This is a genomic window from Mycolicibacter engbaekii (assembly GCF_002101585.1).
GTDB lineage: Bacteria > Actinomycetota > Actinomycetes > Mycobacteriales > Mycobacteriaceae > Mycobacterium > Mycobacterium engbaekii.
This window is the reverse complement of the sequence record NZ_LQOT01000010.1, coordinates 1-57,671: the sequence shown is the minus strand read 5'-3', so window position 1 is coordinate 57,671 and position 57,671 is coordinate 1. Positions and strand designations below refer to the sequence as shown.

Annotated in this window: 41 protein-coding genes (1 of these 41 running past the window's edge); 18 read left to right on the top strand and 23 right to left on the bottom strand. The window is 68.8% G+C overall.

Translation table 11 applies throughout. From position 1 onward, the window contains the following. The 3 genes from car to AWC02_RS01805 form a co-directional block, all read right to left on the bottom strand. On the bottom strand, positions 1-1,647 hold the start of the coding sequence (gene car / locus AWC02_RS01815) for a carboxylic acid reductase (RefSeq protein ID WP_085126678.1). 1,869 nt of this gene lie to the left of the window's left edge; only the first 1,647 of its 3,516 coding nucleotides appear in the window; its start codon is at positions 1,645-1,647; its stop codon lies off the left edge, out of view. Between the two features lie 144 nt (positions 1,648-1,791). Then, complete coding sequence (locus AWC02_RS01810) at positions 1,792-3,864, bottom strand: SGNH/GDSL hydrolase family protein (RefSeq protein ID WP_085126676.1); 2,073 nt, start codon at positions 3,862-3,864, stop codon at positions 1,792-1,794. A gap of 145 nt (positions 3,865-4,009) precedes the next feature. Further along, positions 4,010-4,810 carry a rhomboid family intramembrane serine protease gene (locus tag AWC02_RS01805; RefSeq protein WP_085126674.1) on the bottom strand — a complete coding sequence of 267 codons (801 nt, stop codon included), beginning with the start codon at positions 4,808-4,810 and terminating at the stop codon, positions 4,010-4,012. Between the two features lie 41 nt (positions 4,811-4,851). Here AWC02_RS01805 and AWC02_RS01800 point away from each other — a divergent pair, with 41 nt between their 5' ends. Then, positions 4,852-5,493, top strand: a complete 642-nt coding sequence (locus AWC02_RS01800; RefSeq protein WP_085126673.1) for a class I SAM-dependent methyltransferase — start codon at positions 4,852-4,854, stop codon at positions 5,491-5,493. Positions 5,494-5,547: 54 nt separating this feature from the next. Beyond that, the gene (locus AWC02_RS01795; RefSeq protein ID WP_085126671.1) at positions 5,548-5,982 is read left to right on the top strand and encodes a hypothetical protein; all 435 of its coding nucleotides are present in this window, start codon (positions 5,548-5,550) and stop codon (positions 5,980-5,982) included. Positions 5,983-5,995: 13 nt separating this feature from the next. Here the strand turns inward: AWC02_RS01795 and AWC02_RS01790 are convergent, their stop codons facing one another. Further along, positions 5,996-6,610, bottom strand: a complete 615-nt coding sequence (locus AWC02_RS01790; RefSeq protein ID WP_234808760.1) for a TetR/AcrR family transcriptional regulator — start codon at positions 6,608-6,610, stop codon at positions 5,996-5,998. 249 nt (positions 6,611-6,859) lie between these two features. Between AWC02_RS01790 and AWC02_RS01785 the strand changes: the two genes are divergently transcribed. Further along, complete coding sequence (locus AWC02_RS01785) at positions 6,860-7,531, top strand: maleylpyruvate isomerase family mycothiol-dependent enzyme (protein WP_085126669.1); 672 nt, start codon at positions 6,860-6,862, stop codon at positions 7,529-7,531. A gap of 2 nt (positions 7,532-7,533) precedes the next feature. Here AWC02_RS01785 and AWC02_RS01780 read toward each other — a convergent pair whose 3' ends face one another. Further along, a complete protein-coding gene (locus AWC02_RS01780; protein ID WP_085126667.1) occupies positions 7,534-8,157 on the bottom strand; it encodes a hypothetical protein in 624 nt (207 codons plus the stop codon). Between the two features lie 68 nt (positions 8,158-8,225). Here AWC02_RS01780 and AWC02_RS01775 point away from each other — a divergent pair, with 68 nt between their 5' ends. Then, the gene (locus AWC02_RS01775) at positions 8,226-10,325 is read left to right on the top strand and encodes an MMPL family transporter (RefSeq protein ID WP_207567973.1); all 2,100 of its coding nucleotides are present in this window, start codon (positions 8,226-8,228) and stop codon (positions 10,323-10,325) included. Here AWC02_RS01775 and AWC02_RS01770 read toward each other — a convergent pair. The 3 genes from AWC02_RS01770 to AWC02_RS01760 form a co-directional block, all read right to left on the bottom strand. Further along, positions 10,289-11,746, bottom strand: a complete 1,458-nt coding sequence (locus AWC02_RS01770) for an aldehyde dehydrogenase family protein (protein WP_085126665.1) — start codon at positions 11,744-11,746, stop codon at positions 10,289-10,291. The two genes, AWC02_RS01775 and AWC02_RS01770, sit on opposite strands and share 37 nt — an antisense overlap. Before the next feature lie 116 nt (positions 11,747-11,862). After that, a complete protein-coding gene (locus AWC02_RS01765; RefSeq protein ID WP_085126663.1) occupies positions 11,863-12,807 on the bottom strand; it encodes an oxidoreductase in 945 nt (314 codons plus the stop codon). 11 nt (positions 12,808-12,818) lie between these two features. Further along, on the bottom strand, positions 12,819-13,322 hold the full coding sequence (locus AWC02_RS01760) for an SRPBCC family protein (protein ID WP_085126661.1): 504 nt from the start codon (positions 13,320-13,322) through the stop codon (positions 12,819-12,821). Between the two features lie 181 nt (positions 13,323-13,503). Between AWC02_RS01760 and AWC02_RS01755 the strand changes: the two genes are divergently transcribed. Continuing rightward, positions 13,504-14,637, top strand: a complete 1,134-nt coding sequence (locus tag AWC02_RS01755) for an epoxide hydrolase family protein (RefSeq protein WP_085126659.1) — start codon at positions 13,504-13,506, stop codon at positions 14,635-14,637. Positions 14,638-14,671: 34 nt separating this feature from the next. Here AWC02_RS01755 and AWC02_RS01750 read toward each other — a convergent pair whose 3' ends face one another. Genes AWC02_RS01750 through AWC02_RS01740 form a run of 3 tightly spaced genes read right to left on the bottom strand, consistent with a single transcriptional unit; the run spans position 14,672 to position 18,571 of the window. After that, positions 14,672-15,271 (bottom strand): TetR/AcrR family transcriptional regulator, encoded by a 600-nt coding sequence (locus AWC02_RS01750; protein WP_085126657.1) that lies wholly within the window; start codon positions 15,269-15,271, stop codon positions 14,672-14,674. A 4-nt stretch (positions 15,272-15,275) separates the two neighbouring features. After that, positions 15,276-18,137: an MMPL/RND family transporter gene (locus AWC02_RS01745; protein WP_085126655.1), complete on the bottom strand. Its 2,862-nt coding sequence runs from the start codon at positions 18,135-18,137 to the stop codon at positions 15,276-15,278. Next, positions 18,134-18,571 (bottom strand): MmpS family transport accessory protein, encoded by a 438-nt coding sequence (locus AWC02_RS01740; RefSeq protein ID WP_109559646.1) that lies wholly within the window; start codon positions 18,569-18,571, stop codon positions 18,134-18,136. The genes AWC02_RS01745 and AWC02_RS01740 overlap by 4 nt, the downstream gene beginning before the upstream one ends. A 300-nt stretch (positions 18,572-18,871) precedes the next feature. Here AWC02_RS01740 and AWC02_RS01735 point away from each other — a divergent pair, with 300 nt between their 5' ends. The 10 genes from AWC02_RS01735 to AWC02_RS01690 all read left to right on the top strand — a co-directional run bounded on the left by AWC02_RS01735 (position 18,872) and on the right by AWC02_RS01690 (position 31,190). Beyond that, entirely contained in the window at positions 18,872-19,231 is a 360-nt protein-coding gene (locus tag AWC02_RS01735; RefSeq protein ID WP_419179192.1) for a hypothetical protein, read from the top strand. Between the two features lie 119 nt (positions 19,232-19,350). Further along, entirely contained in the window at positions 19,351-20,817 is a 1,467-nt protein-coding gene (locus AWC02_RS01730) for a cytochrome ubiquinol oxidase subunit I (RefSeq protein ID WP_085126651.1), read from the top strand. Between the two features lie 42 nt (positions 20,818-20,859). Continuing rightward, positions 20,860-22,062 (top strand): cytochrome d ubiquinol oxidase subunit II, encoded by a 1,203-nt coding sequence (gene cydB, locus AWC02_RS01725; protein WP_207567972.1) that lies wholly within the window; start codon positions 20,860-20,862, stop codon positions 22,060-22,062. 80 nt (positions 22,063-22,142) lie between these two features. After that, on the top strand, positions 22,143-23,732 hold the full coding sequence (cydD, locus tag AWC02_RS01720) for a thiol reductant ABC exporter subunit CydD (RefSeq protein WP_237160283.1): 1,590 nt from the start codon (positions 22,143-22,145) through the stop codon (positions 23,730-23,732). After that, positions 23,716-25,359, top strand: coding sequence for a thiol reductant ABC exporter subunit CydC (gene cydC / locus AWC02_RS01715; RefSeq protein ID WP_085126648.1), 1,644 nt, complete (start codon positions 23,716-23,718; stop codon positions 25,357-25,359). Before cydD ends, cydC begins: the two co-directional genes overlap by 17 nt. A gap of 83 nt (positions 25,360-25,442) precedes the next feature. Next, positions 25,443-26,471 (top strand): fused (3R)-hydroxyacyl-ACP dehydratase subunits HadA/HadB, encoded by a 1,029-nt coding sequence (locus tag AWC02_RS01710; RefSeq protein ID WP_085126646.1) that lies wholly within the window; start codon positions 25,443-25,445, stop codon positions 26,469-26,471. 460 nt (positions 26,472-26,931) lie between these two features. Next, positions 26,932-28,203, top strand: coding sequence for a PPE family protein (locus AWC02_RS01705; RefSeq protein ID WP_085126644.1), 1,272 nt, complete (start codon positions 26,932-26,934; stop codon positions 28,201-28,203). A gap of 68 nt (positions 28,204-28,271) precedes the next feature. Further along, complete coding sequence (locus tag AWC02_RS01700) at positions 28,272-29,591, top strand: PPE family protein (RefSeq protein WP_085126642.1); 1,320 nt, start codon at positions 28,272-28,274, stop codon at positions 29,589-29,591. Between the two features lie 47 nt (positions 29,592-29,638). Further along, entirely contained in the window at positions 29,639-30,811 is a 1,173-nt protein-coding gene (locus AWC02_RS01695; RefSeq protein ID WP_085126640.1) for a sodium-dependent bicarbonate transport family permease, read from the top strand. Positions 30,812-30,824: 13 nt separating this feature from the next. Beyond that, entirely contained in the window at positions 30,825-31,190 is a 366-nt protein-coding gene (locus AWC02_RS01690) for a DUF732 domain-containing protein (protein WP_085126638.1), read from the top strand. Positions 31,191-31,200: 10 nt separating this feature from the next. On the opposite strand, the gene AWC02_RS01685 is transcribed toward AWC02_RS01690, so the two are convergent. The 4 genes from AWC02_RS01685 to AWC02_RS01670 form a co-directional block, all read right to left on the bottom strand. Further along, a complete protein-coding gene (locus tag AWC02_RS01685; protein WP_085126635.1) occupies positions 31,201-32,325 on the bottom strand; it encodes an acyl-CoA dehydrogenase family protein in 1,125 nt (374 codons plus the stop codon). Next, positions 32,325-33,557, bottom strand: coding sequence for an acyl-CoA dehydrogenase family protein (locus AWC02_RS01680; protein WP_085126633.1), 1,233 nt, complete (start codon positions 33,555-33,557; stop codon positions 32,325-32,327). The genes AWC02_RS01685 and AWC02_RS01680 overlap by 1 nt, the downstream gene beginning before the upstream one ends. 69 nt (positions 33,558-33,626) lie before the next feature. Continuing rightward, positions 33,627-34,121 (bottom strand): nuclear transport factor 2 family protein, encoded by a 495-nt coding sequence (locus tag AWC02_RS01675; protein ID WP_085126631.1) that lies wholly within the window; start codon positions 34,119-34,121, stop codon positions 33,627-33,629. Further along, positions 34,118-34,984: an LLM class F420-dependent oxidoreductase gene (locus AWC02_RS01670; RefSeq protein WP_085126629.1), complete on the bottom strand. Its 867-nt coding sequence runs from the start codon at positions 34,982-34,984 to the stop codon at positions 34,118-34,120. Before AWC02_RS01670 ends, AWC02_RS01675 begins: the two co-directional genes overlap by 4 nt. A 111-nt stretch (positions 34,985-35,095) precedes the next feature. Here AWC02_RS01670 and AWC02_RS01665 point away from each other — a divergent pair, with 111 nt between their 5' ends. Both AWC02_RS01665 and AWC02_RS01660 read left to right on the top strand, forming a co-directional pair. Continuing rightward, a complete protein-coding gene (locus tag AWC02_RS01665) occupies positions 35,096-35,935 on the top strand; it encodes an SDR family NAD(P)-dependent oxidoreductase (RefSeq protein WP_085126627.1) in 840 nt (279 codons plus the stop codon). Beyond that, positions 35,916-36,515, top strand: a complete 600-nt coding sequence (locus tag AWC02_RS01660; protein ID WP_085126625.1) for a TetR/AcrR family transcriptional regulator — start codon at positions 35,916-35,918, stop codon at positions 36,513-36,515. The genes AWC02_RS01665 and AWC02_RS01660 overlap by 20 nt, the downstream gene beginning before the upstream one ends. 19 nt (positions 36,516-36,534) lie before the next feature. Here AWC02_RS01660 and AWC02_RS01655 read toward each other — a convergent pair whose 3' ends face one another. From AWC02_RS01655 to AWC02_RS01640, 4 genes are read right to left on the bottom strand one after another with little or no spacing between them, the layout of a single operon-like run. Beyond that, the gene (locus AWC02_RS01655) at positions 36,535-37,284 is read right to left on the bottom strand and encodes a DUF1906 domain-containing protein (RefSeq protein ID WP_085126623.1); all 750 of its coding nucleotides are present in this window, start codon (positions 37,282-37,284) and stop codon (positions 36,535-36,537) included. A 23-nt stretch (positions 37,285-37,307) separates the two neighbouring features. Further along, positions 37,308-38,261 (bottom strand): LLM class F420-dependent oxidoreductase, encoded by a 954-nt coding sequence (locus AWC02_RS01650; RefSeq protein ID WP_085126621.1) that lies wholly within the window; start codon positions 38,259-38,261, stop codon positions 37,308-37,310. Positions 38,262-38,282: 21 nt separating this feature from the next. Next, on the bottom strand, positions 38,283-39,104 hold the full coding sequence (locus tag AWC02_RS01645) for an SDR family NAD(P)-dependent oxidoreductase (RefSeq protein WP_085126619.1): 822 nt from the start codon (positions 39,102-39,104) through the stop codon (positions 38,283-38,285). After that, positions 39,105-40,079 (bottom strand): acyl-CoA thioesterase, encoded by a 975-nt coding sequence (locus tag AWC02_RS01640; RefSeq protein ID WP_085126617.1) that lies wholly within the window; start codon positions 40,077-40,079, stop codon positions 39,105-39,107. 274 nt (positions 40,080-40,353) lie between these two features. Here AWC02_RS01640 and AWC02_RS01635 point away from each other — a divergent pair, with 274 nt between their 5' ends. After that, positions 40,354-41,112: a DUF1906 domain-containing protein gene (locus AWC02_RS01635; protein ID WP_085126691.1), complete on the top strand. Its 759-nt coding sequence runs from the start codon at positions 40,354-40,356 to the stop codon at positions 41,110-41,112. Positions 41,113-41,352: 240 nt separating this feature from the next. Here AWC02_RS01635 and AWC02_RS01630 read toward each other — a convergent pair whose 3' ends face one another. The 4 genes from AWC02_RS01630 to AWC02_RS22375 all read right to left on the bottom strand — a co-directional run bounded on the left by AWC02_RS01630 (position 41,353) and on the right by AWC02_RS22375 (position 57,358). Then, entirely contained in the window at positions 41,353-48,621 is a 7,269-nt protein-coding gene (locus tag AWC02_RS01630; protein WP_085126615.1) for a beta-ketoacyl synthase N-terminal-like domain-containing protein, read from the bottom strand. Between the two features lie 21 nt (positions 48,622-48,642). Next, complete coding sequence (locus AWC02_RS01625) at positions 48,643-55,461, bottom strand: type I polyketide synthase (protein WP_133055593.1); 6,819 nt, start codon at positions 55,459-55,461, stop codon at positions 48,643-48,645. A gap of 248 nt (positions 55,462-55,709) precedes the next feature. Then, entirely contained in the window at positions 55,710-56,846 is a 1,137-nt protein-coding gene (locus tag AWC02_RS01620) for a PfaD family polyunsaturated fatty acid/polyketide biosynthesis protein (protein ID WP_237160282.1), read from the bottom strand. Positions 56,847-56,869: 23 nt separating this feature from the next. Further along, the gene (locus AWC02_RS22375) at positions 56,870-57,358 is read right to left on the bottom strand and encodes a hypothetical protein (protein ID WP_237160280.1); all 489 of its coding nucleotides are present in this window, start codon (positions 57,356-57,358) and stop codon (positions 56,870-56,872) included. Positions 57,359-57,671: the final 313 nt, after the last annotated feature.

The window sequence follows — 57,671 nt, the reverse complement described above, 5'->3', positions numbered from 1 at the left end:
CGGGGTGGGGACCACCACGGCCAGCAGATAGGGCTGTGCGCTGTTGCCGTAGACGTAGATCTGGCTGACCAGGGGGCTGTTGCCGAACACGGCCTCCAGCTTCGCCAGGGTGACGAATTCGCCCTGCGCAAGCTTGAGCACGTTGTTGCGGCGGTCGACGTAGACCAACCGGTCGGGCGCGATCTCGGCGACCACGTCGCCGGTCCGGTAATAGCCGTCGGCGTCGAAGACGTCGGCCGTCACGTCGGGCCGCTTGTAGTAGCCGGGGAACAGATTCTCGGTCTTGAGCAGCAGCTCGCCACGCGGGTGCGGGGTGTCGGTGCCGAAATAGCCCAGATCCGGCACGTCAACCAGTTTGTAGTCGATAACCGGCGGGCGCTGCACCGCACCGTCCGTCAGCACCATGCCCGCCTCGGTGGAGCCGTAGCCGTTGCTGACGTGCAGCTCGGTCAGCTCATCGACCCAGGACCGCAGTTCGTCGGAGATCGGTGCGGAGCCGGTCATCGCGAAGATGCACCGCCCGCCGAGCAGCTCTGCCCGCATCTGCGCCAAGACCCCGGCTTCGGCGTCCGCCCGCACCGCGCCGACGCCGTCGACTTCGCTGCGGTAGTGCTGGTAGAGCATCTCCCAGATCCGGGGGACGAAGTTCAGCTCGGTCGGCCGCACCAACGCGAGGTCGTCGAGGAACGTGGACAGATCGCTGCGCGCGCTGAAGTAGGCGGTTCCGCCGTTGCCCAGGGTGCCGTACAAGATGCCGCGCCCCATGATGTGGCTCATCGGCATGAAGTTCAGGGTGATCGAGACAGCGGTTGGGCCGAACCAGTTTTTGGCCGACCGCACCCACATCCGGGTCACATTGCGCTCCGGGTACATCGCGCCCTTGGGGGCTCCGGTGCTGCCGGAGGTGTAGACCAACAGGGCCAGTCGGTCGGGATCGCCGCCGAAGTCGCTGGGCAGCGACAAGGACCGGCCCCGGGTCAGCAGGTCGCCCAGCGGCTCGACCACCACTTCGTACCCCGTCAGGCGCGCCCGCGCCGCGGCCAGCGCGTCACGGTGGTCGTCGAGCTGTTCGTGGTAGTCGAAGACCACCAGCCGGGTGGGGACGGGACCGGTCAGGGCCAGCGCGACCGCGTCGTCCAGCGAGTCGACACTGGCGGCGATGACACGGGGCTCGGTCTCGCCGGCGATGGGCACCAGAGCGCTGAGGGCCGCCGACGTCTGCAGCGGCACCGAGACTGCACCGATCATGGCCAGCGCCACATCGATGACGGTGTAGTCGACGCTGGTGAAGCCCAGCACCGCGACCCGGTCACCGGGGCGCACAGCGCCGGCGGCCAGGGCGGCCGCCGCAGCGCGGACCCGCTGCCCCAGTTCGCCGTAGGTGATGGTGTCGTAACGCGGAAGCAGCGCGGCGGTGGTGCGCCCGGTGGCCGGGTCGGTGACGTACTCGACGGCGCGTTGCCCCAGCGCGGGGCGCTGCGCGTAGCCGTCGAAGACGGTCTGGATCGCCTGGGCCAACCGCGGCTGACGTTCGAGCTCGGCGGCGATCGCCGGGTCGGGTCGGGCGGCTGCGAACTGCGGGTCGGTGGCGACCAACTCGGCAACGCGTCGGGTGAGGCGCTCCTCGGATTCGATGGAAGTGGACATGGTCAAACCTCTAGGGGGATATCGCGTGAAATTGCTTTATGACGTGCGCGGGCACGTTCCGCGCCCCCGCAACAACTACGTTAGCAAAACTAAGTTAATAGGGAATCCCCGCGAGGGTGTGACGTTGCACTCACGCCACGACAGCTAGCTCAGCGACTCCTCCAGCCACGGGAGCAACCACTTGACCCCCTCGGGCGTCAGGTGAATGCCGTCGCTGCGCACCTTGATGCCGTCCACCTTGGCGGTGTAGGTGCCCGCCGGTCCCAGCTTCTTGTTCAGGTCGATCACCGTCACAGCCTCACGGCCGGCGACTTCCCGGCGCAGCAACGCGTTCCAGCGGTCGACACGCTCGGGTTTGTCCTCGGGCCACAGGCCGCCGTCGGGCCGCTCGCCATACCGGCTGTAGGGCACGGTGGTGACAACCACCCGGCTGCCGGCAGATTCCAGCACGTCCAGGGCGCGGCGCAGCTCGGCGGTCAGGTAGGCGTCGAAAGTCGGGTCCCCGATGTGCGACCACCGGCCTTCGTTGACCCGATCCACGGTCTCCCAGCGTCCGACGAACAACAGCACGACGTCGGGCCGGTCGGCCTTGACCTGCCGAGCCCAGCGCGCCGGCCACCCGTCGCACTCGGAGCCCTGATCGATGGTCTTGCCGGCCCAGCGGTAGGGGCCGGCTCGCACGATGCTGCACCCGACGACGGTGTGATCGATGAAGTGGTAGCCGGGAGTTTCGGGCAGATAGTGCATCAAGGTCCAGCCGATCGAATCGCCGAACACCGACACGGTGCGCGGGCGGTTGGGATCGTGCCGCACCGCCTGCGGTGGCGGCAGCCGACGGGCCGGTGGCGACGGTGACACCGCGGCGGCTGCGGCCACGTCCGGCGTCAGGCCGTTCTCGGCCCGGGGCCTGTCGACGACGGGCACCACCAGCAGCGTGACGGCGACGGCGCTGCCGCTGACCGCCGCGCCCAGCGGCAGCAGCGACACCCGCGCCGGCCGCCAGCGGCGGATCGGCTCCTCGATGACCCACCACGACACCGCCGCCAGCAGCAGGGTGGCGGCGCACCGCACGCCGAACAGCGCCCAGCCCGACCAGCCGGTGCGCTCACCGTTGAGGACCAGAAACACCGGCCAGTGCCACAGGTACACGCCGTAGGAGATGGCCCCCAGCCACACCAGCGGAGACCAGGCCAGCGCCCGGGCGACCAGGCCGCTCTGGTGCAGCGCCACCGGGGCGATCACGGCTATCGCGGCGACGGCCACCAGCGTGAGCAGGCCGCCGTGGAATTCCTCGACACTGCCGGTCGCACGGTGCGCCGCCATCGCCAGCACCGCCAGCCCGGCCAGCGGCAGCAGCCGGGCAACCCACAGCGCGCGCCGGGTGCGCACCACCGACCAGCCGGCCGTCAGCGCCGGCCAGTCCGCCACCAGCAGGGCCGCCGCGGCGGCCCCGATCAGCAGCGCCTGCGCCCGGGTGTCGGTGCCGAAGTAGACGCGGTCGCGGGCTTCCCCGAACGCCGGGGAGGCCAGTACCTCGGCCAGCGTCGCCGACGCCGCCGCACCCGCGCTGGCAAGCAGGAAAACGGTCAGCCGCACACCGCCGACCGTGGCCCAGCCGCCCCGGCGCCGGGCGCGGGCGCCCCACGCCACGGCGATCGCGATCAGCAGCAGTGGCCACAGGAAGTAGTACTGCTCCTCGACGCCCAGCGACCAGGTGTGCTGCAGCGGCGATGGGGTACCGGCCTCGGTGAAGTAGTCGGTGTGCTGGGCCACGAATCGCCAGTTCGCCACCCAGAAGAAGGCGGCGATCGCATCCTCCCGCAGGCCCGCAACGGCCTGCTGGGGCAGCAGTTCGTGGGCTATCGCGACGGTCAGCACCATGAGCACCAGCGCCGGCAGCAGCCGGCGGATACGCCGGATCCAGAACCCGGCGAGATCGATCCGGCCGGTCCGCCCCAGTTCGTCGATGAGCAGGGACGTGATCAGGAACCCGCTCAGCACGAAGAACAGGTCCACGCCGATGAATCCGCCTGACAGCCCGGGAATGCCGCCGTGGTCGGCCAGCACCAGCGCCACCGCCAGGGCGCGCAGTCCGTCCAGGGCGTGGATGCCCGGTCGTCGTTGCTCGCGCCGCATCCGGTCCGCGGCGCGCGCGGTCGCCAACCGGGCAGCCTGCGGGGCCGGCGCAACCCAGCGGGATCTGCCCGAGGTGCGCATCGAGGTGGCCCTGCGAGTCCGGCTCCCGGCCGGTCGACTCATGTCAGGGTGGTCGCCGTGGGCGCCGATTGGTCGATCCTCTCGCTGGTGGACCACCGAAATCTTAGGGGCGACCGGGGGCCTGCAGCGGATGACACGCTCGTGATCAGGAGACCAATTCGGCAGTGCGCCACCAGATCAGCGCGACGAACAGCGCCAGCAGCGCAAGACCGGCCGCCGCCTGGATCCGGGGACGGTTCGCCGTCGGGGGGTAGGCATAGGCACACGCGATCACCAGCCCGGTGATCAGACCGCCGACGTGCCCCTGCCAGCTGATCCTGGGCACGGTGAAGGTGAAGACCAGGTTGATGACGATCAGTGCGCCGATCCAGCCGACGTCGACATTCAGCCGCCGTCCGATGATCAGCGCGGCGCCGAACAGCCCGAAGATGGCGCCCGAGGCGCCGGCGGTGGCGGAGGTCAGCGGCGCCAACAGGTAGACCGTCACCGAACCCCCCAGCGCGCTGAGCAGGTACAGCGCGAGGTAGCGCGCACGGCCCAGGCTGCCTTCGAGCGCGGGACCCACCACATAGAGCGCCCACATGTTCAGCAGCAGATGCATGGCGCCGTAGTGCAGGAACGCCGAGGTCAGCAGCCGGTAGGTCTGGCCCTCGGCCACCGCCGGGGGCCAGAGCACGAGTTCGGACTCGAACTGGTGCGACGACAGCTGCCCGACGAAGGCCAGCACGCTCAACGCGATCAGCGCGTAGGTGGCCACCGGCGTGTTGGTGACGGCGCGCACCAGCGAGTTCGTCCGGCGCACCGCGCCGCCCCCCTCAGCGTGCGCGCAGTCCACACAGTGTTGGCCGACAGCGGCGCCGCGCATGCACTCGCCGCAGATGGGGCGCTCGCACCTGGTGCAGCGCAGCGCGGTGGCCCGATCGGGGTGCCGGTAGCAGACGGTCATGGGTTACACCTTGTCAGAGCGCTGGCGGTAGATTTCACACTGTGCCGTCTCCCGCTCCGCGCCGAGCATTCAACGACGCCGTCACCCGCTTCTGGAGCTTTGCCGCTCCGGCCTACGACGCTGGGTTCCTGCAGCGTTGGGTCTACCGTCCCGCGCAGGACGAGCTGATCGCCGCGCTGCGGTCCCACCGACCGGACCGGGTGGCCGACATCGCCTGCGGCACCGGCATCCTGGCCGACCGCATCGAACGCGAACTGTCCCCCGCGGCGGTCTATGGCGTGGACATGTCCGAGGGCATGCTGAGGGAGGCTTCCAGCCGCTCGTCGCGGGTGCAGTGGTTGACCGGTCCGGCAGAACAGTTGCCGTTCGACGACGGGTCACTTGATGCGGTGGTCACCAGCTCGGCGTTCCACTTCTTCAACCAGCCGGCCGCCGTGCGCGAGTTCTACCGGGTACTGGCGCCGGGCGGGATGGCGGCGGTCACCGCGATGAGTCCCCGCCTGCCCGATCCCCTCGAGCGCTTGTCGGGCCTTCGCTGGAACCCGGCGAAACAGCCGACCCCCAGCGAGATGAGCACGCTGTTCACCGACGCCGGCTTCACCGTCACCGACCAGCATCGGGTGGCGCGCCCCGCCTGGACGCTGGTGGTGTCGGACCTGATCACCGTCGGGGTCAAGCGCTAGCCGTACCCGGCAGGCCGGGCCGCCCGCGATTGGGTCGCGGTACCTTCGTTAGGTATGAGAGCGCTCCATCTGGCCGCCGCGGCGGCGATCGCGCTGGCGGCCTGCGGGCCGGCCGCCGGGGTCGCCGGGGCTGATCCGACCCCTGCTCCCCCACCGGCGCCCAAGCAGGTGATCGACGGCGACGGCACCTTCGCCGTCGGCACCGACATTGCGCCGGGCACCTACCGTTCGGACGGACCGCGTGACGGGCAAGCCTGCTATTGGCGCCGGATCAGCGGCGAGAAGACCCTCGACAGCGCCATGACCAAGAAACCGCAGGTCGTGCTGATCGAGCCGAGCGACACCGCGTTTCGAACGGATCGCTGCCAGACCTGGCAGCTGGCCCAGTGCCCGCCGACCTGCGCGCCGCCGCAACAGTCCGCCGGCCTGCCCGACGTGCTCAAAGGATTCGTGCCGCAGGCCCGGCCACCGGCCTCCAGCGGCGGTTAGCGTCCGCCGCGCCTCAGACGCGTTCGGCTTCGGCCAGCTGCAGGGTCGCGCTGTCGACCAGCGTCGCGATCACGTCGTCCGTGCTGAAGTCATTGAGCCACAGGCTCGGCGCGTCGCTGCGGTGCAGCATCGCCACACCGTGCAGCGCGACGGACAACGCGGCGGCGATCCGGTCGCAATCGCTGTCGGAAGCATCGGATCCCTGCCCCCGGCAGGCCAGCAATCCTCTGGTCACCACGGCCAGCGCCCGCCGGGCAGCCGGGGGGATCTGCCCCTTCTGAGTCATCAGGGTGTAGCGCAGCGGGTGGCGCTTGGCAAAGGCCACATAGATCCGGCAACCGATGAGCAGGCATTCCCGGGGGCTGGTGGCGTGCTGCACGTATTCGGCGATCTCGTCGGAGACCTGAATCCAGCTCGACTCGGCGACGGCCTCGAGCACCCGCTCCAGGTCGGCGAAGTGCGCATACACCGATGGAGCGGCGATGCCGGCCTCCCGGGCGATCCGGCGCAGTGAGACCTCGGCTTCACTCTCGGCGCCATCGATGACCCGCACGGCCGCGGCCAGGATCTCGTCGCGCAGCAGCGCGCCGTGACCTCGCAAATTGCGCCGGCGTGGGGGAGGGGGCACGGGGTGATCCTAACGGCCTGTTAGTTGTCCCCACTTGGGTTCTGAATAACATCTTCTGTTGTCTGTGTTAGCTGACACCTATCCTAACGCCAGTTTCTTTACAGTCGTAAGCCCATATATCGCGACAAAAGGGCGGCACACCGGCCCAAATCTTATTTCTCTGCCACCGATCCCTTAATTTTCTTAAATTAACGGGTAGGGTGAAAAGCGTCGGCCGCCCGCCGTCCCAACTCGCCAGGAGGTTCTGTGATGCTTGACGCCATCTACCGCGCCGCCCGCGCCCGGATCAGCAAACTGGCCGAGGGGCTCAGCGAGAGCCAGCTGAGGCTGCCGGTTCCGGCGACGCCCGGATGGTCGGTGCATGAGGTGTTGGCTCACCTGACCGGTGGCGCCGCGGACGCCCGTGCCCAGCGACTCGACGGGGCGCCGGGTCCTTCCTGGACCGCGCGGCACGTCGCCGAGCGCCGCGACCGCCCAGTCGGCGAGCTGCTCAAGGAGTGGGAGCTCGCCTCCCCGGCGGTGGAAGCAACCCTGCCCGAACGGTTCGCCGGGCCCAACCTGGCAGCCGATGCGATCTGTCATGAGGCCGACCTGCACGAGGCGCTCGGCCTGGGCCGCGTCGATCGTGAGCATTGGCAGCCCTTCCTGGACGCCATGGGCCACCTGCCCGGCCGGCGGCTTCCGGAAGCCGAAAGCCTGGTGATCACCGACGAGCTGGGCCGGGAATGGCGGTCCGGATCCGGCGACGCCGTCACCGTATTGCGCGTCGACGGCTATGAGCTGCTGCGTGGACTGTTGAGCAGGCGCTCCCGCCGTCAGATCGCCGGGTGGGACTGGTCCCCTGCGCCGTCTCCCCAACTGGTGGACGGCTTCGGGGTTTTCGGTCACCGCGACGACGACCAGCCGATCCCGGGCCGCTGACGTCAGAGGCCGCAGGACGCCAGCCGCGGCACAGAGAACGCCACCGATCCGACCCCGCCCGCAGCGGCACGGTTGTCGGCGAGCCGCATTGTCGTCGCATATGTGCACGTTTGGATCTCGGTCGCCGCGTTCAGGTAGACCACGTTGTAGGTGTAGTCGAAGGTGCGGACCAGCTGCTTGGGGTCCCAGGGTGCGTCCAGCACGAAACGGAGCGACGAGTCCGACCGTATCCAGATGGCGCGTGAACCGCTCTCGCCCACCGACGGCGCCACAGAGAACGCCGAACCTTCGGGCGAGGTACCGGCGATGCGCAGACTGTCGATGCGGTAGCCGGTGGCGTCCGCCGGTACCGGCGGACCCGGCGTGATCCTGGTGGTGAACTGGATTGCGTAGTCAGTGCCTCCGCCGACGGCGGGGCTGGTGGAGAAGCTGGTCCAGCTGAACTCCTGTGGCAGCGCCACAACGCAATTGTCGATCACCTGGTCGGGATCATCGCACCCGCCGGAGCGAGCAGGCGCCGCCAACGCACGGGGGCTGGCCAGCACAGCTGCGGCGACCGGTACCGCCCAGACGGCATCGCGCAGGAAGACACGGCGCGAGAACTCGATATTCGCACCGCCGGTCACCGGCCTACAGTAGCGGCCCGCGGTCGCATTCGGTTGTCCACTCGCGGAATCGGTGCCATGCTCACCGAATGGTCTGGGACCGCTTGTCCGCTGCCGTGACCGGCCGCCGCTCCTGGCTCATCGCGCTGCTTCCGTTGCTGGTCGCCGTCGCACTGTTGGCGCTCAGCGGGGGCGATGACTCCGCGACACGATCGCCGGAGTCCCTTCCGGCCAGCGCCGAATCCGCCCGCGTCGCCGCAGCACTGCCCACCTTCGCCGGCGGGGAACAGGCCACGGCGCTGTTGGTCGCCACCCGTACCGACGGAGAGCCGCTGACGCCCGAAGACCTCGCGGCACTCAATGCGGCCCGCGATCGGCTGGCGCAGGTGCCCCAGGTGCTGCCCGGTCCGGCTGTGCCGGTGCAGGTCTCCGCCGACCGCGAAGCGGCCGTGGCCGCGGTGCCGTTGAACGCCGGCTTATCCGGCTTCGCGCTCACCGACACGGTCAAGGCGTTGCGCGCCGCTGCCGACGACGGTCTGCCGGCCGGGCTGTCCACGCACATAACCGGCGGGCCGGCATTCGGCGCCGATATCGCCGATGCCTTCACCGGCGCCAATGTCACCTTGTTGGTGGTCACCGCCCTGGTGGTGGCGCTGCTGTTGATCGTCACCTACCGGTCGCCGGTGCTGTGGTTGGTGCCCCTGCTGGTGATCGCGCTGGCCGACCGGGTGGCCACCGTGGCCGGATCCGCCGTCGCGAATGCCGCGGGTGTGACCCTGGACGGGTCGACCGCCGGGATCACCAGCGTTCTGGTCTTCGGCGCCGGCACCAACTACGCGCTGCTGCTGATCTCGCGCTACCGCGAAGAACTCCGCGTGGCCCCCGACCACCGCGCTGCGCTGCGCCGCGCGGTGGCCGCCGCCGCCCCGGCGATCCTGGCCAGCAATGCCACCGTGGTGCTGGCCCTGCTGACGCTGATCCTGGCGGTCACCCCGAGCACCCGCAGCCTGGGAGTCTGCGCCAGCTGCGGGCTGGTGGTGGCCGCCGTATTCGTCCTGCTGCTGCTGCCCCCACTACTGGCACTGTTCGGCCGGAAACTGTTCTGGCCGTTCATTCCCCGGCCCACCGGAGATGCGGCGCCGACATCGTCAGGCCCATGGCACCGGGTCGCCGACGCCGTCTCGCGCCACCCGGCAGCGGTGTGCACGGCGGCGGTTGCCGTCCTGGCGGTATCGGCGGCCGGACTGCTGGGCACCGGGGTCGGGTTGTCGCAGACCGAGCAGTTCCGGTTACAAGCCGACTCGGTGACCGGATTCGACCGGCTGGCAGAACACTTCCCGGAAGGCGCTGCGAGTCCGGCCGTCGTGATCGGCCCGACCGCCCGCTCTGCACAGCTCAACCGGGCGATCACCGCGGTACCGGGCGTCGTCTCGGCGGTGCAGACCGGTGTTTCCGAGACCGGACGGACCATGTGGTCGGTGGTTCTCGACGCCGCACCGGCGACCGACGCGGCTTTTGAGACTGTTTCCGGGCTTCGCGATTCGGTGCGCGCCGTGGATTCCCGCGCGTTGGTCGGCGGGGCGGACGCCGAGGCCCTCGACATCCGCGACGCCGCCATCCGCGACCGCACGGTGCTGATTCCGCTGATCCTGCTGGTGGTTCTCGCGGTGCTGTTCGTCCTGCTTCGGGCGGTGCTGGCGCCGCCGGTCCTGGTGGCGGCGACGGTGCTCAGCGCCCTGGCGGCGCTCGGCTTGGGCGGCTGGGCCAGCCTGCATCTGTTCGGATTTCCGGCCCTGGACAACAGCACTCCCCTGTTCGCGTTCCTGTTCCTGGTTGCGCTGGGAGTGGACTACACCATCTTCCTGGTGACCCGGGCCCGCGAGGAGACCCCCGGCCACGGCACCCGCGAAGGGATGGTGCGCGCGGTCTCGGCGACCGGTGGGGTCATCACCAGCGCCGGGATCGTGCTGGCTGCGGTGTTCTGCGTCCTGGGGGTGCTGCCGTTGATCGTGCTGACGCAGCTGGGCATCATCGTCGGTCTCGGAATCCTGTTGGACACCTTCGTTGTTCGCACACTGGTGATTCCAGCGCTCTTCGCCTTGATCGGCGACCGGATCTGGTGGCCCAACCCGCCGGTCGAACCGGCCGGAACTCAGAGCGCCGCCCAGACCGACTTGGTCTTCAGGTAGCCATCGATGCCCTCGTAGCCGAACTCCTTGCCGACGCCGGACTGCTTGTAGCCGCCGAACGGGACGTTGTGGTCGAAGGTCAGCTGGCAGTTCAGCCCCACCATGCCGGCCTGCAGCCGCTTGCCCAGGTTGTGGGCGCGAGCCAGGTTGGTGGTCCAGACCGTGGCGGCCAATCCGTAGCTGGTGTCGTTGGCCATCGCCACGGCTTCGTCGTCGTCGTCGAACGGCAAGACGGTGACGACCGGGCCGAAGATCTCCTCCTTGTAGAGCCGGCTGGTGGCCGGGTCCACGTTGGTGATCACGGTGGGTTTGACGAAGTAGCCCTTGCGGTCCAGCCGGTAACCGCCGCTGACGATCTCGACGCCGTCGCGCCTGCCCTGATCGATGTAGCCCATGACGCGCTGGAGTTGCTTGGCGCTGACCAGCGGGCTGATCATCGATCCCTCGTCCTTGGGCCCCCCGAGCACCAGGTTGTCACCGATCATCGCGATGCCCGCCACCACGCGCTCATAGACGCTGCGCTGCACGAAGACCCTTGAGCCGCAGACGCATCCCTGGCCGGAGTGCACGAAGATGCCCATCGCGGCCATCATGATCGCCATGTCCAGGTCGGCGTCCTCATAGATCAGGACCGGGGACTTCCCGCCCAACTCGAGGGTGACCTTCTTCAGGTTGTCCGCACAGTTGCGCATGATTTCCTTGCCGACCTCGGTCGAACCGGTGAACGCCACCTTCTCCACGTCGGGATGGTTGGTGATCGCCGCGCCCGCGGTGGCGCCGTAACCGATGACGAAGTTGGTGACGCCGTCGGGAACACCGGCCTCGCCGATCAGCCGTTCCAGCAACACCGCCGAGAGCGGCGTCTCCTCGGCCGGCTTGACCACGCTGCTGCAGCCGGCCGCCAACGCCGGGGCGATCTTGGCGCACGCGTTGAACAGCGGACCGTTCCAGGGATAGATCAAGCCCACCACGGAATAGGGTTCCTTCACCGTGTAGGCATGCATGTTGGCGTAGGTGCCGGTGACGCCGCCCTCCATCTGCACCTGGTAGCTGCTGCCGTTGAGCTTCGTACACCACCCCGCGTAGTACCGGTAGAACTCCGCGCAGGTCGACACGATCATCGCGGACTGCGCCGGCGGCATGCCCGAGTCCAGTGATTCCAGCTCGGCGAACTCCTCGGCGTGCTCGTCGATGAGGTCTGCGAGCTTCCACAGCACCTTGGCGCGCTGGCGAGCCGGGAGGTCGGTCCACACGCCGGACTGATAGGCCGCCTTGGCGCGGGCGACGGCTTCGTCGACGGCTTCGGGACCGGCGTCACGGAACTCGGTGATCTGTTCCTCGGTGGCGGGGTCGATGACCGCGATGACGTCACCGGTGCCCGGGCGGCTCGCAAGATCGTTGATTACCGACTGCACTGTCATGCACAGATCCTTCTGGTCGCGGCGGCAGGGATGCTGTGCACCTGCTTAGCATTGCGGGCGCGGGGTGGTCAACACCTGGCCCCTCCGATGCTCAACCGCCCGACGTGGCGCCGGCGCTATGCCGGACCGCCCGGCAGCGCATACGTGACCCCGGTGAGTTCTTCGGCGATCGCCCACAGCCGCTGCTGGGCATCGACGTCGAGCGCCCGGCCGGCGGCCCGTACCGGTATCGGCGGTCCGATCTGCTCGAAACGGCCTCCCGGGCCGTAGAACTGGCCCCCGGTGGCGGCCGGATCGGTCGCAGCCCGCAACATGGGCAGCGCCCCCTGCGCCGGCCCTTGGGTGAACCAACCGGTCAGATAGCGGAAGCGGCTGTTGAACACCCAGCGGATCGCCCCCGGCTGCTCGCGCAGGATCGAGGTGCGGGTGCCCCCGGGGTGCGCGGCGAGCGCCATGGCCGCGCTGCCCGCAGCTTCCAGCCGCCGCTGCAGCTCGTAGGTGACCATCAACTGGGCCAGCTTGGACTGCGCGTAGGCCTTCGCCATCGTGAAGACCTTCTCCGACTGCAGATCCTCGAAGGCGATCCGGCCGCTGCGGTGGGTCTTGCTGCTCACCGCGACGATCCGGCCTGCGGTGGACGCGCGCAGGTGATCGAGCAGCAGGCCCGTCAAGGCAAACGGGCCGAGAAAATTCGTTCCGAAATCGCCCTCGAACCCGTCGGAGGTCACCTGCCGGCTCTGGTGCATGACACCGGCGTTGTTGACCAGGATGTCGATGACCGGATAGCCGGCCCGCAGCTCGTCCGCGCAGGCACGCACCGAGCTCAGGTCGCTGACATCGAGATGAACGACGTCGACGCGCGCCTCCGGAGCCGACCGGAGGATGTCGCGCCGCGCCTCTGCTGCAGCGGCACTGTTGCGACAGGCCAGTACGACGGTGGCACCCAGCGCCGCCAATCCCCTGGCCACTTCAAGACCGACCCCGGTGTTGGCCCCGGTGACCACCGCGGTGCGGCCGGTCTGAGGCGCGCCCTGCTCCAACGACCAATCGGCCGCGTCCATACCCGGCTGCCCTATCCGCGGCTCGCCGTCGCGAAACGCTTGTCGGTATAGCGGCGCAGGTTGGACAGGAAGCGGCGGAACCCCAGGTTCATCAGCGGGGCACTGATCGGGGACGCCCACCGGGCCGGCCCGGTCAGCTGGTTGGCCAGCGTCCAGGTGAGCCGGCAGCCTTGTGCGGTGGGCTCGATGCGATAGTCCTCGACGAACACCGCCAATGCCGACGTTGAGCTCGCGTTGAACCGAAAGGCCATGTGCTGTCCGGGTTCCCAGGCCAGGAACTCCTCGTCGCCGACTATCCCGCCACGCATGTCGACCACTCGGGTGGTCCCGACTCCGTGCGGCTCAGGGCTGGTCCAGGTCACGTTGGTGATCACACTGGCCCAGCGGGGCCATGCATCGGCGTCGGCCAGCACCTCCCAGATCTGGCCCGGCGTCACGGCCAGGTCGACGCTGTTGCTGAACCGCTGTGGAGCCTGCTCCAGATAGTCGAGGCCGACCTTCGCGCACGGGTACATCCGGGGCAACTGTTGCTTCCTTTCAGGTCATTTCGGCGGTACCGGCGACGACGTACGGCGACGGGCGCGGATAGGCGTTGATCAATTTGTACACATCTCGATAGGGTGTGCAAGTGCCTGAGCTGAAGGCAGCTTCCGCCGGGGAGGCTCGGTCCTCCCGGCAGCCGAAGCGGAGGCGGCCGTGAACAGACCTGAACCCTGGCCGCTGCGCGTCAGCGAGTCCGAGCTGGATGATCTGCGCCGCCGGCTCGCCAACACCCGGTGGCCGGCCGAGATCGATGGGGCCGGATGGGATTACGGAACCGACCAAGCCTTCCTCAAGGCGGTCGTGGATCGTTGGCTGCACACCTACGACTGGCGGCAGGTGGAAGCCGAGGTCAATGAATTCGGCTCGTTCGTCACCGCGGCCGCCGGCCAGCGGGTGCACTTTCTGCACGTCCGGTCGCCCGACCGCGATGCCCTCCCCTTGGTTGTGACGCACGGCTGGCCCGGCTCGATCGTGGAGTTCCTCGACGTACTTCCGCTGCTGCGTCAGCGATTCCACGTCGTCGTCGTCTCGATGCCCGGCTACGGTTTCTCCGGTCCGACCCGCCGGCCCGGTGTCGACGTCGCTGCCGTGGCGGCTGCCGTGGACGATGTGATGGGCCAGCTGGGCTATCACCGGTATGTCGCCCAGGGCGGCGACTGGGGCGCGCTGGTCACCCGCTGGCTCGGCGAGCACTACACGAGACGGGTCGCGGCTATCCACACCAACATGTGCTTTGCCCCGCCGGACCGCGACGATCCCGGTCTGATGGCCGCGGTGACGGCGGCCGAGCAGGCGGCTATCGCTGCCTCGGTGCAGCGTACCGCCGACGGCAGGGCGTATATGAATCAGCAAGCGACGCGGCCGCATTCGGTGGGATATGGACTCGACGACTCACCCGTCGGACTGGCCGGCTGGATTCTGGAGAAGTTCCATGCCTGGTGCGACACCCGCGACGGCATGCCGATCAGCACCGACCGGCTCATCGACAACCTGATGTTCTACTGGCTGACCGTGACCGGGACCTCCTCGGCCCGCCTGTATTGCGAGTCCGCCCGCTCCGGCGCGCTCGGCTCATGGCGGGGTCATGTCACGGTGCCCACCGGCTACGCGGTCTACCCCTACGAGCTGGTGCAGACACCGCGGACGTGGGCCGCACGGCGCTACAACCTGGTCCACTACAGCGTCCAGGAGCGCGGCGGGCACTTCGCCGCTTTCGAGCAGCCCGGACTGTTCGCCGCCGACCTGGCGGCCTTCGCCGATGCGTTGGCGGACCTCGCCGTGTTGTGAGCTCTCGACTTGCGGCGCTGGGTTGCGCCGCCTCTCACCGCGCCCGCAATGCCGGCAGAACCAGCGTGTCGATGACGGCCCGGACAAATGCCGCGTCGATGCTCTGACCGCGGACCACCTGCAGCAGGCACATCGCCAGCACCACGTCGGCGACCAGCGACCAGTCCCGGTCGGCGTCGATCTCGCCGCGCGCCACGGCCTGCGCGACGATCTTGGCGACCAGTCCCTTGCCCTTGACCAGGAGCAGGTCGTCGACCGCGGCGGCCAGGTCCGGGTCCTGCGCAGCCTCCAAGGCGACCCGCAGCACCAGGTCGTTGGGGAACGGCTCGTTGTCGTTGCGGGCGATCTGCTCCACGAGTGCGTCGAGATCGCCGGTCAGGCTCCCGGTGTCGGGGGTGTCCTTGGTGAGCAGATCGGGCCGCCAATAGATGAGCGCATCGGTGACCAGCGCCGCTTTCGAGGACCAGCGGCGGTAGATGGCCGCCTTTCCGACACCGGCGCGTGCCGCGATGTCGTTCATATTCGCTGCGTCGTAGCCGTTCTCCGAGACGATAGCCAGTGCGGCATCCAAGATCGCGGGATCGCGAGAGCGATCCAGCCTCCCGTCGGTGCGGTGCCGCAGTCGTGACTCCATGGCCTCACACCATCGTCGGCTGTGGTATCGGTTCGGCCTCGGAAGCCGGCTCGGGCGCCGGCCGGTCCCGCATGCTGAAGGTGTCCAGCGGCCACCAGAACCACCGGCCCAGCGCCGCCGCGATCGCCGGCGTCATGAAGGCGCGGACGATGAACGTGTCCACCAGCAGCCCCAACGCGATCGCGGTGCCCAACTGCCCGATCACCCGCAGATCACTGACCATCATCGACGCCATGGTCGCCGCGAACACCAAGCCCGCCGCGGTGACCACCCGGCCGGATGCGCCCATGCCGCGGATGATCCCGGTGTTGAGGCCCGCGCCGATCTCCTCTTTGAGCCGCGAGACCAGCAGCAGGTTGTAGTCCGATCCCACCGCCAGCAGGATGATCACCGTCAGCGGCAACACGATCCACTGCAGGCCCACCCCGAGGATGTCCTGCCACAGCAGCACCGACAGCCCGCAGGCGGTGCCCAGCGAGGCCAGCACCGTGCCGACGATCACCAGCGACGCCACCAGGCTGCGGGTGATCAGCAGCATGATCGAGAAGATCAGGATCAGCGTGGACAACCCGGCGATCATCAGGTCGATCTTCACGCCGTCCTGCATGTCGCTGTACATCGATGCGGTGCCGGCCAGCGACACCTTCGAGCCTTCCAGCGGAGTTCCCTTGATCGCGTCCGCGACGGCGTCCCGGATGCCCTGGACATGCTCGATGCCTTCGACCGAGGCGGGGTCGCCCTGGTGGGTGATGATGAATCGCACGGCGTGGCCGTCGGGCGAGACGAACATCTTCAGCCCGCGGATGAAGTCGGGGTTGTCGAAGACTTCCGGCGGAAGGTAGAACGAGTCGTCGTTTTTGGCCTCGTCGAAGAACTTGCCCATCAGGGTCGAACCTTCGGCGTTCTCCTGCAGATGGTGCTGGATGCCCGACATCGAACTGTGGGTGGCGAGCATGAAGCCGCGCATCTTCTTCATCGAGTCGATGGTCTTGGGCAGGTCTTCGAGCATCTGCGGCATCAAGACGTCGAGCCGGTCGACGTCTTTGATGGTGGTGCCCATGTCATCGGTCATGGCGTCGACGTCGTCGAGCATGTCGAACATCGACCGCGTGGAAGCGCAGATGGGGATGTCGAAACAGTGCGGCTCCCAATAGAAGTAACTGCGCAGCGGGCGGAAGAAGTCATCGAAGTCCGACACATGCTCGCGCACCGTCTCGATGTCGACCTGCAGCTCGTGCATGTGGGCGGTCATGTCGTGGGTGTTGTCGACGACCTGCTGCATCACCCCGTACATGTGCTCCATGGTGGCCACGGTCCGGCCCATCTCATCGGCCTGTTCCAGCATCGAGGCCATGGAATCGTTCATGAACTTCGCGGTCTGTAGCTGACCGGAGGCCTGCATGGCGATCTGAAACGGAATGGAGCTGTGTTCGATCGGCGCACCGAGCGGACGGGTGATGGTCTGCACCCGCCCGATGCCGCGCTCGTGGAAGACGGTCTTGGCGATCCGATCGATGACCAGCATGTCCGCCGGATTGCGCAGGTCGTGCCCGGCGTCGACCATGAGCAGTTCGGGATTCATCCGGGCCTGGGAGAAGTGCCGTTCGGCCGCCGTCTGGGCGACGTTGGCCGCGATGGTCTCGGGGGTGAAGTGCCGGTCGTTGTAATTGGGCACGTAGGTCGCCAGGGCAACGAACCCGATCGCCGCGATGAAGGTGGTCACCACGATGATCGGCTTCGGCCACCGCGTCACCAGGGTGCCGATACGGCGCCAGCCCCGTTCGGAGACTTGACGTTTGGGGTCGAAGATCCCGAATTTGGATGCGACCACCAGCACCGCCGGAGCCAGGGTCAGGCCCGCCACCATGGTGGCCACCAGCGCGATGGCGCACGGCACACCCATGGTCTGGAAGTACGGCAGCTTGGTCGCGGTCAGACACAGGCAGGCGCCGACGATGGTCAGGCCGGAGCCCACGATCACATGGACCACGCCGTTGTAGGCGGTATGGAACGCCTCTTCGCGATCCTGGCCGCGGGAGCGTGCCTCGTGATAGCGGCCCAGCAGGAAGATGAAGTAGTCGGTGCCGGCGGCAATGGTCAGCATCGTGACCATGCTGACCGCGTACGGGGTCAGGCCGATGATGTCCAGGTTGCCGGCTGTGGCCACAATGCCTTCTGCCGCATACAGTTCGAAGCGCACCAGGATCAGCGCGACGATCGCCGACCGCAGTGATCGGTAGATGACGAGCAGCATCACGAAGATGACGCCGATGGTGACCGCCGTCATCAGTTCCATGCTGTTATGCGCGGCGATCAGGGTGTCGGTGTTGAGCACCGTGTTGCCGGCCACGTGCGCCTGCACGCCCGGCGGGGCGGGCACACCCTCGACGATCTTGCGCACCGCGGCCACCGAGGCGTGGCTGGGCGTGGTGCCCTGGGCCCCGTCGAGGAAGACCTGCACGTAGGCGGCCTTGCCGTCCGGGCTCTGGGAGCCGGCGGCGGTGAGCGGATCGCTCCAGAAGTCCTGCACGTTCTGGACATGCCGGTCGGCTTTGAGCTTGGCGACGATCTCGTTGTAGTACTCGTGCGCGCTGTCGCCGAGCTTGTCGTCACCCTCCAGCACGACCATCGCGGTGGAGTCGGTGTCGAACTCCTCGAACTTGTGGCCGATGTCCATCATGTCCTTGAACGCCGGCGCGTCCAGCGGTGCCATGGGCACCGAGTGCTTGCCCGCCACCACGCCCAGTTTCGGGGTGAACACCGTCGTTCCGATGGCGATGAGCAGCCAGAAGATGATGATGGGCACGGCCAGCACCCAGAGCAGCCGGGCGATGCGGGAGCGCGGCTGGCCTACGCGGTTGCTCATACGGACTTCACCAAGCAGTAGATGAAGGGCTTGTACTCATCGATGCTGCGGTCGTCGCGGACGTTGTCGTCGACGATGATCCGGCAGCGCAGGTGATCCATGGCGGTGTCGCCCTGCGCAACGATGTTGGCCGACATCGACGGCAACGTGGTGACGATGGTGTGCGACCACGGCAACGGCGCGTCCTCGATCAGGTGCGGTTGCCCGTTCTCGTCGAGAAAGTTGATGTTGACGGTGCCGCCCGAGGGGGCCGTCAGTTCATAGGTGATGTGTTTGGGATTGAAGGGTTTGGTCTCGTCGGCGTTGGGGTCGGCGGTGGCGACCCGGGCGCCGGCGCCGAAACTGTTGCGGACCCGCACCACCACGTAGGCGCCCAGGGCGATCACCACCACCAGAAGCAGCGGTATCCACAGTCTGCGGACCAGTGCGAACACCCACGCCTCCTTGCCCCCTGCTGCCGCGAGGATCTGGGCCGCGCCGACGTGCGCTACAGGCGGAACCCGGGTTCCGTCTGGGCCGGGACGGAGATTACCGCATCGCGAGCAGCCCACGGAAGATCGGCCGCTGGTAGGTTCCAGCTGGATGTTCGCGGCCGGCAACGGCATGCGCCGCAACCCCTCACTCACCCGTCCGCGCGTGAACCCCGGGAGCCTGCCGTGAGCATTGTCGCCCTGCACACCGACCTACCGATCTCCGCGCAGCACGCCGCGGCACTGGCACGCAAACCCGCCTTGATGCAGTACGTGCTCGCCCCGCTGGTCACCCTGCCCAGGCTGGCCGCACCGGAGCGCCTCGAAGTCGGGACCCGCCTGTCGGCGCGGCTGTGGTGGTTCGGGGTCATCCCCGCCTGGACCCATCACCTTGAAATCCGGCAGCTCGACGAGCTGACGATCTATACCAACGAGCGCAGCGGGCCGGTCCGCACCTGGAACCATCGGTTGACGTTCACGCCCCTCGACGAGCACCGCTGCCGCTACACCGACGAGATCGAGACCGATGACGGCATCATCGGCGCGGTCACTCGCATGGTCATCCGGCTGCTGTTCACCCACCGGCATCGCCGCTGGCGCACGCTGGCCGCCATCCTGGCTTAGCCGCCTGCGCGCCCGGCACTTCCCCACCGGCCCGCGTCGGAAGAAATCTCTACCGGTTACCGACGTTAACTACTACCCTTGGTCGTAGCATCGGCTGCGCAGCCCCGGGGAGATCGCCCATGGACGTCGTTGACTTATCGCGGTGGCAGTTCGGGATCACCACTGTCTACCACTTCATCTTCGTGCCGCTGACCATCGGTTTGGCTCCGTTGGTCGCGGTCATGCAGACGGTGTGGTTCCGAACGAACAACCCCGCCTGGTACCGGCTGACCAAGTTCTTCGGCAAGCTCTTCTTGATCAACTTCGCCCTGGGTGTGGCCACCGGAATCGTCCAGGAGTTCCAGTTCGGCATGAACTGGAGCGAATACTCCCGATTTGTCGGCGACGTGTTCGGTGCCCCCCTGGCGATGGAGGGCCTGGCCGCCTTCTTCTTGGAGTCCACCTTCATCGGACTGTGGATCTTCGGCTGGGACCGCTTGCCGCGGGCGATACATCTGCTGTGCATCTGGATTGTCGCGATCGCCACGAACCTCTCGGCGTTCTTCATCATCGCCGCCAACTCGTTCATGCAGCATCCGGTCGGCGCGCACTTCAATCCGGAGAACAAGCGCGCCGAACTGGACAGCATCATGGCGCTGTTCACCAACAACACCGCCCAGGCCGCGCTGTCGCACGCGATATCCGGCGCCTTCTTGACGGCCGGAACGTTCGTCGCCGCGGTGTGCGCCTGGTGGATGGTCCGGTCGCGCGCCGACGGCTCGCCCGCGGCCGCCGTGGACGCCGCCACCATGTACCGGCCGGCAACCGTTCTCGGATGTTGGGTCGCGCTGGTCGCCGCGGTGGCGTTGTTCTTGACCGGCGACGTGCAGGGCAAGCTGATGTTCGTCCAGCAACCCATGAAGATGGCGTCGGCGGAATCATTGTGCGACACCGCAACCGACCCGAACTTCTCGGTTCTGACCATCGGGCGGCAGAACAACTGCGACCACCTCACCCGAGTGATCGAGGTGCCCTATCTGCTACCGCTGCTGGCCCAGGGCAGGGTCAGCGGTGTTCGGCTCGACGGGGTCCGCGACATCCAGCAGAACTTCGAGCAGAAGTTCGGTCCCGGCGACTACCGGCCGAATCTGTTCGTCACCTATTGGTCGTTCCGCGTGATGATCGGCCTGCTGCTGGTGCCGGTGCTGTTCGCGATGGTCGCCCTGTGGCTGACGCGGCGCGGGCAGATCCCCGGCCAGCGCTGGCTCGCCTGGTTTGCGCTGCTGACCATTCCCACCCCCTTCCTGGCCAACATCTCCGGCTGGGTCTTCACCGAAATGGGCCGTCAGCCCTGGGTTGTGGTCCCCAATCCGACCGGTGACCCCGGGGTACGGCAGACCGTCGCGCAAGGTGTCTCGGGAAACAGCGCGGGTGTGGTGGTCACCTCCCTGGTGATGTTCACGCTGGTCTATGCCGTGCTCGCGGTGATCTGGTTCTGGTTGATCAGCCGCTATGTGGCCCAAGGGCCGACCGACCACGATGCCGAACCTGCGCCGCCGGCACCGCTGGATGAAAACGCCGTGGCGCCACTGTCATTCGCCTACTAGGGCCGGGTCGAACGGATAGCACCGGATAAGGAGGTCGCCGCGGTGGACCTACAACAGCTGTGGTTCGTGCTGGTCGCGGTGCTGTTCACCGGCTTTTTCATTCTGGAGGGCTTCGACTTCGGGGTGGGCATGCTGATGGCGCCCTTCGGCCTCGTCAGTGCCGGTGGTTCAGTGAGCCTCGACGAAGGAGAGGCGAAACTGGAACCACCGCATAAACCCGGTGGTTCAGTGAGCCTCGACGAAGGAGAGGCGAAACTGGGACCACCGCAACGACCCGGTGGTTCAGTGAGCCTCGACGAAGGAGAGGCGAAACCGCATCGACCCCGCGACCCCGAGGCACACCGACGGGCCGCGTTGAACACGATCGGACCGTTCTGGGACGGCAACGAGGTCTGGTTGATCACCGCGGGCGGGGCGATGTTCGCCGCGTTCCCGAACTGGTACGCCACGGTGTTCTCCACGCTGTACCTGCCCCTGCTGGCCATCCTGTTCGGCATGATCGTGCGCGCCGTCGCGATCGAATGGCGGGGCAAGGTCAATGACCCCCGGTGGCGCGCCTGGGCCGATGCCGGTATCGCCGCCGGCTCCTGGCTGCCGGCGATCCTGTGGGGCGTGGCGTTCGCCGTGCTGGTCCGGGGCCTGCCGGTGGAGGCCGACCACCACGTCCGCCTGGCGTTCGGCGACGTGATCAACGCCTACACGCTGCTGGGCGGCCTGGCCACCGGCGGCTTGTTCCTGTTCTACGGCGCGGTGTTCACCGGCCTGAAAACCGCCGGGGCGATTCGCGACGACGCGCACCGATTCGCCAACCTGTTGGCGCTTCCGGTGACCGCGCTGGTCGCCGCGTTCGGAGTCTGGACCCAGCTCGCCCACGGCACCGGTTGGACCTGGCTGGTGCTGGGCGTCGCGCTGGTCGCGCAGTTGGCCGCGGTGGCGCTGGTGTGGCGCCGGGTGTCCGACGGCTGGGCGTTCACGTGCTCGGCGATCGTGGTGGCGGCCGTGGTGGTCCTGCTGTTCGGCGCCCTGTATCCGGCGCTGCTGCCCTCCACGTTGGATCCGCAATGGAGCCTGACGATCTACAACGCCTCATCGACTCCGTACACGTTGAAGATCATGACCTGGGCGGCGGTGATCTTCGCGCCGCTGGCAATCGCGTACCAGGGCTGGACGTATTGGGTGTTTCGGCAGCGCATCTCCGCCGAGCAGATTCCCCAGTCCATCGGGCTGGTCAGGCAGCCGTCCTGAGCGCCCGGGGTTCCCGGGCGCCGCTGGACCCGCGCCTGTGGCGGGCCTCGGCCGCGGTGCGCCGCTTCCTGGTCGCCATGGTGGGCTGCGGAGTGGTGATCTCGGGCTGCGCACTCGGATCCGCGATAGTGTTGGGCCACATCGTGTCTGGGGTGATCACGCAACCGTCGACACGCAGCGTCGCGCACTGGACGCCCCTGCTGGCCGCGCTTGCAGCGTTGTTCGCCCTCCGCACGCTGGCGCACTGGCTGCAGGCCAGGCTGGGGCAGCGCGGGGCCAGCGCGGTGATCGCCGAACTCAGCGGGCAGGTGCTGCGCGCGGTCACTGCACGCGCTCCCGGCCGGCTGGCCGCCGACCGCGACGCCGCGGCGGCGGTGGTCACCCGCGGCCTGGACGGTCTGCGCTCCTACTTCAGCGCCTATCTGCCCGCGCTGCTGCTGGCCGCGATCCTCACCCCGATCACCGTCGGGGTGATCGCCGCGTTCGACCCGCGGTCAGCGGTCCTGGCGTTCATCACGTTGCCCCTGATCCCGGTGTTCATGGTGCTGATCGGCCTGGCCACCGCGGACAGGTCGGCGGCGGCCCTGGCGGCCCAGACCACGTTGCAGGCACGTCTGATGGACCTGATCGCCGGTATCCCCACCCTGCGCGCGCTCGGGCGGGCGAGCGGGCCGCAGGACCGCATCGCCGAACTGTCCCGCGCGCAGCGCCGGTCGACCATGGCCAGCCTGCGTGTCGCGTTCCTGTCGGCACTGGTCCTCGAACTGCTGGCCACGCTGAGCGTGGCCGTGGTCGCCGTCAGCATCGGTCTGCGGCTGGTGTTCGGCGAGATGAGCCTGACCGCCGGGCTGACCGTTTTGCTGCTGGTGCCCGACGTGTACTGGCCGCTGCGCCGGATCGGCGTGGAGTTTCACGCCGCCGAGGACGGGCGCGCTGCCGCGGACCAGGCTTTCGCCCTGATCGGCGAGACCGCTCAGCGGGTTCCGGGGGACCGTGCGGTGGCTGCGCGGGGGGCACCGATACGGCTCGAGGGCCTCAGCGTGGCCGGCCGGGACGGTGCGGCGCCGGCCGGCCTGGACGCAGTGCTCGAGCCCGGTCAGGTGACGGTGCTGACCGGAGCCAACGGCGCGGGCAAGAGTACGACGCTGGCGGCCATCGCGGGCCTGACCAGTCCGTCCTGCGGACGGATCACGGTGGGCGGCGTAGACGTGGCGACGCTCGACTTGCCCGGCTGGTGGGCCCAACTGTCGTGGCTGCCGCAGCGCCCGGCGCTGATCCCGGGCACCGTGGCGGACAACCTGACGCTGTTCGGCGACCTGGCCGATGCGCAGGATGCTTGTGCGGCAGCCGGATTCGACGAGGTGCTCGCGGAGTTGCCCCACGGCGCGCGCACCCGGGTGGGCCGCGGCGGGCTGGGGTTGTCGTTGGGGCAACGACAGCGGCTCGGGTTGGCTCGCGCACTGGGCTCGCCGGCCCCGGTGTTGTTGCTCGACGAACCGACCGCGCATCTGGACCCCGCGGCCGAACAGCGCGTGCTGGCGGCCCTGGTGGACCGTGCGCGCACCGGAGCGACGGTGGTGGTGGTGGGCCACCGCGCCCCCGTGCTGGCGATCGCCGATCAGGTCGTCACCGTTCACAGCGAGGGAGTCGCCCGTGCGGTGCCGGTCTGATCCACTGGTGGCGGCCCTGCGGCTGCTGCGACCACGCCTGTCCCGGCTGCTGCTGGCCGGTCTGCTCGCGACCCTGTCGCTGTGCAGCGCGCTGGCGTTGGCCGCGGTCTCGGCCTGGCTGATCACCCGGGCCTGGCAGATGCCGCCGGTGCTGGACCTGTCGATCGCCGTGGTGGCGGTGCGGGCGCTGGCGATCTCGCGGGGGGTGCTGCATTACTGCGAGCGGCTGGTGAGCCATGACGCGGCCCTGGCGGCGGCGGGCACCGCCCGGGTGCAGCTCTACCGGCGTCTGGCCCACGGCCCGGTGCAGACCGCGGTGCGGTTGCGCAGCGGAGAGTTGGTGGCCCGCCTTGGCTCCGATGTCGATGAACTCTCCGACGTCTTGGTCCGGGCCGTCCTTCCGATCGGGGTGGCAGCGGTACTGGGTGTCGTTGCCACCGCGGCGGTCGCGGCGATCTCGCCGGCGGCCGCGGCGGTCCTGGCCGGCTGCCTGCTGGCCGCCGGAGTGGTGGCGCCGTGGCTGGCCGCGCGGGCCGCCGCGGCACAGCAGGACAGCGCCCGCGAGCACCGCGGCGAGCGTGACGTCGCGGCGCTCCATGCGCTCGACCATGCCCCGGAGCTGCGGATCGCCGGTCTGCTGCCCGCCGTCATCGCCGAGTCCCAGCGTCGCCAGCAGGCCTGGGGCGCGGCGCTGGACGCAGCGGCCAAGCCGGCGGCGCTGGCCGCAGCCCTGCCCACCGCCGCGGTCGGGGTCAGCGTGCTCGGCGCCGCGGTAGCCGGGATCGGGCTCGCCGACGTCCTGGCGCCCACCACGGTGGCGGTCCTGATGCTGCTGCCGCTGTCGGCCTTCGAGGCGACCACCGCACTGCCGGGGGCCGCCGTCGCCCTGACCCGCGCGCGGATCGCGGCGCGGCGGCTGGTCGATCTGGCGCCCGACGAACCCCCGATCGCGCCCTGCCCGGCGCCGCGCCGCCCGCCGCCGGGTGCGGCCCCGGCGCTGCACGCCGATCTGGTCTCGGGATTTCGCGACGAGCGATCCGTGCGGGTCGAGCTCGATCTGGCGCCCGGGGATCGGCTGGCGGTCACCGGCCCCAGCGGGGCCGGCAAGACGACCCTGCTGATGACGTTGGCCGGCCTGGTGACACCGCTGGCCGGTGGCGTTCGGGTCGGCGACCGCCCGGTGCAGGAGCTGGCCGAATCCGAGCTGCGATCCGCCGTCGGTTTCTTTGCCGAGGACGCCCACATCTTCGCGACCACCGTCCGGGACAACCTGCTGGTGGCGCGGGGCGACTGCCACGACGACGAGCTGCGCACGGCTATGAGTCGGGTGGGGCTGCAGCCCTGGCTGGCCGGTCTGCCCGACGGCCTGGCCACCGTCCTCGCCGGCGGCGCCCAGGCATTGTCGGCGGGACAGCGGCGGCGGCTGCTGCTGGCCCGGGCCATGTTGGCGCCGGCGGCCATCGTGGCGCTCGACGAGCCCACCGAGCACCTCGACGCCGCCGACGCCGACGATCTCCTGCGGGCGATTCTCGCGGTGCCCGGCCTGTTCGGCGCCGACCGGACGGTGGTGGTGGCCACCCACCACCTCTGCGGGGACGGCCCGTTCCAGCGACTCGTCCTGGGATAGGGAAAGCCTCGGGCGCCGGCGCGCACGCTAGGGTGCTGTGGTCGGCTTCCGCAACCAGTCCGATAGAACGGTTGAGTCACCTCATGACCGCAGCACAGACATCACCGATGCAAGCCCGGGTCGGCCATTACTACCAAATGGACGGCACCTACCTGGTGGGTCGGGAGAAGGTCCGCGAGTACGCGCGCGCCGTGCAGGACTACCACCCCGCGCACTGGGATCTCGCCGCCGCCGCCGACATGGGTTACTCGGGTCTGGTCGCGCCGCTGACGTTCACCTCGGTCCCGGGCATGACCTGCAACCGCCGCATGTTCGAATCCGTGGTCGTCGGTTACGACACCTTCATGCAGACCGAAGAGGTCTTCGAGCAACACCGGCCCATCGTCGACGGTGACGAACTGCACATCGACGTGGAGCTGACCTCGGTGCGCCGCGTCGCGGGCCGCGACCTGATCACGGTGACCAACACCTTCACCGACACCGCCGGCGAGCGGGTACACACCCTGCACACCACCGTGGTCGGGGTGACAGCCGAAGACATCGATCCGACGGTCAAGACCGCCGTGCACAACGCGATGATGCACGACGTCAACATTCTCGACGTGGGTGACGCCGACGCCGCGTACCACAAGACCGTGCGGCCCGAAGGGCAGGTGCGGATCTCCGAGGGCGGCTTGACCCGTACCCCGGGGACCCCGTCGTTCGACGACGTCCGGGTCGGTGACGAACTCCCCGTGCGCCACACCCGGCTGGCTCGCGGCGACCTGGTGAACTACGCCGGTGTCGCCGGCGACGCCAACCCCATCCACTGGGACGAAGACATCGCCAAGCTGGCCGGACTCCCCGACGTGATCGCGCACGGCATGCTCACCATGGGTCTGGGCGCCGGTTTCGCGTCGGCCTGGACCGGCGACCCGGGCGCCGTCACCCGCTACGCGGTGCGGCTGTCCGCACCGGCGATCGTGTCCGCCAAGGAAGGCGCCGACATCGAGTTCAGCGGCCGGATCAAATCGCTGGACCCGGCCACCCGCAGCGGCGTCATCCTGGTGTCCGCGAAGTCCGACGGCCGGAAGATCTTCGGCTTGGCGACCTTGCACGTCCGCTTCCGCTGACCAGTCCCTGAGCCGGCCCGGGCTGGCTGCCAGGACTTGCGCAGCGCAGCGACAGCCAAGACCCAGTCCACTGCCAGCCGCTGTCCAGAAGGACTGCGTACCATCGGTCGACTGAGATGGCTAATGGTGCGGAAATTCACGCCCCGACGATGTGGCGTTTCCGCGGTTTTCCGGGGCGATTGTTGGCCTGGCCGGCGAAATGAACCGGCCGCCAATTCGGTTCCTTGGAATTAATTGCCAGCGGGCCGCCAAATTGCTTAAGTAAGCCGGCGACCACCACGGATAGCCTTATGCCAGCTGTCTCACAACACTTTTCAATAGTCCACTGCTACCACTATCAACGGAAAGTCCCACGCTTGTTACATCGCCGGCACCCCCAATAGCCAACCGCCGTCTAGGGTTTAGTTGACGGCGATTTACCAGCGCCGGCACCGACGTGTGACGTGAGGAGTCACCCGAGATGGATTTCGCAGCACTGCCGCCGGAGGTCAACTCCGGCCGGATGTACGCGGGGGCGGGCTCTGGCCCCCTGCTGGCGGCCGCTTCGGCGTGGGACGCGCTCGCCGCGGAACTCAGTTCTACGGCGTCGTCCTACGAGTCCGTGGTCTCAAGCCTCGCCGGGGAATGGTCCGGGCCGTCCTCCGGTTCGATGGCCAGCGCGGCCGAGCCCTACGTGACGTGGATGGCCGCCACCGCCGCCCAAGCCGAGCACTCGGCCAACCAGGCCCGCGCCGCCGCAGCCGCCTACGAGGCGGCGTTCGCCGCCACCGTGCCGCCGCCGGTGATCGCCCTGAATCGGACTCAGCTGGCGACCCTGATCGCGACGAACTTCCTCGGCCAGAACACGCCCGCCATCGCCGCCACCGAGATCGAGTACGCCGAGATGTGGGCACAGGACGCGGCGGCCATGTACGGCTACGCCGGATCGTCGGCAGCGGCAACGGCGCTCACACCGTTCAGTCAGCCGCCGGAGACCATGAACCCGGCCGGGATCGCCAACCAGGAGGCCGCCTCCGCAGAGGCGACCGCGAACTCGTCGGCGTCCAACATCGCCCAACAGGTCTCCCAGATGCTCACGGCGATGCCCCAGGTGCTGCAGACGCTCGGGTCCAACCCGGCCGCGGCGACACTGCCCCCGTCCTTCGCGACGGACTTGGCCAACTGGAACACGATCTGGGGCACGCTCACCGGGGCCTACAGTCCGCTGTTGGGCTGGACGTCACTGCCCGGTGGTCTGTTCCTGTCCGCCGGCCAGATCTACTCCTGGCCGATCAACGCCATGGCTGTGCAGTCCTACTTAGCCGGCCCCAAAGCCATCTCCGGGGCACTGCTGCCGCTGGCACCTCTGGCAAATGCAGCACCGGCAGCCACAACGCTGAGCAGTGCCACCGGTGCGCTGGGCAATGCGGCCACGGTCGGCAAGTTGTCGGTGCCGGCTTCCTGGGCGGTCGCAGCGCCTGCCACCAAGCTGGTCAGCATGGCGTCGTCCCTGCCGGCGACGCTGGAGGCCGCTCCGATGGCCGCGGTCGCCGGCCAAGACGCCATGTTCGGCCAGATGGCCCTGTCCAGCCTGCTGGGCCGCGGTATGGGAACCACCGCCGCCCAGGGTGCCGGTGCGGCCACCCGGTCCCTGCGAAACAGCGGCGGGGCCGACGCCTTCGGTCCCATTCCGCCCGGTGAAGCCGATCCCGCGGCGGCCACCATCATCGTGATCCCGGCACTGGATGAGTGAGACCGCGATGAGCAAACCCGGCCACTGCCCGCTGACCCAGTCGCACTCGACCAGATAAGGGTGTCGAAATGTACTTCTCATTGCTCCCCCCGGAGATCAACTCGGCCAACATGTACGCCGGCGCCGGGTCGGCGTCGTTGATCGAAGCCGCCACCGCATGGGGTCGAATTGCCGGCGAGTTGAGTTCGGCGGCAGCCGAATACAACGCGGTGCTCACCTCGCTCGCGAGCGAATCATGGACCGGCCCCTCAGCGGCGGCGATGATCGCCGCCGCCGAGCCGTATATCGCGTGGATGTCGGCGACCGCGGCCACGGCCGCCCAGGCTGCCGCCCAGGCGCAGGCCGCCGCTACCGCCTACGAAGCCGCGCACGCGGCCACCGTGCCCCCCGAAGCCGTCGCCGCCAACCGCGCCCAGCAGGCGATGCTGCAGGCCACCAACCTGCTCGGCCAGAATCTGGCGGCCATCGCGGCCAATGAGGCCGAGTACATGCAGATGTGGGCCCAGGACGCTGCGGCCATGGAGACCTACGCCGCGGCGGCGACCGCTGCCACCAAGGTCACCGCGTTTGCCGAGCCGCCGCCGACCACCACCGGGAGCGCCGGGGCAGCAGCGGCAAGCAGCGTCGGTTCGGCGGCGACCACTGCGGCCGGCAACCCGATCCTGCAGTTCTTCGCCGACATAGCGACCCAGTACAACACCTTCATCAACAGCGCCCTGGCCGCCCTGACCGGTAACCCCACCGCCGGTGCGACGTTCTCCGCATTGTTCGCCGCGGCCAAGGCTCCACTCGGCCTGACCACGCAGTTCAACGACGTCTCACTGCTGGTCAACTGGCCGATCGGGGCCTTCACCAAGTTTGCGACTCCGCTGGGCCGGGCTTTCGAAGGTCTGCCGGTCAGCGGTCTGGGCGCCGGGCTTCGGATGGGCACCGCCGCCGGGCTTTCCTCGACGGTGTCGGCCACCATGTCGGAGGCGAACCTGGTGGGCAACCTGTCCGTCCCGCCGAGTTGGGCCTCTGCCAGCCCGGCGATCCGGCTGGCGGCCACTGGCGGACCCGCCGCGGGCGTGGCCGCCGCCCCCGCCTCGGGGATGGCCGGTGGCCTGCTCAACCAGGCGGCGCTGGGTGCCATGGCCGGCGGAGCCCTGGGCAGCGCCACCCCGCGCTCCGCCGGCAGCGGGCGCATCCGGATTCAGGGCGGTAAGGCCAAGACTCCGGTCAAGCTCGACGCGGTGATCGCCAAGCTGCAGAGCCAGCCCGAGGCGGTCCAGCACTGGAACGTCGACCAGGCCGGACTCGACGAACTGCTTGAGGAGTTGTCGCGCAAGCCCGGTGTCCACGCCGTGCACCTCAAGGGCTCGAAGAAAACCGGTACCCCGCTGAGCTGACGCCCGCCGGCGGCGCCTGATCTCCTCCCCGCGAAAGTGAGACGAACATGCTTGTCGAGTTCTGGCAGAACTTCACGCACAACCTGTTCAAGCCACTGCTGCTGTTCTTCTACTTCGGCTTCCTGATCGCCATCGCCAAGGTCCCGTTCGAGTTCCCGAACGCGCTGTATCAGGGGTTGACGATGTACCTGTTGCTGGCCATCGGCTGGCACGGCGGCGAAGAGCTCGCCGAGATCGACCTCTCGCAGATCGGCGGAATCCTCGGATTCATCGTCGTCGGATTCGTCTTGAACTTCCTGATCGGCACACTGGCCTACCTGCTGCTGAAGTACATGACGAAAATGCGGGAGGTCGACCGGGCAACGGTCGCCGGCTACTACGGCTCCGACTCGGCCGGAACCTTCGCCACCTGCATGGGCGTGCTGGCCACCGTCGGGATGGCCTTCGACGCCTACATGCCCGTGATGCTGGCCATCATGGAGATCCCCGGCTGCCTGGTGGCGCTGTTCCTGGTCGCCCGGTTACGGCATAAGGGCATGGACGCCGACGGGAACATGCCCCACGAGCCGGGCTACACCGTGCCGGCAGGCGCGCGGCCCACCGTGGTGGCAGCCCATGGCGCCGACCCCACGGGCGGGTTGTCGCTGGAGATGACGCCGCAGCGCCGCGCGGAGACCGAGGGGACCCCCAACGGGCGGCTGATCAACCGGGAACTGGTGCGGGAGGTCTTCCTCAACCCGGGCATCTGCCTGCTGCTCGGCGGCATCGTCATCGGCTTCGTCAGCGGCCTACAGGGCTCCAAGGTCACCGGTGTCGACGACCCGGTGTTCGTCACCGCATTCCAGGGTGTGCTGTGCCTGTTCCTGCTGGAGATGGGTCTGACCGCCGCACGCAAGCTCAAGGACCTGCGCGCCGCGGGCCGTGGTTTCATCTTCTTCGGCCTGCTGGCTCCCAACCTTTTCGCCACCCTGGGGCTGTTCGTGGCGCGCACCTACTCGCAGCTGACCGGCGTCCACTTCCAGTTGGGCACCTACGTGTTGTTCGCGGTGTTGTGCGGTGCGGCGTCGTACATCGCTGTCCCGGCGATTCAGCGGCTGGTGATTCCAGAGGCCAGTCCCAGCCTGCCGCTGGCCGCATCGCTGGGCCTGACGTTCTCCTACAACGTGACTATCGGGATACCCCTGTACATCGAACTCGCACACCTCATCACCTCGCAGTAAGGGATTACGCAGCATGCAGACCCCAGGAACTCCAGCGGGCAGGATCGCCAACGTCGCGCGTGGCGTCGTGGCGGCATGGGTCGTTGCCGCCGTCATCGGCGCGCCGGCGCACGCGGACCCCGGTGCCGGCGACGGCGACGGCGGTGCCGGCGACGCCGCCTTCCTGACGGCCTTACGGGCGGCGGGGCTCACCTTCGCCAGTGAAGAACAGGCCATTGTGGCCGGCCGCGCCGTGTGCAGCATGGCCAACAACGGCGAGACGGGATTGCAGGTCATCAAACAACTCACGACCGACAACCCCGGGCTGACCATGGACGCCGCCGCGCAGTTCGCAGCCGCCGCCGCCAACTCCTACTGTCCGCACCAGCTGAAGCAGTAGACCGCGCAGGCTAGGGCTTTGTCAGCTCTGCGTAACGGGACAGGTGCTGGTCGGTGGTGCCGAACTCGTACTGCAGTGCGGTGAGCCGTTTGAAGTAGTGGCCGATGGCCAGCTCCTCGGTCATGCCCATCCCGCCGTGCAGCTGTACCGCCTGCTCGCCGACGAAGCGGGCCGCGCGGCCGATGGTGGCCTTACCGGCCGAGACCGCACGGGCGCGGGTGGCTTCGTCGGCCTCGAGGTTGAGCATCGCCAGGTACACCGCTGCAGCGGACTGCTCGACTTCCATGAACATGTCCACCATGCGGTGTTGCAGCACCTGGAAACTACCGATCGGCTGGCCGAACTGCTGTCGTTGCTTGCAGTATTCGACGGTGTCGGCCAGTACTTTTCGCATGCACCCGACCGCTTCGGAGCAGACCGCCGCCGCACCTTCGTCGCGGGCCTGCGCCAACGACGGCCATGCCCCGCCCCGCTCGCCCAGCAATGCGTCAGCGCCAAGCCGCAGATCGGTCAGGGTGACATCAGCGGCGCTGCGATCGTCGATGGTCCGGTACGGGTGCATCGCGATACCCGCAGCGCCCGCCTCGGTGAGGAACAACGAGACTCCCTCGTCGCCCTCGACGCGCGCGGTGACCAGCAGATGCGTGACCAATGGTGCTGCGACCACGGTGATCTTGGAGCCGTTGAGCACCCAGCCGTCACCGTCGGGCCGGGCGGTCGTCTGCGCGTCCTGCCACCGGTCCGCCGATTCCGGTTCCGTGGCGGCCAATGCCACCACGGCGTTGCCGGCCACCAGTTCCTTGAGCACCTCCGAGGCCTGCGGACTCCCGGAGCGCTGCAACAGGCCGCCGGCGACGACAACGGCGTCGACGTAGGGTTCGATCACCAGCGCATGCCCGAGCGCCTCGGTGATGACCATGAGTTCCACGGCACCGCCGCCGATTCCGTCGAACTCCTCGGGCAGCGTCGCGCCCAGGATGCCCAGTTCCTCGGCGAAGGCGCGCCAGACGCCGGGCTGCCAGCCGGCGCCGGTCTTGACCGCCGCACGGCTGGTCTCGAGGTCGTAGCGCGCGGCGAGGAACTTGGTGATGCCGTCGCGCAGCATCTGCTGCTCATTGTTCAAGGTGAAGTCCATCAGAGCCCCAATGCCGCTTTGGCCAGAATGTTTCGCTGAATTTCGTTGCTGCCGGCGTAGATCGAGCCGGCGCGGTCGTTGAAGTAGCGCAACGGCGCCACCGCCTGCCACGGCTCGCCGGAAGAGTAGCCGTCGGTAGGCGGTTGGTAATCGGCGATCGGGCCTCCGGGCGCGGTGACGTGCGGCTGATAGATCCGCCCGCGCGGTCCGGCCGCCTCCAACGCCAGTGCGGTCAGCTCCTGGCTCAACTCGGTTCCCAGGACTTTGAGCATCGACGACGACGCCCCGGGGTTGCGTCCCTCGGCCACCGCCGCCAGCACCTGGTACTCCAGGATCTCCAGAACCTCGGCGCGGATCCGCGCGTCGGCGAGCTTGCGCATGAATGCGTGGTCGTCGGCGAGTCTGCCGCCCGCCGGTCCCGGCTGATCCTTGGCGGCCTCGGCGATCTCCTCGGCCACCACCTGCAGGGCCGGGGCCACCGCTCCGCCGCCGCGCTCGAACTCGAGCAGATACTTCGCCACCGTCCAGCCGCTGTCGATCTCCCCGATGACATTGGTCTTGGGGACCCGCACGTCGTCGAAGAAGACCTGGTTCTGGATCTCTTCGCCGGAGGTCATCACCAGCGGACGGATCTCGATGCCGGGCGTGGTCATGTCGATCAGCACGAACGTGATGCCCTGCTGCTTCTTGGCGGCACGGGTGGTGCGCACCAGGGCGAACATCCAGTTCGCCTCGCCGGCGTGGGTGGTCCAGATCTTGCTGCCGGTGCAGACCAGGTCGTCGCCGTCGACGGTGGCCGCCATCGACAGGGACGCCAGGTCCGAGCCCGCCTCCGGCTCGGAGTAGCCCTGGCAGAAGAACACTTCACCGGTGAGAATCCGCGGCAGGAAGTAATCCTTCTGCGCATCGGTGCCGAACCGGATGATGGCGTGCGCGACCATCCGGATTCCCATCGGCGACAGCGACGGGGCACCGGCGAGCGTCGACTCCCGGCTGAAGATGTAGTGCTGGGTCAGGCTCCAGTCACAGCCCCCGTGCTTGACCGGCCAGGCCGGGGCGGCCCAACCCCGCTCGTGCAGAATCGCCTGCCAGGCCATGCTCGCCTCGTGGTCGGCGTAGACACTGGTCATCAGCCTGCCCGCGCGGCGCAGCTCAGGGGTGAGCTTCTCGGCCAGAAACTGCCGAACCTCAGCCTGAAATGCCCGGTCTTCCTCCGACCACCGCAGATCCATTCATCTCCCCTGCCGTGTCGGCGGATTGCGTTTCCGCCGGAGTCTAACCACAGTGCCGAGAGCTCCTGACTAACGGATGCGGCCCGCGATGCCATCCGCCAGCAGGGCGCGGCCCTCGGCGGCGCCGTCGAGCAACCGGGTGATCCGTGTGTGGATCTGCCAGCGCCGCGACGGCTCGCCGGTTCGTCGCAGGTGAAAGTAGTTGGCGGCGCCGCGCGCCACGCGGTATTCGGATCCCTGCTTGACCAGCAGCGTCGACTCGCACACGGCCACCGCCTCGTCACCGTGCACGGTGACCACCGCCGGGCCCAGGAAGTGCGTACAGCCTCGGGCGATCAGCTCCTGGTGACCACCAGAGCGCACCATCGCGGCGATGTCCTCGCGCCCGTTCATCAACCAGTTTTCGACGTCGTAGACGCCGTCTTCCTGCCACAGCGCTGCCACGGACTCGTCGTCGCCGACGTCGACCAGCGGGCCGTAGGACGCGATCAGCCGCTCGATCGCGCGCTCGTCTTCGATCTGCTGCAGACGCCGCTCCAGATCGGCCAGCCGTTGCTCGTTCATCGCCGCTCCCGTGCCGGCAGATCGGCCAGTTCGGCCAGTGCGCTCAACTGGTCGCAGAAGTGCGCCGGCGAGCGCGCCGCGAGCGCGCAGGTGACATCGGTGGCGCCGAGATCGGCCAGTCTGGCCAAACGGTCCAGGGTCTGCTGGCCCGCGCCGATCGGGTCCAGCGGCGCTGTCGACAACACGACCGCGAAGCCGTCGGGCAGATCCACGCCGGCAAGGTGTTGGGCCAGTTGCTCGCCGGACAGGCCGAACGGCATCCAGCCGTCGCCCAAGTCCACCGCGCGTCGCAGCGAGCGGCGCGTGTGTCCCCCGACCCAGATCGGCACCCGCTGCTGCAGGGCACAGGGCTGCACGACCATCGAGTCGAAGCGGTAGTAGGTCCCGGCGTAGCTGGGCCGCTCGGTCGACAGCGATGCCCGCAGCGCCTTCATCGCATCGTCGGCCCGGGCGCCGCGGTCTTCCCAGGCGCAGTCGAGCAGGTCGAACTCCTCACGCAGCGAGCCGACCCCGACTCCCAGCGTCAGCCGTCCGCCACTGAGCCGGTCCAGGGTGCCGTAGCGTTTGGCTATCTCGAGCGGGTGGTGATACCCCAGCACCACAACCGACGGCACCAATCGAATCGCGCTGGTACAGGCGGCCAGGAACGACAGTGTCGCGACCGGATCCCAGTAGGTGGTCCCGCGGCTGGCCGCGGCGTCGTCGGGCACCGCGACATGCTCCGAACAGGTCAGGTAGGCGAATCCGAGTGTGTCGGCTGCCGCCGCGATCCGACCGAGGTCCTCGGCCCCGGCCTGCGCTTCCCAGCTCGACGCCACACCGGGGATCTGAATCACCACCGGCGTGGCCAGGCCAAGCCGCATCAACGCGCCCGAGCAGTGTTGTGTCGCATGAATTCTGCGCCTTCCGTTGCGCCGCGAGGGTGGGGTAACCTGGCGATAAACTAAAGTGAATTTTAGTTATGGAGGCGTCCCTTGTCCAGCAATGGTCACACTCCATGGGCGCACCAGTACGGCCCCTGGGCTGTCGTCGCGGGCGGTTCCGAAGGCGTCGGTGCCGAATTCGCGGCGCAGCTGGCCGCGGCCGGTGTCAATCTGGTGCTGATAGCACGGAAGCCAGAGCCGTTGCGCCAGACCGCCGATCGATGCCGCGAGCGCGGCGTGATGGTCCGCGAACTCGCCCTGGACCTGTCCGGCGGGGACGCTGCGGCCCGCGTCATCGAGGAGACGTCGGACCTCGAGGTTGGTCTGCTGATCTACAACGCCGGCGCCAACACCCACAGCGCGGAATTCCTCGACGGGGATCTCGCGGCGTTCGGCGGTGTCCTCGCCCTCAACGTCACGACCCCGCTGGCGCTCGTTCACCACTTCGGGCGCCCGATGCGTGCCCGGCGGCGCGGCGGTCTGCTGCTGGTCGGCTCACTGACCGGCTATCTCGGTTCGGCGCGGCAGACGGTGTACGGCGGCGCGAAGGCGTTCACCCGGATCTTCGCCGAGGGCCTGTGGCTGGAGTTACGCGACCACAACGTGCACGTTCTGGAATTGGTGCTCGGCGTCACCAGAACCCCGGCCATGCAGCGAGCCGGCCTCAACTTCGACGTGCCGGGGTTACGGATCTCCGATCCGGCGGACGTCGCCCGCGAAGGCCTCGACCGGCTCCCGCACGGACCGGTGCATGTCATGTCCGATCACGCCGCCAGCCCGGCACTGCGTGCGGGCCCGGATCGAGCCGAGGCGGTGCTCGCCTCGCATCGGCTGATGCAGAAGCTGCTCCGCACCGAGCCCGGGAACACCGATGCCCCGGCCACCGGTTGATCGCGAGGCCGCAACGCCCAGCACCCCGGCCCAGCGGCAACGCTGCGAGCGGATCCTCGCCGCGGCCGCGCGACTCGGTGCGCGCGATGGGCTGGAGGCCGTCCGGATGCAGGACGTGGCCGATCAGGCGTCGGTTTCGATCGCGACGGTGTACCGGTACTACCCCACCAAGCATCACCTGTTCAGTGCCTTGCTGTTGCACTACACCCGGGCCGGCGTCCCGCCGCACCGGCCGACGGGATGTCCGGTCTCCGACGTCACCGAGCTGATGGCCGGCATCTGCCGATCCATGTTGGCCCGCCCACGGCTGGCCCGCGCGATGATCACCTCGGTCAACGCGCGCAGGTCCGAGTCGGCGGCCACCGGCGATTTCGGCCTGCGCGCCACGATCCTGGCCGTCGCCGGAATCTCCCGTCCCACCCCCCAGGACACCCAGCTGGCGCTGCTGATCGAGCAGTGCGCCTACGGCATCCTGTCCTGGGCGGTGATGGGTGAGACGACACCCGAGCAGGCCGAACAGGACATGCGGCGGGCTGGTGAACTGCTGCTGGCACCGTGGCGTGGCGGGCCCGCGCGGTGACCGGTGCCGCGGTCTGCGATCACGCGGGTCGGGGCAGGTCCCACTGACCGAAGTCCGCGGCCAGAACGTCGTTGACGTCCACGTGCGCGCCGTCGATGACGAAACCCGGCTCGGTCTCGGTGACGATTTCTCGTTGGAAGAGTACGGCTGCCGGTTCACGGTCTCCGTGCGACCACGCCCGGGTCTGCCATGCCCACCGATGGCCCGGGCTGGTCGACTTTCCGATCACACCGTCGCTGATCGCCCAGGCGCATTGGCGGGCGCCGCCGTAGATTCCCGTACGGTCAACGCCCAGAACGGAGTTGATCCCGCGAAACCATCGGACTGCCACGTTCTTCCAGGTGGCGGCGTCGATGTCCTCGTCGACGCTGAAGAAGATCGGCGCTGACGGCGGTCCCCCGGCTGCGGCATGCAGCCGCAACGCCGTCTGCGCATCGGCCACGCCGCCGTCAAAGCCCCGAGTGAAGTCCGACGGTGACTGCGTCCAACCCGGCTTGCCGAACTGGTAGCAGCTGGCGACCTGCAGGCCGACCGCGCGCAGCCCGTCCGCGTACTCACGGGTGACGGGCTTGAAGTCGAAGGTGGCGCCGGGCCGAAGCTCGGAGACATAGACCAACGCCCCGTCGAATCCGGCGGCCTTGACCTGTTCGGGCGGCACCAGCCGGTGGGCGAAATCGATCACCTGCAGCCCGGTCGCGCCGGCCCGCGGCGCGCAGAGGGCGCCGGGCAGGGCCAGCGCCGGACCGATGAACGCGGCATACCGGAGCATGTCGCGCCGCGAAGCCGAAAGCGTCACACCTGGGAAGGGTACCGGCCGGAACTTCGGCAGAACGTGCTGATCACGGATTCACCGAAGTGGCCCAGTGCCTCCACCGCATGGCTGAGGCTGTCGCCGGGAATGGCGACCTGCACCCAGGTCACACCGACTTCTGCCAGGCGGTCCAGGCCTTCCAGATAGGCGCCGGGATCAAAGTCGTCATAGCCGGGACGGCCGCCGACGAGGTTCGAGAAACAGATGTCGATGGCGGCCCAGTCACGGCCCGCCTCGTCGCAGCGCCGTTTCAGGTCGTCGATGCCCACGGTCAGGGCTTCGACCGAATTCATCGCGGCGGTGCGGGCGGTGCTGGCCAGGCCGGGCGAGGCCGGGAACGGCGCCCAGCCATCACCCCGTGTCGCGACCCGTTGACGCGCTTTGCCGGTGTTTCCGCCGATCCAGATCGGCGGATGGGGGCTGCTGACCGGTCGCGGGTGCGCGGTGATTCCGCGAGCGCGAAAATGCCGGCCTTCGAACGAGACGTCGTCACCGGTCCAGATGGCTCGGATGACGTCCAGGCTCTCCTCGACGAGCGCGGCGCGTTCATCGAAATCCACCCCCAAAGCGGCAAATTCGCCCTTGAGGTAGCCCACACCGACGGCCAAGGTGAACCTTCGGCCCGACAATAGATCCAGGGTCGCGCCCGATTTCGCCACGACGAACGGGTTGCGGTAGGGCAAGACAACGACGTTCGGGATGAACCGGATCTTCTCGGTGTGCGCCGCCGCGAATCCCATCGCTACGAAGGGATCGAGGCTGTCGTGGCCGCCGGCGTCGAGCCAGCGCTGCGTCGGCGCCGGGTGGTCCGTGAAACCCATGGCGCCGAAGCCGGCAGCTTCTGCGGCCTGCGCAACGGTGCTCACCGCTTGCGCCGAGACCAGCTCCGGATTACATGGATGGGTGATGATCGGGTACGTGAACGCAAACCGCATACGGCTCCCTTCGTGGGGTTGCTAAGTGGTTGTCGACCGTGCCGGGCCGAGGATGTAGTCGCCACTGTCGGGGTGGTGGTACCAGCCGCCGGCAGCGTGCGTTCCGCCGTCGACATGCAGCGTCTGACCTGTCACGTAAGAACTCATGTCGCTGGCCAGAAAGACTGCAGCACCTGCCATTTCGTCGACATGACCGGCCCGGCCCAGCGGGATCATATGGTTGGCGTTGGCCAGCATCTCGGCCGAGCCGGCTCGTTCGATTCCTTCGGTGAGCGTGAGGTCCGGAGCCATGCAGTTGACCCGGATGCCGTGCGGCGCCAACTCCAGCGCCGCCGTTTTAGTCAGGTTGATGACGCCTGCTTTCGCCGCCGCGTAGGCCGCATAGCCGGGCGCGGCACGGGCGCCCTCGATGCTGGCGACATTGATGATGCTGCCGGCCGCGCCGTGTTGGACCAGTGTCTGCGCGACGCGCTGCGTGCAGAGCAGGACCTGGGTGAGGTTGGAGCGGATCAAGGTGTCCCACCCCTTGGGCGCGGTGTCCAGCAACGGGGAAAAGAACACTCCACCGGCATTGTTGACCAACACCGTCGGCCGGCCCACCATGGCAAGCGTTTCCGCCAGTGCCGCATCTACCTGATCGGAATCGCGGACATCAATTGCGCAGGCGTGACCGCCGACCAGCTGCGCGGTCGCTCGGGCCGCTTCAGTGTCACGTTCCCAGATCACCACCCGGGCGCCGAACTCCGCGAAAGTCTCCGCGATACCTCGGCCGATCCCCGAGCCGCCCCCGGTAATGACGGCTACGCGCCCTTCGAGGGTCGACGCTGCTCTCCGCAGGACCACTTACTGGTCCTCGGGTTTTTGACGCCCCGGCGGCTCGGCTCTCCGCCGCACGAGTACCTCTTGCGCAGTGCTGGCCACATGCCTACCGGTTGAATCCACCATGGTGCCGTGCACCAGCGCACGGTGCCCGGAGGTGGCGACGGTGTGCTGGGTGTAGAGGTGCCAGCGCTCGAAATGCACTGGGCGGTGAATCCATACGGTGTGGTCGAGAGTCAGGCCGATGTGCGTGGCGACGTCCAGCGGTTGCGGATGGGCGCGGAACGCCGCGTCCACCAACAGGTAGTCACTGGCGTAGGCGAGCAACACCGCCTGCAGCTGCGCGTCGCCGTCGACCGGTCGCGGCAACCGCATCCAGTGCGCCGACGGGCCCGGCTCCTGGGCGCCGCTGAGGAAGACCGGCGCCTGGTCGGTGCGGATCTCCACCGGTGGGGGCCGGTCGATCCAGGCGCTGCCCCGCAGGGCCTGGTACGGCGAAGCCTGCGTTACCCAGTGCTGGAGCAGTGGAAGGGATTCGGGCTCGGTTCCCGACGGCGGGACGGGGTCGGCGGCGGCGCTGTCAAGGCTGGTGTCGAAGGACACCGTCGCAACCATGAGGGTCTTGCCGGCCTGTTCCACCCGGACCTGACGCGCCGACATCGAGCGCCCGTCGCGGGTTCGGTCCACGGCGATATCCAGCGGCACGGCGGAGTCGCCGGGCCGCAGAAAGGACGCGTGGATCGAGTGGGCGGTGAGTTCGGGGGCGGTGGCCGCGGCGGCGGCCATCGCCTGTCCGATGAGCTGGCCGCCGAAGATCCGGCCGAACCGGTCTGCCTCGTTGTCTGCCCGGAATCGGTCGGTTCCCACCGGTTGCAGCGTCATCACCGCTTGCAGGCGGTCCAGTGCCGCGAGCGTCGCATGCTCCAAGGGGCTGCCCGAGCCCAGCAGCGGACCGCGGAAATCGGGGCGGGCGGCAATCTCCGGCGCCGGCGTCTGCACAAGTTCCTCCTGACCCGCCAGCGGCCGTCGGTGCCGGACCGCCGAATCGGGTAGCGACAATAACTGCTAGCTCATATAAGTAAACGTCTGCATGAGGTTAGCGCATCGGCCTGGGCCGATCCCCCGGTCGTAGTCCCTCAGGATGAGGGTCACGGCAACAGGCATGGCCGCCACGCATCCCCGGCGCGTACAACACGTTTAACACCAGCCCCATTGTTAACATCGGCCCGTGTCCGACTCCCCCTCCAGCGACCAGCCGTCGCTTTCCCGCCCGGTGTCCCGGCGTACCGCGCTGCGGTACGCCTCTGCGCTCTCGGCGGTGGCCGGCCTAGGCGCAGCCACCGTCGCCACACCGACGGCGTCGGCTGCGGCTCCCACGCTCATCGACTACGCCATGCGCCAGATTCCGGCGCAGGACATCCGCGCCGCCGGCCATGCCGGAGTGATCAATTACGTGTCGACGTCGCGGCCCGGTTCCAACTTCGGGGCCAAGCCGATCACCCGGCCCTATGCCGAGTCGCTGACCGCCGCGGGGCTGGTGATCGTGAGCAACTACCAGTACGGCAAGCCCGGCGGTACCGCCCCGTCGGACTTCACCCGGGGCTACCCCGGCGGGGTCGCCGATGCGCGCACCGCCTGGCAACTGCACTCCGCGGCCGGCGGCGGCCAGAGTGCGCCGATCTTCTTCAGCGTCGATGACGACATCGACCGCAACACCTGGAACACCGTGGCACTGCCATGGTTTCGCGGGATCAACTCCGTGCTGGGAGTGCAGCGCACCGGCGTCTACGGGGGCATCAACGTATGCCAGTGGGCGGCCGCCGACGGTGTCATCGGGGTATCCCGCACACCCGGCAAGCGGTGGGCTTGGCAGACGCGGTCCTGGTCGCGGGGCCAGGTCGATCCCGCGGCGGTGCTCTACCAGCGGATTGTGAGTACCGCCTCGACGCCGGGTCCGATCGTCGGCGGCATCGAGGTCGACGTCAACGACGTCCTGGCCCAGGACTGCGGCCAGTGGAATCTACATCCCTGAGCCTCAGGGGACGATCAGGACCTGCTGGCGAGGAAGAACACCACGGTGAGCAGCACGACAGATGCGAGGCACGTGTACACGCCCAGGGTCGCTGACGACATAAGGGGGCTCCTGTCTGCGAGGGCTTGGTAGGCGGCCGATCCACACCAGCCGCGTAGCTGGACGGCTGTGCCGCGATCGTGACTAAGTTAGTCGCCGCGCAGCGCCGCCGTCAACAACACCGCCGCGGCCGCCGGCTGGTCAGGACGCGCTGAGCTCGGCTGCCTTGAGCGTTTCCCAGTCCTCGGCCGCGATCATGCTGCGCCAGTCGACGGGCAACGAGTCCAGGGCGTCCTCGATGCAGTGCCACACCGACTCCAGCGGCGAGGCGCCGGGGGCTGCGGCGGTGACCCGGCTCTCGACGTCGTAGTTCGGTGCATGCGGTGCGTCGCTGAACGGTGCGAGATCGTTGATCGCGTCGATGACGTGGCGGCGCAGTTCCGCGTAGGGCCGGCCGCGCAGCTCCTCGGGCTCGATCGGGCGACCGAAGATGTAGTCCTGGGCCGCATGGCCGTAGGGCACCTCCAGTTTGTGGGGCAACGGCTCCTCGGGCAGGCCTCCGGCGAAATACAGCGGGACGATGGGCATCGACATCTCCATCGCCATGTCCAGCAACGTCGAGGTCAGCCGCTGGACACGCTGGCCGGAGCTGACGCTGCGAGTGCCGTCGGCGTGCACCATGACAGATATCCCGTGTGCGGCGATGTCACGCTTGAGGTCGTCGACCAGGCCGAAAAACTCCTGTGGCTGTTGCTGGTCGAAATACCGCAGGTGGCCGAGTTGCTTGCCCGCCGCCGTGTCGATCGTCTGTAAAAGGTTGCCCACCCAGCCGGTTTCGTGTTTGGCGTGGCCGATGGTGACGACTTTGGTGCCGGTCAGCCACGATCCCACGGTGGTGCCCAGCAACGATTCGACCTGCACCTGGTGGTTCGCCAGGAGCAGGACCGGGCGGCCGCGCACCGCCGCCATGGCATCGGGATCCGTGACGACGACGTGCCGTACGTAGCGCGACAGCACCGCCCCCAGCGCCAACTCGCCGAACCAGCCCCGCGTCATTCCCGCGCTCTCGGTCCACCAGGCGCGGACCGGCTCCCAATCGGTTGTGCTCGATGCGCTCGCGCGGGCTGAGCCGGGCCCGAGCTTCTCGATCTCGACGGTGATCCGCTCCAGCGGCAGTGCCGGGCAGCTCACCTGGCCGTCGACGATCCGAACCTTCGACGGATGGATGGCGTTGTGCACGGCGTCGGCGACCGCCTCCTTGGTCACGATGTCGCGCAACAGCGAATCACCTTGGCCCGTCGTGTCGTACACGGCCTGCAGGGTGCCCTTGAACCAGTCGAGCGTTGCCATGCGTGCGGTGTCGAGTTCGAGTACGCCACGGCCCAGTCGCTCGCTGAGCGACAGCCCCGGCACCGCCCGCCGCTGCGCCATGAATGCGCGCCGCTGCGGACCGCCGACCTCGGCCAGCGGCCCCTTGCTCAGCAGAAACTCGGCCATTCGGATTCGGGCCCATGGCTTTCCGCCAGAGCTCAACCACAGGTCGAACGTCGGCATCCGGCCCTCGTCGTCGTCGAATCCCACGAAGCGGGCTTCGACATCGACCGTTCCCGCCGCGGGCGTATCGGCGTAGAACCGGGCCGAGAGGATCCGGCGCGGAAACCCGACGTCGGGGTCGCGGGCGTCGGCATACGATGCGGGATCGGCGGTGTCGGTGGTCCATACGCTCATCGCGGTATGCGGCACCACGTGCAGCGCGCCGTCCAGCAATCCGGGCTGCAGCGCACCGGCCGGTACCGCACACCGGTCGATCGCGAGCGTGCCGGTCGAGCCGTTGCGGCCGATCCGAGCACCGTCGATCAGGGTCGCGAATGCCGGGCCGTGAAACACCGTGCCGTCATAGGGATTGGCGTAGGGCACCGCATCCTTCAGCGGAGCCGGCGGCTCGGGCTCTCCGGAATACGCCGCCGCGGTGCGAACCACAGCGTGGGCATGAATCTCCCAGCGAGACAGCTCCGCTCGGGGGGCATCACGCCAGACCTCCAACCGCCCGCGAAAAAGCCCGGGCTCCTGCTCGGGCTCCAGCACCACCCGCAATTGCTGCGGAGAGTCGACGACCACCCACCGCACCATCTGCACATCGGTGATCTCGACGACTTTGGCTCCGCCGGACGCCCGGATCGCCGCCTGGGCGAACAGGTCCATGACCGACATCATCGGCAGCGACGGAATCACATACGTCGGGCAGTGATCGACAACCCAGGCGTCGCCGACCGGGTCCAGCGTGACATCCATCGTGGTCGCCTGCCCCAGCGCGGCGGGCGCCGCAGGGGCCGCGGGTGCAGGTGCCTGCAGGGCGGCCGCGCCGGCCTGCGACGCCGGGGCACTCCCCCCGGCCACGATGCGCATACCCAGGTTGCTGGCGGTGTAGATGCGCTTGTTATCGACCCACAGGGACGCCTCGGCCACCGCGAGAATCCCCGCATCCTCACGATCGATCCGGGTGATCTCGACCTGGGCGGTGATCTGCTTGTTGGTGGGCACGATCTGACCGCGGTAGCGCCAGGTCATCGCGTCGTGCAGCGCCACCGGCTCGAAGCGCGCCGCCGGACCGGCCTCCTTACCGAGTCCGAGGTCCAGCATCCCGAACTGCAGGAGCTGCAACAACATCTCGATGCCCAGGGATCCCGGTTGGACCGGGTCCTGGAAGAAGTGCGCCTTGAAGTACCACTCGCCCGGGTTGACGTCTTTGACGCCGCGCCACTGGCCCAGCCCGGCGCTGCCCGCTTCGGGCCAGCGGCCGGTGACCCGATCCACCATCAGCAGCATCGGGTCCGCCAGCCGCGCCCCGGGGCCGAAGTACTCGGCCGGCCGCGCGGTCAGGTCCACGACCGGCGCCGCGCAGGGTTGCGTCAACGACGCTCGCTGGGCATCGCTGACCGGGAGACCCACCTGGTTCTGCAGCGCTTCGCGTTTGAAGTAGCCGAACACGGTGTCGAAGGTGTAGACCGGCCCGTCGTCGGCGGTGATCTCGCCGTCGAAGCCGACGATGATGGTTCCCGCGGCCTTGGCGAGGCTCTTCAGCTTCACCTTGATTCGCAGCGTTCCAGTCGACGGGGTCACCTCGCGGTGTTGGGTGCCCGTCCCGTCCAGGTTGCGGAAGAACAGGTCCGCCTCACCGTCCAGCGGACAACCGACGTAGCTGGCCAGCCAGCCGCAGGGCTGCAGTGCGACCTCCATGAGCACCGCGTTGGGCATCGTCTCGTCCCCGTCGGCGGCACCGTTCTCGGCGAAGTACCAGGCGTCGGGGGGCACGTCGTACTCCACGACCACTTCGGCGCCGGCCTTCATCACCCCGGTCTCACCGACCAGCTCGGCCACCCGGGACATGAAGTGATACGGCGGTCCGGGCAGGCGGGCCGCCTTGCGGGGCGAGTCGAACTTCTCGAACAGCGGCCCAAAGGCCATGGAAGGCTTGGCGATCGCGCTGGCGAGCATCGCCTGGTAGTCGTAGCGGAACCCGTTGACCTCGGCGACCGGTTTGGGCTCGACGTAGCCCTCGAGCTCTTTGGCGCCGAGGTCCATCGGCCATCCCGGCGACAGCTTCAGGCCCATCCGCTCACAGTGGAAGGCGGGCAACCCGTCGACGGTGCAGAGCAGGTCGGCGAACAGGGTCGGCTCGGGCCCGGCGATCACCTCGCGGACGAACACCTCATAGACCACTTCGCGGGACTGCGGTGTCACCTGGCCCCGGCAGCGCAGCTTGTAGGTCTCGAAGGGCACCGGTTCGAATCGCCAGCCGTCGCAGTCGATCGTCATGCCCAGGGCGGTCATGTAGATGGCCATGGTCTGCATGGTCGCCTCGTACATGAGGGTTCCGGGCATGCAGGGGTCGTTCTTGAAATGGCCGGCGAAGAAACAGTTCTCGGCGGTGACGGGGGCAACGGCCCGCAGGTAACCGCGACCCCAGGGGCCACCGGTGAAGTCGATGTCGGTCACCTCGTCGACGAAGAGCATGTCGCCGGCGTGAATGCGGGGGGTGCGGGTGTGGCTGGCGGCCCGCTCGAAGCCGTCGCCGAAGGTCTGCCAGATCTCCCCGGACGCCATGGCCTCCAGATCCGCCCGCTGCAGCGAGGTGCGCGAGGTCTGGGCGGCGGTGGCCTCCATCGGGCCGCTGACGGTGTGTTCCTCGGGACGCCACAGGACTCCGCCGGATGCCGCCAGCTCCTCGTCGGTGAAGAAGCCCGCCTGGCCGTTACGCATCGACATCCGCTCGACGCCGTCGATGGTGCAGTCGTAGTGGAAGAAGAACAGCCGGACATCGCCCTGGCGGGCGTGACCGTCGACGTGGATGTCGAACCGCAGGGTGTCACCGATCTCCGGCAGGCCGGCCAGGTAGGTCACCTCGCAGCCCAGCAGCCGGTAGACCCGTTCGCCCTTGTTGAGCAGGTCTGCGCCCATCCAGGAGATGAGCATCAGGTCGGCCTGGCCGCTTTCGATCATGATGCCGGCGGGCATCCGGCCCTGCTGCAACCACCAGGAGTCCGCGGTGACGTCGGTTTCGGTCCACAGCGTTCCGGTCCCGTGCTTGGCCGGCTCGGCGTCGATACCGAGCAACCGATCCGCCAGCAGCAGCGGCGGTTCGGGCATCCGGACCTGCCGCGGGTACTGGTCCTGCTCGGCGAACGCCGGGCCGAAGATCTCCGAGATGTTCCCGGAGGAGTGCACGCGCAGACCGTCCTTGTCGAGCTGCAGCCCCACCGGTTCACGTTTGACCGTCGGCGCCGGGACCACCTTGTCGGCCGGCTTGACCGGCTGGATGGACCGGCTGGCGCCGGCGGAGGTCTGCGGGGTGCCGGGCACGGCGGCGCCATTGCCGGTAGCCGCCGGGATGGGTGCCTGCGGCGGTGCGGGGGTGATTGGTGCCGCGCCCAGCGGCAGCCGGGCCAGCGACTCCGCGACGGTTGCCAAAGCCGGCGGCATTGGAAGTTGTGTTGGCATGAATCGCTCCAGGTGATGAGGGGGGTTCGGCCCGGCGTCCGGTGGGAGTTGGGGCAGCTCGACGGCGGGCAGATGCGCGGGAAAGTTGAGCCGGATGGCCTTGGCGCCGACAGGCTGGGCTTCCGGTGCCGTCAATGCCTCAGTCTCCGGCGCTGTGGCAGACGACACCAGCACAATCTGCTGCCGCTGTTCGGCCATCCCGGTGAGTTCCACAGCGACGCATCGGTGCTCGGATGTCCAGGGCTCGCCGTCGGGCCAGACGCCCAAGGCGCCGTAGAGCACCCCGGCCGCCACGTGCAGCAGCCCCGAGGCGGCGTGCGCGTGGCCCAGCAGCGCCGAGAGGTTCACTGCGCCGGGGACGGTGCCCAAGTGCAGACATTCGGCATCGGCCTGCGCAACGGCGGGCAGGGTGGCATACACCGTGTCGTTGTCGCGACGCGCATCGGCGGCGCGCTTGAGGATGAGCACCACCGCGGCATCGCCGGGTATCTGTTCGTCCGCGTGCAGCAGGACCCGAGCTGCTGCCTCATGCACGGGCTCGCAGCTGAGATCCACCGCGCCCACCACGGCCGCATCGATCTCGCCGCGACGCAGGGCTCTCGCGGCCATCTCCAGGGCTGTGGTCCCCGACAGCTGTTCGCGCGACACGGTGAAACTGGGCCCGCGCAAGTCGAATTGGCTGTTAAGCCGGTTGGCGACGATGTTCGGCATGGCACCGACGACACCGGCGGCGGTCCAGCCTGCAACGACACCGTCGCGGACCGCGCGCAGCTGTTCGGGGTCGTCGACTTCGTCGGCCAGCCGCCAGCGCAGGCCGAATCGGGCGACCTCGGCGTCGCAGCCCATTCCGACGATGACGCTCGTGGTGTCGGGCGGCAGGCTCCTGATCTGGTCGCCGATGTGCAGGGCGGAGCCCAGCAGGGCAAGTTGCTGAGGTTGGGTCTGTTTGAGATCCGCAGGCGGAAAACGAGTTTGGGTCAGGTCCAGACAGACTTCCCGCATTCGGGCACCGCGGACACCGTCGCCGCCGTCAGCCGGTATCGGCTGACACGACTTCAAGTGCTCGGCGACCGAAGCTGTCCCGTGGCCATCCCCGACCAACAGGCTCAGGCCCACAATGGCGATCTCGGTGTCGGGCCGCGGCGCGGTGACCGGCGGTGCCGGGGTGCCGCCGTGCCCTTCGACCCACTCTTCGAGAAGCAGGTGGGCGTTGTTGCCGCCGAAGCCGAAGTTGTTGACCGCGGCGCGGCGCGGGCCGTCGCTCTCCCACGGCTCGGCTTCGGTGAGCAGCCGGAACGGCGAGTCGGCCAGGAAAGGCAGCGGCTCTTCGGCGTGCAGGGTCGGCGGACGAATCCCAGCCCGCATCGCCGCGAGCACTTTGATGGCCCCTGCCGCGCCGGACGCGGTGATCGAGTGGCCCAGGTTGGATTTCAGCGAGCCGATGGGAACGCCGGTCATGCCGCCGAAGATGCGGGCCATGCTCATCAGTTCGGTCAGGTCGCCGCGCGACGTTCCGGTGGCATGGCATTCGATGAGGGAGATGTCTCGCGGATCGAGCCCGGCCATCTCGTAGGCCAGCCGCATCGCCCGTTCCTGCCCATCCTGGGAAGGCACCAGAAAACCATGTCCCCGGCCGTCGTTGCTCAGGCCCACACCCCGGATGACGCCCAGGATGGTGTTGCCGTCGGCGACGGCATCGTCGAGACGACGCAGTACCAGGATGGCCGCGCCTTCGGCCGGGACCAGCCCGTCGGCGCCGTTGTTGAACGGCCGGGACCGTCCCGTTCGGCTCAGCGCCTGCAGGGCGGTGAAGCCGACGTGCAGCAGCAGATCGCTGGCGCCGTTGATGCCGCCGGCGAACATGACATCGGCAGTCCGGTCGTGCAGGCGGTCGCATGCCAGTTTGATGGCGTAGAGCGACGACGCGCAGGCGGCGTCGAGCGCCGTGGCCCCTCCGGTGAGGCCCAGTGCGGCGGCGATGAGGTGCGCCGGCAGTCCGGACATGAACCGGTTGCGCCAGTCGACGCCTTGCCCTCCCCGCCAGACCGATTCGGCCAGGTCGGTCATCTTCTTGGTCGGGTAGCTCAGGTTGCCCAGGACCAGGCCTGCCGAGCCCGGCACCTCCCCGGCCCGCCAGCCCGCGCTGTCGAGAGCTTGTCTGGCCGCCTCGATGCCCCACCGGTAGAGCGGATCCAATCCGGCGAGATCGTCGGCGTCGAGGAGCAGCCCGCGCGCGTCGAAGACCTCGTCGAACCCGCGGACGTAGCCGCCGCGATCTGACCAGGTTCGGTCGAGTTCGGGCGAATCGGTGGGCGCGCACAGCACCCGCTGCGGGGATACGCCCCAATAATCCGGGTCCGGCGAGCCCAGGGTGTCGTGGCCGTCGCGGACCGTGGTCCACAGCTGCGCCGGGTTGAGCCCTCCGGGCAGGACGCAGCCCTGCCCGACGATCGCGATGGGATCAAACTTCACGTCGAATCAACCGTTGTCGAATCAGGCGCCGTACGGATACAGCTCGAGTCGTCGCAGGCTGCAGACCAATTGGTTGTCGGCATCGAGAAGGTCGAGGTCGCAGATCGCGCGGCTGGTCTTGGCGTCGCCGTTGGACAACACGCAGCGCAGTCCCGAGCCCAGCGCACCGGACTGGTATCGCACGATCTCGCCCACCCGCAGCGGCAGGACGTTGCGGCCCAGCAGCTCGTAGCTCCAGACCAGGGCGGCCTGCAGGCATCCGTCGAGGGCGGCCGGGTCGGTAGCCCAGCCCTTCCCGGCCCAGCCCACCGACAGCAGCCCGGACAGGTCCGCCGTCGCGGTGGACTCCGCGCTGTCCATGCCGTCGAGGACCTGGAACGCCGGACCGTGGAACAGTGCCCCGCCGGTGTAGCACGCGTTGCGGTCCAGCCTGCGCTGCCCGGGCGCCGACGCCGCGATAGTCGGGACCGCCGCTGCGCCCGAACGCATCTCGAGTTTCGCCGAGTAGTACGCGGTGGTTCCGTCGGCATCGGCCAGCGTCATGGTCAACAACTCGGGGCGATCCTCGTGCGGCACGCAACGCACTGTCAGGACGTTGCCGTGCTTCTCGAACTCGTGCAGTGTCACGCCGCGCAACACCTTGAGATCGAGAACCCGATCCACGTAGTGCCCGGGCCGGCACGCCTCGGCCATCCGCATGAACCATTCGAGGGCCTGCACGACGGGCAGGACGACATTGCCCTGAACCCGGTGGTCGAGCAGGTATGGCTGCGCACTCACATGGGCCAGCACCCTGGCCACACGGCCCTCGGGTGGGAGCGGATGGGTGGGCAGTCCGGCGAGCACGCCGTCACCGAGCGTGACCTCGGGACTTGCCGTCTCGCCGTCGAGGACCTCGGCGACGAACGCCTGTGCACCGTCGGCGAGCGGGATCAACGAGATTCCGCGGGACTCGAACATCGCCTTGAGTCCGGGGGTCACCATGCCGGAATCCCAGGGACCCCAGCCCAAGGCCCGCACCAGGCAGGACGGTCCGCGGCGCGCCTGTTCGGCCAGGGCCACCTTGTTGAGGATCTCGTTGGCCATGGCGTAGTCGCTCTGTCCGACGTTTCCGCTGCGCGCGGCCACCGACGAGAACAGCACGATCACCTTGAGCGCATCGTTGGCCGTCGCATCCAGCAGCGCACACGCGCCGCCGACCTTGGTCTCGAAGACCCGGTCGAACCCGTCGAGGGTCTTCTTGTGCAGCGGCGCGTCAGCGAGCACGCCGGCCCCGTGGACCAGGCCGGTGATGGGGCCGAATTCGCGTCGCACACTGTCGAGCAACGCGCCCAGCTGCGTGGCGTCGCGGACATCGGCGGCGGCGTAGCGGACCCGGGACCCCGCGGCAGTCAGCGCCGCCAGCGTGGCCCGCACCTCGCGGTCGGCCAGGATGCGCTGGGTCTGCTGCTCCAGGTCCTTCGGGGTGACCTTGAGGCCTTGGGCCGCCGCGCTGGCCAACAGGGCCCGCTTGAGTTCGGCGTCGGTGGTCAGTCCGTGGGCCTCCGCTGGCTCATCGCGCAGTTCGGTGCGCCCGATCAGCACGAAAGCCGCCTGGGTCTGCTGTGCCAGGGCGATCACCGATCCGGCGGTCACGCCGCGGGCGCCACCGGAAACGAGGATCACGTCGTGCTGGCCGATGCGGGGCGTGCGGGTGGCCACCTGCTTGGGGCCGGCGACGACGGTGACCCGTCCGTGGGCGCTGCCCAGGCCCACTTCGAGCTCGGCGCCACCGGCGAGGACTTCGACGGCCAGTTGCTCGGCGACCGCGGCCGGGGGCTGCTGCCCCACGGCGATATCGATGGCCTTGACCTGCGCGCTGGTCCACTCCTGGGCGGCGGTCTTGGCCAGCGCGCCGATCCCGCCCGACCAGGCCCGCTGGCCGGGGTCGGTGAGCAGCCCGAACGTGCCGCCGGTGTCCTGGACGGTGACGAAGACGCCGCCGCGCTCGGAGAACTGCGCTGCGATGTGGTGGGCGTCGGCGAACAGCACCCGGTTGACGGCCAGGGCCTCTGCACGGGTGGGTGCTTGCCGCAGGCCGCCGAGGTGGATGACCGCCTCGGCGTCGGCACTGGGTTGGGGCACGGTGGTCGCGCGGATCCCGTGGCTGACCAGAATTGCGGCCAGGGCCTGGGCGGTCTGCGTCAGCGCGTCCTCGGCTGCCTGTGCGGTCACGATCTCGACGGTTCTGGCGGCGTACAGGCCGGGCATCCCCATCCCGCTCACCGGAGCGGCGGTGGCGCGTACCGCGTAGCGCGCCACCCCCGCTCCGGCTAACTCAAAAGGGGCGCGATCACCTGCCGACAACCCGTTGTGCGCCACCAGATCCGGTGGTGGTGCATTCATCAGGGACTGTAGGTAGTCGACGATCTCGCGCAACGTCACCAACGACGCCATGGTCGCGGTGTCGACCTCCGGCAACGACGGCACCCGCTCCTGCACCGCCGACAAGATCTCCACCCGCTTGATCGAGTCGATCCCCAGATCGGCTTCCAGCGCCATCGACAGTTCCAACATCTCCACCGGATAGCCGGTCTTGTCGGCAACCACCGCCAACATGTCCCCGACCAGATCCACGCCCGCAGCCGCAGCCACTGGCGCAACGGGAGCCGGAGCAACGGCAACCGGCGCAGCAGGCGCCGGCGCAACCGGGGCGGCAGGTGCGGCGGCGGCCACCGGCGGGGCCACCGGACCCATCAGCGACTGCAGGTAGTCGACGATCTCGCGCAACGTCACCAACGACGCCATGGTCGCGGTGTCGACCTCCGGCAACGACGGCACCCGCTCCTGCACCGCCGACAAGATCTCCACCCGCTTGATCGAGTCGATCCCCAGATCGGCTTCCAGCGCCATCGACAGATCCAACATCTCCACCGGATAGCCGGTCTTGTCGGCAACCACCGCCAACATGTCCCCGACCAGATCCACGCCCGCAGCCGCAGCCACCGGCGCGGCAGGTGCGGGCGCAACGGCAACCGGCGCAGCAGGCGCCGGCGCAACCGGTGCGGCAGGTGCGGCGGGGGCCACCGGCGCGGCCACCGGACCCATCAGCGACTGCAGGTAGTCGACGATCTCGCGCAACGTCACCAACGACGCCATGGTCGCGGTGTCGACCTCCGGCAACGACGGCACCCGCTCCTGCACCGCCGACAAGATCTCCACCCGCTTGATCGAGTCGATCCCCAGATCGGCTTCCAGCGCCATCGACAGATCCAGCATCTCCACCGGATAGCCGGTCTTGTCGGCAACCACCGCCAACATGTCCCCGACCAGATCCACGCCGGCAGCCGCAGCCACCGGCGCGACCGCTACCGGTGCAACCGGGGCCGGCGGCGCCACCGGGGCCGGCGCAACGGGGGGAGCCGGCACCGGCGGGGTGCCGTTGCGGAACGCCGGCGCTGTGGGCGGCGCGGGCATCGGCGCCGGCGCAGGCACCGGGGGCGCCGGAACTGCGGGTGCCGTCGCGGTGCCGTTGTGGACCGTGGGCGCCGCCGGCATCACCGAAGCGCCGTTCGCGACTGGGGCGGCCGGCGCTGGAGGCGGCGCCGGCACGGTGGGCGCCGCGTGGGCCGGGGCCGCCGGCGGAGCAGGGGCCGCCGCGACGGCGGGCACCGGCTGGGGCGGCACCACCGCGGGCGCGGCGGGATAGGCCAGCTGGGTGACCGGTGCGATTCCGGTACTGGAGACCAGCGTCTGCAGCAGGCCCTGCAGGTGGGCAATGGTCTGCTGCATGCTGCCCAGCGCTCCGACCATGTGCGTCACCATCTCGGCGCCGGGGCCGGACATCAGCGGTGACGTGACCATGGGGACCTGCGCTGCCTGAACCGGCACCGGAACGTGCGTCGGGACATGTGCCGGCAACCCGTTCGCCGCGGGAACGGTCGGGTCAGCTGGTGTCATGGTGGGCTCCGATACGGTCGCGTGGCCGTTGTGGTCACTACGGGGGGTGGGTTTGTCGACGGCCCGGCGCACCGGCTCGTCGTTGATCTCGGGTCGGCCGAAGTTGGTGCCGTTGAGCTTCAGGGTCAGCTTCGGCACCGGCCGGGTCCGTGGGTCGTCGCCGAGTCGATAGTCCGACCACAGGGCTCCGAAGTTCATCGGGACACCGGCGGCCACGAGCTGAGCCAGGCCCATCCACAGTGAGCGGATCCCGTTGCGGCCCTTGGCGTCCAGGGAGACCGCGACGTGTTCCTGGCCGGACAGGCATTTGCCGACGAGGTTGGTGAGCACCTGGCCGGGGCCGACCTCGACGAAGGTGCGGGCGCCGGCAGACCACATGGCCTGGATCTGCTCGACGAACCGCACCGGCTGCGCGATCTGGTTGGCCAGCGTGGCCTGCATCTGCTCGGCGCTGCCGCCGTACGGCGCGGCCGTCGCGTTGGCGTAGACGGGCACCTGCGGCACCCCGAACGGAATGCCCGCGAGGTACGCGGCGAACGGGGTGGCCGCCGAGCTGACGATCTCGGAATGGAAGGCGGTGGCCACATCCAGCAGCCGCGCGTTGATGCCCGCGGCGCTGAAACGCTGCGCGGCATCGGCGATCGCCGCGCTGTCGCCGGAGAGCACCACCTGGTTGGGCGCGTTGTGGTTGGCGATGACCACCGGCAGCCCCCACTCGCCGAGCAGCCGGCTGACCTGGTCGGCGGGGGCGGTCACCGCGCACATGGCGCCATCACTGCTGGCGGCGGCCTGGGCCATCAGCGCACCCCGAGCGCGCGCGATCAACAGTGCGACGTCGTCACTGATCACGCCCGCCGCGCACAGGGCGCTGACCTCGCCGAAGCTGTGCCCGCCGACCGCGACCGGCGCGATGCCCAGCGAGCGGACGATCGACAGCAGACTCAGGCTGTGCGCGCCGATGCCCGGCTGCGCCCATTCGGTCTTGGTCAGCTCGGCGGCTTGCGCGGTCCGCTCGTCGTCGGAGAACGCCGTCTTGGGCCAGACCACATCGTGGAGGTCGCGGTCGGCGTTGAGCAGGCCGGCGCGCGCGAGCTCCCACGGTGCCAGCGCCGGCTCGAAGAGCTGCGGGATGTCCGCACCCATGCCGACGTACTGGCTGCCCTGGCCGGGAAACAGCAACGCGACCGGGCCGGCCTGCTGGCAGGAGTAGTAGTAGCCCTTCGGCGAGCTGAACGCTTGGGCACCCGGTTCCTGCAGCTTGCCCGCGGCTTCGCCCAGCATGGTCCGCAGGTTCTCCACGCTGTCGGCGACGACGGCGAGGCGGTGCGGGCGCGTGGCGTCGTATGCCGCCTGGGTGCTCTGCGCCAGGTAGCCCAGCATGTCCGGTGAGTCGACCAGGGATGCGGCCAGCTCCGCGGCCTGAGCCGACAGCGCCGCCGCGGAGTCCGCCCCGAGGATGACCAGTTCGGAGTCCCAGGACCGGAAGCGCGGTGCGTGCTTGCCGGCGCCGGTGTACTCCTCGAGGGTGATGTGGAAGTTGGTGCCGCCGAAGCCGAACGCGCTGACCGATGCCCGCCGCGGCACGTTCTGGTCGGCGATCCAGGGCTTGCTCTGCGTCGACAGGTAGAACGGCGACGATTCGATCTCCAGCCCGGGGTTGGGCCGGTCGACCTTGATGGTCGGGGGCAGCACCTTGTGGTGCAGCGCCATCACGGTCTTGAACAGGCCGCAGGCGCCCGCTGCGCCCTTGGTGTGACCGACCTGCGACTTGACCGAGCCGACGGCGCACCACTGACGGTCGGCGCGGCCGGACTCGTCGAACACCTGGCGCAGCGCGGAGAACTCGGCGACGTCGCCGGCCTTGGTTCCGGTGCCGTGGGCTTCGACCAGTCCGACCGTCTCCGGTCCGTACCCGGCGGCCTGGTAGGCACGGCGCAGGGCCTTGGCCTGCCCGTCGGGACTCGGGGCGTAGATGCTCTTGGCCCGACCGTCCGAGGAGGTGCCGATGCCGCGGATCACGGCGTAGATGCGGTCGCCGTCGCGTTCCGCGTCGTCCAGGCGCTTGAGGGCCAGCATCGACAGACCCTCGCCCAGCATGGTCCCGTCCGACTGGTCGGAGAACGGGCGGCAGTCACCGGTGCGGGACAGCGCGGTGACCTTGGCAAAGCACATGAACATGAAGATGTCGTTGAAGGCGTCGACGCCCCCGGCGATCACCATGTCGGCCTCACGCAGGTACAGCTCGTGGAGGGCGATCTCGATCGCCGCCAGGGAGCTGGCGCACGCGGCGTCGACGACGCAGTTCGTGCCGCCCAGGTCGAAGCGGTTGGCGATGCGGCCGGCGATGACGTTGCCGAGCAGGCCCGGGAAGGTGTTCTCCTGCCAGGGGGTGTAACCGGCGGCCACGCTCTCGCTGAAGGCGGCCAGCTCGTCGTCGGAGAGCCCGGCGGCGCGCAGTCCTCGTTCCCAGATCGGGCGGTGCAGGCGGCCGCTCATGTAGCCGGACATCTCGGTGCCGCCCGAGGAGCCCAGGACCACGCTGACGCGGTCCCGGTTGATGCTGGAGATGTCGCCGCCGGCGTAGTCCTCCAGGACCTGCTGCGCGACCCTCAGGGCCAGCAGCTGGGCGGTGTCGGTCGCGGGCACCACGTTGGGCGGGATGCCGAAGTCCATCGGCGCGAAGTCAATGGCCGGCAAGAACCCGCCGCGGGTGGCGTATACCTTGTCGGGCGTGCGCGGGTCGGCGTCGAAGTAGTCCTCGGCTCGCCAGTGCGACTCCGGGACGTCGGAGAACAGGTCGGCACCCTCGACGATGTTGCGCCAGAACCGCTCGGCCTCGGGAGACCCGGGAAACAGCGCGCTGACGCCGACAACTGCGACAGGTGGGTGTTTGGCTTCCACAGATCTCCTTAACAACGGCCTTGACGCAAAGCATCGAATGCCTAAGTTCTGCCATCAGTGACGTGAGTCACAGGTAGGAGTTCACTGATCGTCCCCGATGGGCAAGCGTTGCCGGGACCCTATCAGAGAGTCGCAGGTCTCACACAGGATGCGTGCTGACCTGGGCCGACGCATAGGCTACAGTCATCTGCCCAAACGTAACGCTGTTAACCCCGCCTCCCGCCGTCGCGTCAGTGGCTGTGCACACGTCACACAGCCAGCGGGCGTGGGCTGAAGGCGAACGCCTTGGCCGGAACGGGCACCCCGCAGGCCCGCGCGGCGCTGGCACGGCTCACCTGGGCCGCCCCCTCGAGCAGGTTGAGCGCGACCTGCACCGCCTGACGGTTCTCGCACGGCTCCAGGTAGCTGCCCGCCACCCAGCTGTTGAATGCGCCCATGGCCGGACCGCACCAGATCTGGTAGTCCAGAGCCCGCTCGGGCAGACCGCTGATCGCCCACCGGCTCGACTGCCCCAGATACCAGCGGAAGACCAGCGCCATCTGATACTTCGGATCCCGTAACGCCAGCTCCAACACCGCAGGGTCACGCTGCTGCCAGTACCGCTGGGTGTCCTCCCACACCTCGGCGACCGTGGCGCCCAGGATCTTCTCCAGCTCAGGGCCGTGCTTGGCGACCACGCTGGCCAGGTCGGGATTGCCCGCATACCACTCGTAGAGCTTCTTGCCGCGCGGCGCGAACATCGTGCCCCGTTTGAGCACCTGCAGGTTGACGCCCATTTCGAACATGTCGGACGCGGGGGCCATCATCACGTCGGCGATGCCAGCCTTGGCCAGCATGGCGCGCCCGGCTGCGGACAGGCCGGACTCCACGCAGGCCTGGTTGACCGACCCGGTCAGGACATATGCCGCACCCATCGCGAAGGCCCCGGCAACCGCCTGCGGCGCGCCCAGGCCGCCGGCCGCTCCCACCCGCACCCGGCGATGCAGCGCGTGCTGCTGGGCCAACTCGTCGCGAAGCATGGCGATCTCGGCGAACAGCGCCGGCAGCGGCCGGTTGTCGGTGTGCCCGCCGCTGTCGGACTCGACGGTGATGTCCTCGGCGACCGGCACATACTGGGCCAGCTCGGCTTCGCGTTCGGTCAGCTTTCCGGACGCCACCAGGGCGGAGACCAGCGCCGCGGGCGCCGGTTGCATGAACATGCGCGCCACCTCGGGGCGGGAGACCTTGGCCATCACCTGATTGCGCCGCACGATGTTGCCGGCCGGGTCGGTGTCGAGGCCGGCCAGTGCGCAGTGCACCACCGCGGGGGTCAACTTCATGAAGGCCGAGGCCTCGATGACGGGCACCCGGCGCTCGATGAACAGTTCCGCGACGCGCGTCTCCAGCGAGACCTCGTTGGGTGAGTGGATCAGGTTGGCGCCCCAGGCGAGGCCCGGCCGGCCAGGGCGGCCTGAATCTCGTCAAGTCCGCGTTGCACCGCTTCGTAGGAGAGCCCGCCCGCGCCGAACATGCCCATCATTCCGGCTTCGGCCATCGCGATGACCAGCGCCGGCGTCGCAATACCGTTCGCCATGGCTCCGGTCACATACGGGAAGCGCACGCCATGGGCCTCGCAGAACTCGCGGTCGCCCAGCCATTCGGGGTAGATCGGAGGCAGCGTTCCCACCAGCGACAATTCCGATTCCCCGGCGCCGACCACCGCACCGCCCAGGGCCAGACCCAGCATCCCGGTGGCCGTTTCGCGCACCACGTGAACGGGGTGGCGCACGTTGCCGATGATGTCGGCGATGTCGTCGGGGGCAAACGCGGCCGGCGCGGTGGTGGGGCGCCACCCCAGGGCGGGGCTGCCGCCCGGCCCGCTCCGCTGCTCCAGTACGGCGCCAGGTCGCTCGGTCACAATAGGTTCCTCTCGATCACCGGAATGGATTGCGCGCGGCGCAGAGCTGTCCACGCGCACAAACCGGGAAAACGATGCGATTTTCTCACGGACCGGTCGCGCACCGGCGGTCGGCGCTGACCAGGCGGGAAATGGCCGCCCACCGGCTCGCGCGGGGCACTCGGGCAGCCCGGGCGCTCGCTCGCGGGGCCGGGCGCGTTCCCGGCCCCCTATCCAGACAAACTAGTTCGTTCGGCTTTGTGCTAGGCTGCTTCCATACGGCCCGCCGGAAGACCGGGCGGCCGTCTCGACCCCCCGGCGGCCCGTATGGAAG

Coding starts and splice junctions, on each gene's coding strand:
- AWC02_RS01670 (WP_085126629.1), bottom strand. CDS start 34,984: ATGCGGCTTGGCCTGGCCACGCCGGTGGTGATTCAGATCCCCGGTGTG.
- AWC02_RS01760 (WP_085126661.1), bottom strand. CDS start 13,322: ATGTACCCGTGCGCGAAGGTCGGCCTCGACTATCTGGAGCAGGCTCCA.
- AWC02_RS01785 (WP_085126669.1), top strand. CDS start 6,860: ATGCTTGACGCCATCTACCGCGCCGCCCGCGCCCGGATCAGCAAACTG.
- AWC02_RS01675 (WP_085126631.1), bottom strand. CDS start 34,121: ATGAACGAGCAACGGCTGGCCGATCTGGAGCGGCGTCTGCAGCAGATC.
- AWC02_RS01765 (WP_085126663.1), bottom strand. CDS start 12,807: ATGGACGCGGCCGATTGGTCGTTGGAGCAGGGCGCGCCTCAGACCGGC.
- AWC02_RS01730 (WP_085126651.1), top strand. CDS start 19,351: ATGGACGTCGTTGACTTATCGCGGTGGCAGTTCGGGATCACCACTGTC.
- AWC02_RS01735 (WP_419179192.1), top strand. CDS start 18,872: ATGCAGTACGTGCTCGCCCCGCTGGTCACCCTGCCCAGGCTGGCCGCA.
- AWC02_RS01680 (WP_085126633.1), bottom strand. CDS start 33,557: ATGGATCTGCGGTGGTCGGAGGAAGACCGGGCATTTCAGGCTGAGGTT.
- AWC02_RS01810 (WP_085126676.1), bottom strand. CDS start 3,864: ATGCGCACCTCGGGCAGATCCCGCTGGGTTGCGCCGGCCCCGCAGGCT.
- AWC02_RS01695 (WP_085126640.1), top strand. CDS start 29,639: ATGCTTGTCGAGTTCTGGCAGAACTTCACGCACAACCTGTTCAAGCCA.
- AWC02_RS01710 (WP_085126646.1), top strand. CDS start 25,443: ATGACCGCAGCACAGACATCACCGATGCAAGCCCGGGTCGGCCATTAC.
- AWC02_RS01690 (WP_085126638.1), top strand. CDS start 30,825: ATGCAGACCCCAGGAACTCCAGCGGGCAGGATCGCCAACGTCGCGCGT.
- AWC02_RS01650 (WP_085126621.1), bottom strand. CDS start 38,261: ATGCGGTTTGCGTTCACGTACCCGATCATCACCCATCCATGTAATCCG.
- AWC02_RS01775 (WP_207567973.1), top strand. CDS start 8,226: ATGGTCTGGGACCGCTTGTCCGCTGCCGTGACCGGCCGCCGCTCCTGG.
- AWC02_RS01660 (WP_085126625.1), top strand. CDS start 35,916: ATGCCCCGGCCACCGGTTGATCGCGAGGCCGCAACGCCCAGCACCCCG.
- AWC02_RS01705 (WP_085126644.1), top strand. CDS start 26,932: ATGGATTTCGCAGCACTGCCGCCGGAGGTCAACTCCGGCCGGATGTAC.
- AWC02_RS01745 (WP_085126655.1), bottom strand. CDS start 18,137: ATGAGCAACCGCGTAGGCCAGCCGCGCTCCCGCATCGCCCGGCTGCTC.
- AWC02_RS01655 (WP_085126623.1), bottom strand. CDS start 37,284: ATGCTCCGGTATGCCGCGTTCATCGGTCCGGCGCTGGCCCTGCCCGGC.
- AWC02_RS01770 (WP_085126665.1), bottom strand. CDS start 11,746: ATGACAGTGCAGTCGGTAATCAACGATCTTGCGAGCCGCCCGGGCACC.
- AWC02_RS01685 (WP_085126635.1), bottom strand. CDS start 32,325: ATGGACTTCACCTTGAACAATGAGCAGCAGATGCTGCGCGACGGCATC.
- AWC02_RS01795 (WP_085126671.1), top strand. CDS start 5,548: ATGAGAGCGCTCCATCTGGCCGCCGCGGCGGCGATCGCGCTGGCGGCC.
- AWC02_RS01805 (WP_085126674.1), bottom strand. CDS start 4,810: ATGACCGTCTGCTACCGGCACCCCGATCGGGCCACCGCGCTGCGCTGC.
- AWC02_RS01750 (WP_085126657.1), bottom strand. CDS start 15,271: ATGGAGTCACGACTGCGGCACCGCACCGACGGGAGGCTGGATCGCTCT.
- AWC02_RS01700 (WP_085126642.1), top strand. CDS start 28,272: ATGTACTTCTCATTGCTCCCCCCGGAGATCAACTCGGCCAACATGTAC.